The organism is Psychrobacter sp. CCUG 69069, assembly GCF_021023115.1.
Taxonomy (GTDB): Bacteria; Pseudomonadota; Gammaproteobacteria; order Pseudomonadales; family Moraxellaceae; genus Psychrobacter; species Psychrobacter namhaensis.
This window is the reverse complement of the sequence record NZ_QQAI01000009.1, coordinates 1-57671: the sequence shown is the minus strand read 5'-3', so window position 1 is coordinate 57671 and position 57671 is coordinate 1. Positions and strand designations below refer to the sequence as shown.

The 57671-nt window shown below is 44.9% G+C and carries 42 protein-coding genes and 2 pseudogenes (1 of these 44 running past the window's edge); 30 read left to right on the top strand and 14 right to left on the bottom strand.

Going from position 1 to position 57671, the window contains the following annotated elements; translation table 11 throughout:
* The 4 genes from DVY93_RS07600 to uvrA all read left to right on the top strand — a co-directional run.
* Positions 1-511, top strand: the final stretch of a protein-coding gene (locus tag DVY93_RS07600; protein ID WP_230710088.1) for a DUF1176 domain-containing protein. It extends 770 nt beyond the left edge of the window; 511 of the gene's 1281 nt are visible here — the last part of the coding sequence; the start codon falls outside the window, past its left edge; it ends in the stop codon at positions 509-511.
* A gap of 594 nt (positions 512-1105) precedes the next feature.
* On the top strand, positions 1106-2791 hold the full coding sequence (locus DVY93_RS07595) for a DEAD/DEAH box helicase (protein ID WP_230710087.1): 1686 nt from the start codon (positions 1106-1108) through the stop codon (positions 2789-2791).
* Positions 2792-3044: 253 nt separating this feature from the next.
* Positions 3045-4289 carry a DUF819 family protein gene (locus DVY93_RS07590; RefSeq protein ID WP_230710085.1) on the top strand — a complete coding sequence of 415 codons (1245 nt, stop codon included), beginning with the start codon at positions 3045-3047 and terminating at the stop codon, positions 4287-4289.
* 264 nt (positions 4290-4553) lie between these two features.
* Complete coding sequence (gene uvrA / locus DVY93_RS07585; RefSeq protein ID WP_230710083.1) at positions 4554-7127, top strand: excinuclease ABC subunit UvrA; 2574 nt, start codon at positions 4554-4556, stop codon at positions 7125-7127.
* 50 nt (positions 7128-7177) lie between these two features.
* Here the strand turns inward: uvrA and DVY93_RS07580 are convergent, their stop codons facing one another.
* From DVY93_RS07580 to DVY93_RS12520, 3 genes are all read right to left on the bottom strand, one after another.
* A complete protein-coding gene (locus tag DVY93_RS07580) occupies positions 7178-7918 on the bottom strand; it encodes a peptidase (RefSeq protein WP_198333585.1) in 741 nt (246 codons plus the stop codon).
* A gap of 36 nt (positions 7919-7954) precedes the next feature.
* Entirely contained in the window at positions 7955-8740 is a 786-nt protein-coding gene (locus tag DVY93_RS07575) for a transglutaminase family protein (RefSeq protein WP_198333584.1), read from the bottom strand.
* Between the two features lie 68 nt (positions 8741-8808).
* Positions 8809-11082 carry a circularly permuted type 2 ATP-grasp protein gene (locus DVY93_RS12520; RefSeq protein WP_230710081.1) on the bottom strand — a complete coding sequence of 758 codons (2274 nt, stop codon included), beginning with the start codon at positions 11080-11082 and terminating at the stop codon, positions 8809-8811.
* Positions 11083-11303: 221 nt separating this feature from the next.
* Between DVY93_RS12520 and rhuM the strand changes: the two genes are divergently transcribed.
* Both rhuM and DVY93_RS07560 read left to right on the top strand, forming a co-directional pair.
* Positions 11304-12296, top strand: a complete 993-nt coding sequence (gene rhuM / locus DVY93_RS07565) for a RhuM family protein (RefSeq protein ID WP_230710079.1) — start codon at positions 11304-11306, stop codon at positions 12294-12296.
* Positions 12297-12410: 114 nt separating this feature from the next.
* Positions 12411-13166: a zinc-dependent peptidase gene (locus tag DVY93_RS07560; protein WP_230710077.1), complete on the top strand. Its 756-nt coding sequence runs from the start codon at positions 12411-12413 to the stop codon at positions 13164-13166.
* Between the two features lie 122 nt (positions 13167-13288).
* On the opposite strand, the gene DVY93_RS07555 is transcribed toward DVY93_RS07560, so the two are convergent.
* Positions 13289-13954, bottom strand: coding sequence for a hypothetical protein (locus DVY93_RS07555; protein WP_230710075.1), 666 nt, complete (start codon positions 13952-13954; stop codon positions 13289-13291).
* 291 nt (positions 13955-14245) lie between these two features.
* Between DVY93_RS07555 and DVY93_RS07550 the strand changes: the two genes are divergently transcribed.
* Positions 14246-14620: a hypothetical protein gene (locus DVY93_RS07550; RefSeq protein ID WP_230710073.1), complete on the top strand. Its 375-nt coding sequence runs from the start codon at positions 14246-14248 to the stop codon at positions 14618-14620.
* 139 nt (positions 14621-14759) lie between these two features.
* Here DVY93_RS07550 and DVY93_RS07545 read toward each other — a convergent pair whose 3' ends face one another.
* The gene (locus DVY93_RS07545) at positions 14760-15680 is read right to left on the bottom strand and encodes a LysR family transcriptional regulator (RefSeq protein ID WP_230710072.1); all 921 of its coding nucleotides are present in this window, start codon (positions 15678-15680) and stop codon (positions 14760-14762) included.
* A gap of 197 nt (positions 15681-15877) precedes the next feature.
* Between DVY93_RS07545 and DVY93_RS07540 the strand changes: the two genes are divergently transcribed.
* The 4 genes from DVY93_RS07540 to DVY93_RS07525 all read left to right on the top strand — a co-directional run bounded on the left by DVY93_RS07540 (position 15878) and on the right by DVY93_RS07525 (position 21201).
* Positions 15878-16555 (top strand): glutathione S-transferase family protein, encoded by a 678-nt coding sequence (locus DVY93_RS07540; RefSeq protein ID WP_230710070.1) that lies wholly within the window; start codon positions 15878-15880, stop codon positions 16553-16555.
* Positions 16556-16600: 45 nt separating this feature from the next.
* Positions 16601-17728, top strand: a complete 1128-nt coding sequence (locus DVY93_RS07535) for a zinc-binding dehydrogenase (protein ID WP_230710068.1) — start codon at positions 16601-16603, stop codon at positions 17726-17728.
* A 358-nt stretch (positions 17729-18086) separates the two neighbouring features.
* Positions 18087-18845: a tRNA pseudouridine(65) synthase TruC gene (gene truC, locus DVY93_RS07530; protein ID WP_230710065.1), complete on the top strand. Its 759-nt coding sequence runs from the start codon at positions 18087-18089 to the stop codon at positions 18843-18845.
* Positions 18846-19926: 1081 nt separating this feature from the next.
* Positions 19927-21201 carry a tyrosine-type recombinase/integrase gene (locus DVY93_RS07525; protein ID WP_198333574.1) on the top strand — a complete coding sequence of 425 codons (1275 nt, stop codon included), beginning with the start codon at positions 19927-19929 and terminating at the stop codon, positions 21199-21201.
* A gap of 95 nt (positions 21202-21296) precedes the next feature.
* On the opposite strand, the gene DVY93_RS07520 is transcribed toward DVY93_RS07525, so the two are convergent.
* Positions 21297-22334, bottom strand: a complete 1038-nt coding sequence (locus tag DVY93_RS07520) for a hypothetical protein (protein ID WP_230710063.1) — start codon at positions 22332-22334, stop codon at positions 21297-21299.
* Positions 22335-22564: 230 nt separating this feature from the next.
* Between DVY93_RS07520 and DVY93_RS07515 the strand changes: the two genes are divergently transcribed.
* The 8 genes from DVY93_RS07515 (at position 22565) to prpF (ending at position 32698) form a co-directional block, all read left to right on the top strand.
* On the top strand, positions 22565-23587 hold the full coding sequence (locus DVY93_RS07515; RefSeq protein WP_193004972.1) for a LysR family transcriptional regulator: 1023 nt from the start codon (positions 22565-22567) through the stop codon (positions 23585-23587).
* Between the two features lie 277 nt (positions 23588-23864).
* Positions 23865-25136, top strand: coding sequence for an NRAMP family divalent metal transporter (locus DVY93_RS07510; protein ID WP_230710061.1), 1272 nt, complete (start codon positions 23865-23867; stop codon positions 25134-25136).
* A 353-nt stretch (positions 25137-25489) separates the two neighbouring features.
* Entirely contained in the window at positions 25490-26383 is an 894-nt protein-coding gene (prpB, locus tag DVY93_RS07505) for a methylisocitrate lyase (RefSeq protein WP_193004969.1), read from the top strand.
* 98 nt (positions 26384-26481) lie between these two features.
* A complete protein-coding gene (prpC, locus tag DVY93_RS07500) occupies positions 26482-27621 on the top strand; it encodes a bifunctional 2-methylcitrate synthase/citrate synthase (protein WP_230710059.1) in 1140 nt (379 codons plus the stop codon).
* Positions 27622-27920: 299 nt separating this feature from the next.
* Positions 27921-30554, top strand: coding sequence for a Fe/S-dependent 2-methylisocitrate dehydratase AcnD (acnD, locus tag DVY93_RS07495; protein ID WP_230710143.1), 2634 nt, complete (start codon positions 27921-27923; stop codon positions 30552-30554).
* A gap of 206 nt (positions 30555-30760) precedes the next feature.
* Positions 30761-31075: a type II toxin-antitoxin system Phd/YefM family antitoxin gene (locus DVY93_RS07490; protein WP_230710056.1), complete on the top strand. Its 315-nt coding sequence runs from the start codon at positions 30761-30763 to the stop codon at positions 31073-31075.
* 35 nt (positions 31076-31110) lie between these two features.
* Positions 31111-31371, top strand: coding sequence for a Txe/YoeB family addiction module toxin (locus DVY93_RS07485; RefSeq protein WP_230710054.1), 261 nt, complete (start codon positions 31111-31113; stop codon positions 31369-31371).
* A gap of 76 nt (positions 31372-31447) precedes the next feature.
* A complete protein-coding gene (prpF, locus tag DVY93_RS07480) occupies positions 31448-32698 on the top strand; it encodes a 2-methylaconitate cis-trans isomerase PrpF (RefSeq protein ID WP_330165961.1) in 1251 nt (416 codons plus the stop codon).
* A gap of 9 nt (positions 32699-32707) precedes the next feature.
* On the opposite strand, the gene DVY93_RS07475 is transcribed toward prpF, so the two are convergent.
* Positions 32708-33172: a DMT family transporter gene (locus DVY93_RS07475; RefSeq protein WP_230710139.1), complete on the bottom strand. Its 465-nt coding sequence runs from the start codon at positions 33170-33172 to the stop codon at positions 32708-32710.
* A 115-nt stretch (positions 33173-33287) separates the two neighbouring features.
* Here DVY93_RS07475 and DVY93_RS07470 point away from each other — a divergent pair, with 115 nt between their 5' ends.
* The 3 genes from DVY93_RS07470 to DVY93_RS07460 all read left to right on the top strand — a co-directional run bounded on the left by DVY93_RS07470 (position 33288) and on the right by DVY93_RS07460 (position 37477).
* Positions 33288-35141 carry an ABC transporter ATP-binding protein gene (locus DVY93_RS07470; protein WP_230710052.1) on the top strand — a complete coding sequence of 618 codons (1854 nt, stop codon included), beginning with the start codon at positions 33288-33290 and terminating at the stop codon, positions 35139-35141.
* Positions 35142-35202: 61 nt separating this feature from the next.
* Positions 35203-35829 carry a GNAT family N-acetyltransferase gene (locus DVY93_RS07465; RefSeq protein ID WP_230710050.1) on the top strand — a complete coding sequence of 209 codons (627 nt, stop codon included), beginning with the start codon at positions 35203-35205 and terminating at the stop codon, positions 35827-35829.
* Between the two features lie 130 nt (positions 35830-35959).
* On the top strand, positions 35960-37477 hold the full coding sequence (locus DVY93_RS07460; RefSeq protein ID WP_230710048.1) for a bifunctional 2-methylcitrate dehydratase/aconitate hydratase: 1518 nt from the start codon (positions 35960-35962) through the stop codon (positions 37475-37477).
* A gap of 71 nt (positions 37478-37548) precedes the next feature.
* On the opposite strand, the gene DVY93_RS07455 is transcribed toward DVY93_RS07460, so the two are convergent.
* Complete coding sequence (locus tag DVY93_RS07455; protein ID WP_193004962.1) at positions 37549-38310, bottom strand: SDR family oxidoreductase; 762 nt, start codon at positions 38308-38310, stop codon at positions 37549-37551.
* Between the two features lie 238 nt (positions 38311-38548).
* Between DVY93_RS07455 and DVY93_RS07450 the strand changes: the two genes are divergently transcribed.
* From DVY93_RS07450 to DVY93_RS07425, 6 genes and pseudogenes are all read left to right on the top strand, one after another.
* Entirely contained in the window at positions 38549-39937 is a 1389-nt protein-coding gene (locus DVY93_RS07450; protein ID WP_230710046.1) for a DUF2868 domain-containing protein, read from the top strand.
* A gap of 175 nt (positions 39938-40112) precedes the next feature.
* A complete protein-coding gene (locus tag DVY93_RS07445; protein ID WP_193004960.1) occupies positions 40113-41099 on the top strand; it encodes a sterol desaturase family protein in 987 nt (328 codons plus the stop codon).
* Between the two features lie 95 nt (positions 41100-41194).
* A pseudogene (locus DVY93_RS07440) lies at positions 41195-41362 on the top strand (IS5/IS1182 family transposase); the annotation flags it as partial.
* Positions 41363-41560: 198 nt separating this feature from the next.
* Positions 41561-42382, top strand: a complete 822-nt coding sequence (locus DVY93_RS07435) for an HAD-IIB family hydrolase (RefSeq protein WP_230710044.1) — start codon at positions 41561-41563, stop codon at positions 42380-42382.
* A 296-nt stretch (positions 42383-42678) separates the two neighbouring features.
* A complete protein-coding gene (locus tag DVY93_RS07430; RefSeq protein ID WP_230710042.1) occupies positions 42679-43890 on the top strand; it encodes a glycosyl transferase in 1212 nt (403 codons plus the stop codon).
* A 314-nt stretch (positions 43891-44204) separates the two neighbouring features.
* On the top strand, positions 44205-45869 hold the full coding sequence (locus DVY93_RS07425) for a DUF3482 domain-containing protein (RefSeq protein WP_230710040.1): 1665 nt from the start codon (positions 44205-44207) through the stop codon (positions 45867-45869).
* 10 nt (positions 45870-45879) lie between these two features.
* On the opposite strand, the gene DVY93_RS07420 is transcribed toward DVY93_RS07425, so the two are convergent.
* The 3 genes from DVY93_RS07420 to DVY93_RS07410 all read right to left on the bottom strand — a co-directional run bounded on the left by DVY93_RS07420 (position 45880) and on the right by DVY93_RS07410 (position 49041).
* A complete protein-coding gene (locus tag DVY93_RS07420; RefSeq protein ID WP_230710038.1) occupies positions 45880-46917 on the bottom strand; it encodes an ArsA family ATPase in 1038 nt (345 codons plus the stop codon).
* 35 nt (positions 46918-46952) lie between these two features.
* A complete protein-coding gene (locus DVY93_RS07415) occupies positions 46953-47246 on the bottom strand; it encodes a cory-CC-star protein (RefSeq protein ID WP_230710035.1) in 294 nt (97 codons plus the stop codon).
* A gap of 115 nt (positions 47247-47361) precedes the next feature.
* On the bottom strand, positions 47362-49041 hold the full coding sequence (locus DVY93_RS07410) for a carbon starvation CstA family protein (protein ID WP_193004955.1): 1680 nt from the start codon (positions 49039-49041) through the stop codon (positions 47362-47364).
* A 301-nt stretch (positions 49042-49342) separates the two neighbouring features.
* Between DVY93_RS07410 and DVY93_RS07405 the strand changes: the two genes are divergently transcribed.
* Both DVY93_RS07405 and DVY93_RS07400 read left to right on the top strand, forming a co-directional pair.
* A complete protein-coding gene (locus DVY93_RS07405; protein ID WP_198333561.1) occupies positions 49343-50011 on the top strand; it encodes a hypothetical protein in 669 nt (222 codons plus the stop codon).
* A 102-nt stretch (positions 50012-50113) separates the two neighbouring features.
* Positions 50114-50677, top strand: coding sequence for a hypoxanthine-guanine phosphoribosyltransferase (locus tag DVY93_RS07400; RefSeq protein ID WP_193004953.1), 564 nt, complete (start codon positions 50114-50116; stop codon positions 50675-50677).
* An 82-nt stretch (positions 50678-50759) separates the two neighbouring features.
* Here the strand turns inward: DVY93_RS07400 and recD are convergent, their stop codons facing one another.
* The 3 genes and pseudogenes from recD to DVY93_RS07385 form a co-directional block, all read right to left on the bottom strand.
* Positions 50760-52958, bottom strand: a complete 2199-nt coding sequence (gene recD, locus DVY93_RS07395; RefSeq protein WP_230710033.1) for an exodeoxyribonuclease V subunit alpha — start codon at positions 52956-52958, stop codon at positions 50760-50762.
* A gap of 75 nt (positions 52959-53033) precedes the next feature.
* Positions 53034-57527, bottom strand: a complete 4494-nt coding sequence (locus tag DVY93_RS07390; protein WP_230710032.1) for a UvrD-helicase domain-containing protein — start codon at positions 57525-57527, stop codon at positions 53034-53036.
* Between the two features lie 26 nt (positions 57528-57553).
* Positions 57554-57671, bottom strand: a pseudogene (locus DVY93_RS07385) (IS982 family transposase); the annotation flags it as partial.

Below are 57671 nucleotides of genomic sequence, written 5' to 3'. Positions count from 1 at the left end.
CGTATTGTCACCCAAGTCTGCACCAATACTGCGCTTTGTCGCGCCCAATCCAAAAGCAGTCTCTACCAACAAGAGAAAGTTTGTCATGCGCGCGTCTCAACTGGCGACCTTGATGAGAGGTACCATGAAAGAGGTGGACAGTGACTGCCCAAATCTCACAGATAAGTCGCCATGGCGTGTCAGTCGTCTAAACAGCTCACAACTACTCGCACAGCATGACTGCTGGATGGGGGCCTATAATACTGGGACAGGGGTTTGGGTTATCAATGACAGCAAACCTTATAAACCGACATTGGTAACCACCAGTGCCACGGGTTACGATAAAGGTAAAATCACCTCAGTACAAAAAGGCCGCGGTATCGGTGACTGCTTAAGCAAAACCGATTGGCTATGGACCGGTAAGGCGTTTGAAAAGAGTCATGAAAGTACCACTGGGCTATGCCGTATGGTTGAAGCAGGTGGTGCATGGCAACTGCCGACCTATGTCACTGAGGTTAAGGTGACACAATAGCTGTCATACAATAGCGGCCATACAGTCGACAACCTATCTGTTAAATGGCTCACTTAAAGCTTCATGACCAATTTCAGGGGTGTTATTTCTATAATGCTAGAAAAAATAGGTACAGATGGTTTTTATTGTGCTATACTGCGTCGCCACGTTAGCTTAGGCTTTCGTGAATTATGAGATTGATAACATCGCCTGCGATTTTGGGTCTAGGATGACCATAAGTAATTGTTGCCGATGATTTTGTGTACTTAAATAACCCTTTATAAAAATATCAGTTATTTTTGACTCATATCTTATCTACTCGACCATAAGCATGGTCTAGATTGGTTGTTATTCGCGGTTATCTGCTTTGGACAAAGCATCAATAACGCGCTTATATCAAGCAAGGATAAGACACTCGGCACTACCACCAAAATACGTCAGACAGCACGAACGCATTTATTGTAGAGGCTCTAAGCTTTATTGGCTTAGCTTCTGATTATCGACACTTTTATGTGGTCCGATAATTCTTTAATAAAGGCAGCGTGGTGAACGGTTATCAGTGGTATGCATCAAGCTTGCTGAATTTACAGCAGCTTATACTTACCAAGGATTCCTATGACTGACATCTTATCTACAATCGCCGCTGAAAACGGCATCATCGAAAGCACTAACACGCCAAACGATACCTCAAATACTGATACCAATAATCAAGCGGCGACGACTGACGCGGCTGAAGAAAACAAAATCACCTTTACTGATCTTGGCATTGCAAAGCCTATTCTTACTGCGCTTGATCGCAGTGGTTATACCAATCCAACGCCAATTCAAGAGCAAGCCATTCCTTTTGCCTTAGAAGGCCGTGACCTTTTATTGTCAGCGCAAACGGGTAGTGGTAAAACCGCAGCGTTTGTTATTCCAGTACTTGATCGCTTAAGCCGTGCAACCAGCTTTGATAAATTAACCAAAGCCCTTATCTTAACGCCAACGCGTGAACTTGCTCAGCAGGTACATGATAGCGTGCGTACTTACTCTAAAGACATGCGTGGTCTATTTTGTGTGCCATTGGTTGGCGGTGCACCATACAATGGTCAGATTACTGCCCTGAAAAAAGGCGTACAAGTCATCGTTGCCACCCCTGGTCGTCTGCTTGACCACATCAATGCGGGCCGTGTTGACTTGTCTAACCTAGAAGTATTGGTACTTGACGAAGCTGACCGTATGCTAGACATGGGTTTTGCTGATGATATCAGCGACATTCTACGCGCAGCACCAACTGATCGTCAGACGATTATGTGTTCAGCCACTTGGGATGGCCCAGTCGGTAAAATCGCTGCCAGCTTCACCAAAAATCCTGAGCGTGTATCAATCAAAGTTGAATCAGCACACATCGAAGAAAAAGTGTACTACTGCGATGATTTTGATCACAAAAACCGTTTGCTTGACAAAATCGTTTGCCAGCAAGATATGGAACAAATCATTATCTTTGCGGCGACCAAACGTAGCACTGAAAAGTTAGCGAAACAGCTACAAGAAGCTGGTCATAAAGCCAGCTTCCTACATGGTGATTTGCCACAAAGCAAGCGTAACCGTATCGTTCAAGACTTGCGTAATGGTAAATGCAAAATCCTAGTAGCCACTGACGTTGCTGCTCGTGGTCTAGACGTTCCAGCAATCTCGCACGTCATCAACTATGACTTGCCGCGTCAAACCGAAGACTACGTCCACCGTATCGGTCGTTGTGGCCGTGCTGGTCGTACTGGTGTCGCTATCAGCTTATGTAGCATGGATGATCGTCCACAGCTAAACGCCATCAATCGTTACTTAGATCGCAAAATGGAAGTCTGTGTCATCGAAGGCATGGAGCCTAAGAAAACTTATGTACCTAGCGAAAACAAAGGTAAGGGTCGTGGCCGTGGTCGCGGACGCTCAAGCGGCGGTGGTAACGGTCAAGGCCGTGGTCGTTCAAGCGGTGGCTATGCTGGTAAATCTAGTGGCGGCGGTCAAGGCCGTGGTCGCTCAAGTGACAGCGCACCGACGGGACAACGCGCCAGCAACGACAGCGGTTATCAAGGTAAGCCACGTGATTCATCTGGCAAACCAAACGAGCGTTCAGGCGGCAAGCCTTATCAAGGCAAGCGCACTGGTGGCCCAAGCCGCGGTGATAGCAATGGCGTTCCACGTGGTGAGCGCGCCGCAACCGGTCGCGGCCGTCCAAGTGGCAGCCAAGGTCGTCCGGCAGGTCGTTCTGACAGCCGTGGCCAAGGTCGCCCAAATAGCGGCAACCGTGGTAAAAACTCGTAATAGCACCATCGTGATGGTTAATAAAAGCTGTTAACCACAGTTTTTATTCTAATCGTATAACCGAGCGAAAAAAGCCAGATACTTGTTATCTGGCTTTTTTGTGTTTGCGTGTTTGATGCTAATTAAGTAAATGTGGGGTTTGCAAAAATGCTCCAAGCACACACTGGTATCGTAAATACAAGATAGTGGCTTGCACGTTTTTTTAGCCTTGTCTATACTGACAAGCTTTTATCGCCTGCTCTGGAGCCGTTTGATGCCCGCCATCTCAAGTTTCACCATTGATAGTCTGCCGTTAGCGTTTGGTATCATTATGGCCATTATTGGCTTAGTATTTTATACCCAAGGCTTGCCAAGTAAGTTCTGGCGACGATTTTATGCGGTACTACCCGGTATTGTTCTTTGCTGCTTTATACCTGCGACGCTAAACAGTTTAGGCGTTTTTGCTGATGGTGTTGGCTCACAGATTTATGGTTTTACCGCAACCTATCTGTTGCCAGCCAGTTTGCTCTTGATGACTTTGTCGATGGATGTTCCTAAGATACTTGGTTTAGGCTGGAAGGCGATTGCCATGTTTTTCGCGGCTAGTATCGCCATTATCATCAGCGGTCCCATCAGTTTAGGGGTGGCAAAATGGGTGTCACCTAGTATGTTTGTTGACGACACTTTGTGGCGTGGGTTTTCAGCCGTGGCTGGTAGCTGGATTGGCGGCGCGGCCAACCAAGCGGCAATGAAAGAGCTGTTTGGGGTCAGTGATGACCTATTTGGCATGATGATTTTGGTGGATGCCACCAATGCGTCATTATGGTTACTGGCCATCTTAGTAATGGCAAAACACAGCGCTAAAATAGACCGCTTCTTAAAAGCGGATACCAGTAGTATTGATAAAGTCATTACAGCCGTTGAAAGCTATGAGCGCGCTCATGCTCGTCCTGCGACCTTAAATGATTTGATGGTGATGTTTGGTTTATGCTTTGCCATGGTGGGGGCGGCGCACTTTATCGGTGGGCAAATTGCTGCCTTCTTTGCGCCGTATAAATGGGCGGTACAATATAGCTTTGCCAGCTCGTTTTTTTGGATGGTGGTGATTATTACCTTATTGGGTGTTGGATTCTCTTTCACCAAAGTGCGCAGGCTTGACCATGTTGGTGCCTCTAAAATTGGTACGGTGTTTATCTTTGTGTTGATCGCGGCTATCGGTATGCAGATTAATCTTGCTGGTATTGTCTCGCAGTGGCGGCTATTGCTAATCGGCTTATTATGGATGAGCATTCATGTCGTTATCATTTTTGCTGTCGCAAGAGTCATTCGTGCACCATTTTTCTTTTTGGCGGTAGGATCCAACGCCAACACTGGCGGTGCTTCCTCTGCGCCGATCGTTGCGACCGCCTTTCATCCATCGCTTGCGCCAGTCGGCGTGTTTTTAGGTATTCTTGGCTATGCAGTGGGGACGTTTGGCGGCTATATCAGCACCCAAATGATGCGGTTGGTGGTGGGATGACATTTAGGTTGACGATCCTGTACTAGCGCTAAACATAAACCCGCATTGATGCGGGTTTTTCGCTATTAGGACAAAGATAACGTAGGTTGTCGTTTTGTCTATCTGTGCTACTGATACGTAAGCCAAGACTTGGCTTTAAAGGAGTACGTGTTAACCTTCCTATACATTGGTTATTTAGATGACTATCGATTGAATTGAGGACTTGCTCTAGTATTGAACAAACATCTTTATAATTAAAAGTGATTTAAAAGGAATAATAACTTGATGGCTCATAAAAATAAAAAAACCACTGCCCATAAAATTAATAGTCACCTTAGTGACCACAGCGACAATGACGACAATGTTACTAGCAACCGTGTACAGGTAAGGGGCGCGCGTGTTCATAACCTAAAGAATGTTGATGTAGACTTACCGCGCAATGCGCTGGTAGTATTCACAGGGATATCAGGGTCAGGAAAATCGTCATTGGCATTTGGGACATTGTTTGCTGAGTCGCAACGTCGTTACTTAGACTCAGTATCGCCCTACGCCAGACGATTGATCGATCAAGTCGATGAACCAGATGTCGATGCGATAGAAGGGCTGCCACCAGCCGTTGCCCTACAGCAACAGCGGGGTACACCATCGGTCCGCTCATCCGTGGGCAGTGTTACGACCATATCCAACGGTCTACGCATGTTGTACTCACGAGCAGGTGAGTATCCAGAAGGCCAAGAAATGCTATACGCCGATGCGTTCTCACCCAATACACCAGATGGCGCTTGCCCGACTTGCTCGGGCATTGGCCGCGTGTTTGAGGTCACTGAGGCGCTACTGGTGCCAGACAATACCAAAACCATACGTGAGCGCGCGATTGCGGCATGGCCACCAGCGTGGCAAGGTCAAAACCTTAGCCGCATATTAACCACATTGGGCTACGACATTGACAAGCCTTGGCACACCCTTTCGAAAAAAACGCGAGACTGGATCTTGTTTACTGACGAGACCCCAACGGTGCCTGTCTATCCGGAATACAATATAGAACAAACACGCGCTGCAATTGAGGATGGGGAAAAGCCAAACTACATGGGGACCTTTACTAGTGCTAAGCGTTTTATTTTACATTCTTTTGCCACCACCCAAAGTTCGCGCACCAAAAAACGCGTCTCGCAGTTTATGCAGATCTCTGAGTGTCCAGAGTGTCACGGCAAAAAGCTAAAAAGAGAATCACTGTCCGTCAAATTTGCAGGACTGGATATTGGTGAGCTGTCACAGCTGACACTCACAGAACTGGCACTAAAATTAGAAAAAACAGCTTATACCAAGCTGGACAATGAGACGCCAAACCGCGAAAAAGCCATTGTTGCTCAGCGTATTGCCAGTGATATCCTCTCCCGTGTGGAGGCATTGACAAAGCTCGGCCTTGGCTATCTATCGCTTGAGCGGACGACACCGACGTTGTCGCCAGGGGAGTTGCAGCGTTTGCGGCTGGCAACGCAAATACGCTCGCAGCTTTTTGGCGTGGTTTATGTCCTTGATGAGCCATCTGCAGGCCTGCACCCTGCAGACACCCAAGCTTTGTTAGCGGCACTGGATGAGCTCATCGCGGCTGGTAACTCTGTGTTTGTGGTTGAGCATGACGTTAGCGTCATCAGGCATGCAGATTGGGTGGTCGATGTCGGGCCAAAGGCTGGCACGCATGGTGGCCAAATTGTCTATAGCGGGCCTGTCGAGGGTCTTCGTAATGTTGCTCAGTCGCATACGGGCCAGTATCTCTTTGCCGATACGGCTAACGGTCAGCCCAGATCTAATACGAGGCAGCCCGCCGCATGGCTCAAGCTTGCAAACATTGAACGCAACAATATAACAGGATTAGACGCTGAGTTTCCGCTAGGTGTTATGACGAGTGTCACGGGTGTCTCAGGCTCTGGTAAATCAAGTCTGGTTAGCCAAGCGTTAGTGGAGCTCATCAACGAGGCGTTGGGTCAAAAAATTACGGAGGATGCACCCGTAGACGAGTCGGACCTGCTTGAGCAGGAGCTTGACTCCGTAACAAGCGGCGAAATCATCGCTGGCATGGAATATGTACGCCGTCTGATCAATATCAATCAAAAAGCAATCGGACGGACACCGCGCTCCAATCTGGCAACGTATACTGGGTTATTTGATGATGTACGTAAATTGTTTGCAGCAACCAAACAAGCAAAAGCCCATGGTTTTGATGCTGGTCGCTTTTCTTTCAATACGGCAAAGGGACGTTGTCCAAATTGTGAAGGCTTGGGGTTTGTGAGTGTCGAGCTGTTATTTTTGCCAAGTGTCTACGCGCCTTGTCAGGTTTGTCACGGAAAGCGTTATGATGATGAAACATTGGCCATCACTTATCGAGACAAAAACATTGCTGAAGTATTGAACTTAACGGTGGAGGCGGCTCATGAGTTCTTTAGTGACGAAGCACCTATTTTGCGTGCGTTAGAGGCTTTGCTACAAGTTGGGCTTGGTTACTTACGTTTGGGTCAACCCGCAACCGAGCTATCAGGCGGCGAGGCGCAGCGTATCAAGCTTGCAACCGAGCTGCAACGCACACAACGCGGCGACACGCTTTATATATTAGATGAGCCCACCACAGGTCTACACCCTGCCGACGTATCTATGCTGATGGCACAGTTAAACGGTCTGGTCGATGCTGGCAACACCGTTATTATGGTTGAGCATGACATGCAAGTGGCCAGCAACAGCGATTGGGTTATGGATATGGGGCCAGGGGCAGGGGATGCGGGCGGGTCTATTGTCGCTCAAGGCACGCCAGAAGACGTCGCGCAATCAAAAACAAGCCGAACCGCGCCATTTTTATTGGTATAAAAACAGGTCTTTAGGGTGGGGTTGTAGGTTAGTTTTGTTAGCTAAAAAGATCATTCCCAATAGTCATTGGGACATTCTGGCAGCTCAATCAACGTATTGCGCAGAGCTGCTGACCAATGGCGACTGATGGTCTTAAAATACTCATCGTCTTCTTCGATACGGCGGCCTTTTGGTAGCGTGAGACTGTCGTTTTCATAAATGACAAAATCAATGGGCATACCAACGGATAAGTTGGAGTGTATGGTTGAGTCAAAGGACAACATCAAGGCTTGGGCAGCATGATTGACATTGGTGTCGTATCTGACTGAGCGATCAAGTATTGGTTTGCCGTATTTGCTTTCACCCAGCTGAAAAAATGGCGTGTCCCTTGTGGCTCTAATACAATTGCCCTCAGGGTAGATCATGTATAGCTCGGGTGGCTGTCCTTTGATTTGACCGCCCAATAAAAATGAGCTGGTAAAGGTGCCGCTATTGGTATCATTAGCGACCCTTTGCGCGTTTGCCATGACGTTACGCATGCATTCGCCCACCATTTGTGCGCCGTCAAACAATGAGGACACGGTATTTAGACTAAGCTCGGAGCGTAAGTTGATATCGCTTTGTAATTTATTAAAAACAGCTTGTGACGTGGCTAGGCTGCCAGCAGTTTGTAGCACCATAAAGCGCTCACCCTCAACGCCGTACTGGTACAGTTTTCTAAAGGTTGAGATATGGTCAACCCCTGCATTGGTACGAGTATCACTGGCAAAAACCATCCCTTCTTTGAGACGAATAGCGGCACAATAAGTCATAACAGATCCTTGATGAACCCACGCTTGAAAAGTACCTTATGATAGTCTCGAAACCAGCACTTGACTGTAAAGATTTTCGTAGCCACCGCCCATCCGCACGCCGCGTACGGGCGCTGCATCTAGATAATCTCGACCAATGGCGACATATACATGAGAGCTTGGCTGAAACAGCTGGTTTGAGATATCAAACGTGTACCAGTAGCCATCTAGCCAGGCTTCTGCCCACGCATGACTTGCCATGTGGTTTGCTGTATCGTCATATAAGTAGCCAGACACGTAGCGCGCTGGAATCTGCCGATCACGTAGGCAGCCTAAAAAGACATGGGTGTGGTCTTGGCACACGCCAGCCCCAAGCTCAAAAGCTTCGGCCGCCGTTGTGCCGACATGGGTGGTGTTTTTGACATAGGGTATTTTTGCAAGTAGCTCAGCTGCCAGCGCCTTTATACTGTCATGAGTAGGCGTTGTCAGATAAGGCTCTGCAAATGTACGCATGGCCTCTGAGCACGCAGTCAATGGGCTTTGTACGGTAAACAGCAAATAAGGGACATTGTCCATATCCTCTAGACGCTCTGTGTTTGTGTTGATTTCGACAATACCTGAAGCCTGCATTTGCAGGTTGTTATGCGCCTCATTACGACTTAGCGTGAGCCAATCGTTACCAAAGCCATCTTTTTGACTGGTGGCCACTTTGGGCAACATGACATCCCACTGATGAATGATCTGATGTGGTAGCTGCATGGGCGTCATGCGGATATATTGCACACTTCGGTGCGCCAGCTCATCGTAATAATAGTTAGTTTGGTGACTAATTTGAAGTTTCATAGCATCTTCCTATTCCTACTGTTCTGATTGTTTAGCACTCAGTGTTTTAATCCTTAAATGCTGCTGCGCTAGACCCCTTGTTGCAATATCGTGCTGCACTCTTTGCTCAATAACTGAAAATCGCTGAGTTGTTGAGATTTAATCATCTGATTGGTCAGGCGAATCAGCTCACGCCAACGCGTGTTCTCTGGCAGCTTGTTGATCCAGTGTTTAAACTCAAGACTAATGGCGACGGTGTCCTCATTTAGGAATACGGCACGCTCTAGTTGTTCAAAGTGTCGTCCCAGTTGCCAAAAGCAAGTCACGATAGGGTGCTCTTGTGCCATCGCAGCATTACAAGCATGTAGCTGCAACGTCGCGGCCCGATACGTACCCGCGCTAGACAGCCGTTTGATTAGGTTATATAACTCAGCGGTGTCTTTACCGATGACGCCCTTGGCTTCTTGTACATTGGTTTCAATGGACTGAACAATATTGGGTATTTTTTCTTGCTCCAAGTCACGTAGCATCTGAGCTTTCATGGTTTTTAGCGGCTGGTTTGGATCCACGTTAAAACCTAAATGATTAATCAGGTGATGCAACTGTGCTTTTTTGATATTGCCCTTTACCAGCTGTTTGATGATGTTGTCATAATAGTACAGTCGCTCGCTGTAGCGACCGAGCCAAACCAAATAATTGGCGGTCGATAACAGTAGGATCATGGGTGCGTTGTCAGGATTTTCATAGCCCGCTTCTAGTGGCTGCACGGGATCATGATAATGCGAGTGGTTGGCGGTGATTGCCTCTGACGATTGCTTATCAATTTGGTTGTCTTGCTTTTTGGCCACTGACGGTTTGGTTGATGCCGCCAAATCACTGTCATCGATGACCCACGTGTCTTTGATGCCGCCACCTTGTGAGGAATTGACGACCAATGAACCCTCAACCATGGCCACTCGTGTTAGACCACCGGGGACAATATCCACTGAGCCATCGCCATGACTCAATATAAATGGCCGCAAGTCGATATGGCGCGGGGCAATACCGTCACTGACTGCTGTGGGGTTGGTGGAGAGTGATATGGTAGGCTGAGCGATAAAACCTGCTGGATTGGCCAAAAGGCGTTTGCGATAGTCACTGATTTCTTGCTTAGTAGAGGTAGGTCCGATGAGCATGCCATAGCCACCAGAGCCTTGCGTTTCTTTTACGACCAATTTATCTAGGTTGTCCAGTACATATTGAAGCTCATCAGGCTTACGGCACTGATAGGTTTCGATGTTGGGCAATAGGGGTTTTTCACCCAAATAAAACTCAATCATGTCCGGCACGAAAGGATACAAGCTCTTGTCATCCGCCACCCCAGTCCCTGGCGCATTAACAATGACGACATTGCCAGCACGGTAGGCGCTCATGAGCCCTGAGACGCCCAAGATGGAATCGGAGCGAAATGCCAACGGGTCAATATAAGGGTCGTCAATACGGCGATAAATGATATCGACCTGTACTTTGCCACGGATACCTTGCATATAGACCTTGCTGTCTTCGACGATCAAGTCGTAGCCATGTACCAATGGGACATTCATCTCATGTGCCAAAAAAGCATGCTCATAGTAGGCGCTGTTAAAACGTCCTGGCGTTAAGATAGCAATCTGCGGATCATATTTGCTGGTTGAGCTGGCAAGACAGGATTTGAGGCGTTTTGGATAATCACTGACACCCAATATAGACGTATGGGAAAACTGATCAGACAAAAGAATCTCTGATATGTTTCGGCTTTCAAGCATGTAGGAGACCCCAGATGGGGTGCGTAGGTTGTCCTCTAATACACAAAACCGACCAGACTCATCTCGTATAAGATCAATACCACTGATGTGTGAGTAGATAGGCTTATCAAGCTCAATACCCATCATCCATGGCTCATAGCAGCCGCTGGCATAAACGTAGCTGGCAGGGACAATGCCTGCTTTCATAATGGCTTGGTCGTGGTAAATATCATGTAAAAAGGCATTGAGGGCCGTGATGCGCTGTCTACAACCAGCTTCTATCTGCCGCCACTCACTGGCCGCGATAATACGGGGGATAATATCAAACGGGATCATCCGCTCAATGTTCTTGGCATCGCTGTAGACCGTAAAAGTAACGCCTTTTCGATAGAATATATCAGCGGCTTGCTCATTGAGATGATTTAGTGCGTCGATACTGGTATGGTCGAGCCAGTCGCCGACAGATCTAGCAGCCGGTCGGTAACTCCCTTTACCGTTTTGTAGTTCATCAAAGCTTTGCGGTTTTTTTGGGGATGTAGTTGTTTGTTGTTGGCTCTGGCCTGTATGTTGACTCTGGCGCTGAGATGACTTTTGATTCATAAATACCTCACGTATCCTTGTTAAAGTTACACTTTATGACAAATACACTGTCTATGCTCAGCAGGCGAGCACTGGTATTACGATCAACAGGTAGTCCATGTCTTATATAAACTATACAACACAACGTATACTAAACAATATATAAGAAGCGTTAAATAATAGGTATTGAACAATTTTAGCCCAAATTCAATATAATCTGTCTATGAGTAGAGGCCACGTAAATGAAAGCTACTGAAAATAATAACCACTCAATCATTGAGATATATGAGAGCATGGATGGGAATGCGCAGGTAGATGTACGTTTTGAGCAAGAGACGGTTTGGCTGTCGCAAGCACAAATGACCGAGCTATTTGGGCGCGACCAGTCAGTGATTTCACGGCATATTGCCAATGCTATGAATGATGAAGAAGTGTCCGAAAAAAGCAATATGCAAAAAATGCATATTGCAAATTCTGATCGACCCGTGACCTTTTATGATTTAGATGTGGTCATTTCGGTGGGTTATCGCATCAAATCGCCTCAAGGTGTGCAGTTTAGACGCTGGGCAACGCAGCGCTTACGTGAATATCTGGTACAAGGATATACGCTTGACCAGCAACGCTTTGATAAGAATTCTGCTGAGTTGCAGCAGGCGTTAAATTTGATCAAAAAAACGGCGCAAAGCCCCAAGCTCAATACCGATGAAGGACGCGGGTTGATTGAGATCATCAGCCGCTATACACAGACATTTCTATGGCTACAACGCTATGATGAAGGGTTATTAGACGATCCAACAGGGCAGGATGGCGGTGTTTTACCCAGTCCGACTGAGGCGATGGCAGCGCTTAATAATTTAAAATCGCAGCTGATAGATAGGGGTGAGGCAACTGAGCTATTTGCCAAGCCTCGTGGTGATGGTTTGGACAGTGTGCTTGGTAATTTAGAGCAAACGGTGTTTGGTGAACCTGCCTATCCGACAGTTGAGAGTAAAGCGGCGCATTTATTGTATTTCATAGTAAAAAATCATCCTTTCACCGATGGCAATAAACGCAGTGGGGCTTTTTTGTTCGTAGATTTTTTACACCGTAATAAGCGACTGCTCAATGACCAAGGTGAGATGGTCATCAATAACACCGGCCTTGCAGCCTTAACGTTACTGGTCGCTGAGTCTGATCCCAACCAAAAAGAAACCTTGATTAAGTTGATTATGAATATGCTGTCATTAGAGGGCTAGTTTGCTATGCCTAGTATCGCCGGCTCCAGCTTGACGGATACAATTATGCAGCAGATCGATATGATAGATATGGTGTAATTGAGTGATAGATTAGAGGGTTATAAGGCAGGTACTATGTTTGGCATAATTAAAGAATGGCGTGAGCAGCGTATATTGGATAACAGCGAATTTACGGAGGCAGACTGGAGGCGTGCGGCTGAGCGTATTGTGATACTAGATAGGTTAAGCGAAGATGAACTAGGCCGCCTATTTGAGCTGGCGACATTATTTTTGGACGATAAATCAATAACAGGCGCGCAGGGGTTTGAGATTACCGATGCAGTCAGGCAATCTATCGCCTTGCAAGCGTGTCTGCCTATTTTGAATCTAAGCCTTGAGTGGTACGCTGGCTGGTCGTCAGTTATTATCTATCATGGCTCATACAAAAGCGATAGCACCACTGTAGACGAGTTCGGTATCGTTCATGAGGGCAGCCAACATCGTAGCGGCGAGGCATGGCAACGCGGTCCTGTGGTTCTCTCATGGAAGGATGCGAAACACTCAGGTGAGCGCGATGGTCACAATGTCGTCATTCACGAGTTTGTGCATAAACTCGATATGATGAATGGCCGCGCCAATGGCTTTCCGCCGCTGCAACCCGACATGGATCCTGAGCGCTGGACAAAAATTATGACGCGAGATTTTGAGGACTTTCAAAAACACCGCAAATCAGGACTGGATCGTTATGGTGCGACCAATCCCGCTGAGTTTTTTGCGGTCTTAAGCGAAGTATTTTTTGAGACACCGCAAAAGCTGGTAGATGCTTATCCTGATATTTATGACATCATGGTGAAGTTTTTCCGGCAGTCGCCACTTAAGCCAAAGACTTAAATATTAAAATATTTTATATATTAAATAATGAATATATTTGAATAAGTCCAACCAAAAGGGCAGTGCATCATAAACCATGCACTGGCCAATTTATGCGGTAAATCATACATTTATAGTCATCATTAGACGGTCCATTGGTCATTAATAATCGCTACCAGATAACGCTTGCCTTGATACTCATCAAACACCAAACGCAGCACGCGCCAGTCGATACCATCGTACTTCTCACTACCACTATAATAAAACTCAACAAAATCCGAATTCGGATATATCTTTCTTAAGTTATTGATGCTATTGCTGCTTTTTTGAAAATTATTGATGCTAATGGTGGCGTCATTAAACTGCTTGGCATTCACCCAAGTATCTAAATATTCGGGCAGTGGTATCACTAGTGGATTGCCTGTACCGTCACGCTCACCCCAAGTGAAGCGGATGTTGGACTGTTCTAGGTATCGTGCGTACTGCTCACGGCTAAAGACTTTGTCCGTTTTAGGACGAACATAAGCATACATTGAAAAACGAACACCACGAGTGGGATGAATATCATTTGTAATTCTAGCAAAATCCTTATTAGCGAGGGCACGCTGAATGCGTAACGCTTGTTGCCTAAGCGTTTGCTGACTCGTGTCAGAGAAAACGGGCGTTGATGAGCGGTCATTTGACTGTACAGGAATGGCTTTGCTGGTTTCAGCAGACGACTGGCAGCCAGTTGCTGTCATTAAAAACGTTAAGAGGCCAACAATCGCTAATTGAGAAGGATGGGCGTTAAAAGTAAATAGCGTGCTCATACAGTGTCCTTATCACGGTTGTTAGAGAAATAAACGAAGCTATAAACGGCCATGAGATATTTCACAAAATCATTAGATAATGGGATGTTTTTAGCTATTAAACCTGAATGATACGATAATACAGCAGAGTCATTATATGGGTATGATGTAATAGATATAACATTTACACTGTCAAAGCTCGTAGAGAACGCCATGCCAACATACAAAATACTAACGCTGCTAACCATAGGACTGATAGCGATAAAATCTTCTATAGCGCATGCAATAGAGCCATTGCAAACGAATGCTGCGATGAAAATTGCAACCGTTACTAAGATGTATGAGCAAGATATCAGCACTGAAGGGATGGATAATCCAGTAGTGTTGCAGCAATATGCCAATCAAGATCTACAGTCAGCTATGCAGCTTGAACAAGATTATTTTGATGAAAATCAATTGTCCTGCAATATTGATTACGATGTGCTGTGGGACTCTCAAGATCCTGATTATACGCAAGACAAAAAGTTTTCGATGACCAATCAAGGGCTCGTGCAAGTTAGCTTGGCGCAAGGCAGTAATATTTATTATGATTTATCATGTGATGGCGACGGTTGCCAAGTGGCTGATGTGATCTTAGATGAGAACGGCAAATCGCTGCGTCAACATTTTCTAGAAAGCTGTCGTTAGAAAATGTCAGCTGGTGCTAATGGTATAAAACATTGATAACAAGCACGGTATAAATGGTTATGCTGCAAACCCTAAAACCGTTGGTTTGTTTTCGCATAATGTATATTATGTTAAATAGACTCTATTTGGTGACTTTTCTTTACCGAGCATTCGTGACATTAGCCACTTTTATTCTTTCAACTAAAAAATCTACCGCCGCCTTTACTTTGGGTACTGAGTAGCGCTGTTTTTGATATAACAAATATATGGCCATGTCAGCGTACTGCGTGATGGCTAACTTGTGCTCAAACTTAATCTCTTGTAAGGCGCCTGATTCAAGATATTCAGCCAATGCCCACCGAGTTGACATTAAAATACCTTCACCAGCGCTCGCTTTTTTTGCCAGCCACGACCCATTATTTGATATCGCTACTGCGGGTCCTGAGACATCATGCCATTGGCCATCCATATGACATAACCAAGGCGTTGGTCCTGTCGGTGTCTTAAAATACAGCCCATTATGATCCCTTAGTTTTAGTGCGTTACTTGGCACGCCATGGGTTTTCAAGTAGCGCGGTGACGCGACAGGAATAAAACTATTGTCCATCAGCCGTATCGCAAATACTCGCTCATTTGGCGCGTAGCCACCACAAATAGCGATATCAACATCATCGCGCCCAAGTGTTGACAGCTCGTCACTTAAACTGACATCCAGCACTATTTTTGGATACAATGCGCCAAATTCGTCTAATAAAGGCAGCAGTATCTTTTCCCCAAAACCCACCATCGAGCTGATGCGTAGACGTCCCATTGGCGTTGTTTGGTAGCTACGCACCGTTTCTTTGCTTTGCTCTAGCTGATTTAATACGTGCTGCATATCGTTATAGTAAACCTGCCCTACTTCCGTCAGCTTAACGATACGAGTCGAACGCGTTAATAGTGTCGCGCCCAAGCTTTTTTCTAAGTCAGACACCCGTCTAGATAGTGAAGATGGTGGCACACCATACACCTTCGCCGCTTTGGTAAAGCTACCTGTTTCGACAACCTTACTAAAATATCGTATTGCACGCAGTTGATCCAATTCCTGTCTCCATTCAATAATATTCGATGACTAACATATCAGTATCAATCGTTAAGCATTTTGGCTTTATTATTGTCTTAAAAGCAAGAGTGATTCACAATTTGTGCTATATATAACGGTACTAAAAACAGTAATAATATAGTCAGATTTAACGTTCATCCTAAAAAAACCATCCATCAATAATAGAAAAATAATTTATGATTACTTTGCACGGTTTCCCCGCAAGCAACTACTACAATATAGTGAAACACGCTCTGTTGTACAAAGCGTTGCCATTTCAAGAAAATCTTATTTACGCTGGTAGCGATGCGCTGCTGTCCATCAACCCAGTCGGTAAAGTGCCTGCTATCACAACGGATGAAGGTATGACGCTCTCAGAGTCGAGCGTCATTTGCGACTTTATAGAAGAGACCTACCCCGCAATACCGCTATATCCTAAATCTGCTACAGAGCGTGCGATTGTGCGGCAAATCATGAAGATAGCAGAGCTGTATTTTGAATTGCCAAGCCGCCGCCTCATTCCTTATGTGTTTTCAGGCACCCACGCCCCTGACGCCGTCAAAGAAGAAGTGCGTCAAGTACTCACACGCGGTATCCCTGCTCTCAATCGCTTATGCCAGTTTTCGCTATGGATTGCCGGTAAAGAGCTCACGATGGCTGACATTTATGTACATTATGTCAACGTTGTGGTCAAAGCCTGTGCTTCAACCCAGCTTGACTGGGATATATTGGCAGAGATACCGGGTATGAAAGAATGGAATGACACCATGAGCCAATCTGACATTGCTCAAAAAATAGAAGCAGACCGCTTGGCAAATATGCCTGAATTTATGACACACGTGAAAGCCCAGATACAAGCGGCGCAGTCTAAATAAGACTATTTAAAATAAAATAAATATTAATAATGCAGGAGCAAAATTATGTTCGATAAAAATAAGCAACTGGTTTCAACCATCAGTGATGACAATAAACTGACTCTGTCTTTAAAAGATATCGAGATGCCGCAGCCTGGTGCTGACGAAGTGGTTGTGCGCATCGAAGCGGCACCATTGAACCCCTCTGACTTTGGGGTAATGTTTAGCGCTGCTGACATGTCAACTGCCGTACAATCGGGCACCGATGACAGCCCTGTCATTACCGCTGATGTACCCGCGAAATTCATGCCAGCCCTAAAAACACGGGTGAATAAAGACACGCCTGTGGGCAACGAAGGCGCAGGTACGGTTGTCGCAGCAGGTTCTTCGCCAGCAGCGCAAGCTTTGATGGGTAAAGTGGTGGCTGTGATTGGCGGCGGTACGTATCGTAAGTATCACTGTGTCCATGTCAAAAGCTGCCTAGAAATGACAGAAAGCACCACGGCTATGGAGGCGGCCTCGTCTTTTGTGAATCCCCTCACCTCACTGGCAATGGTCGAAACCATGCGCGCTGAAGGACATAAAGCCATCATTCATGCGGCAGCCGCGTCTAGCCTTGGGCAAATGCTCAATCGCATTTGTATGGCAGATGGGATTGATCTGATCAACATCGTGCGTAAAGAAGAGCAAGAAAAGCTTTTGCGTGATATGGGCGCAAAATATGTAGTCAACTCAAACAGTGATACCTTTACCAAGGTCTTAACCGCAGCGATTGTCGAGACAGGTGCTACCATCTCGTTTGATCCCGTTGGTGGCGGAAAATTAACCAGTGACATCCTAAACTGCATGGAAGCGGCCATCACCCGTGACGTGGAAGAATACAACGTTTATGGCTCAAACACATTCAAACAAGCGTATATTTATGGCGCATTAGACCGTGGCCCTATTACGATCAATCGCAACTTCGGTTTTGCTTGGGGCGTCAATGGCTTCTTATTGTTCAATGCTCTTGGCAAACTGGGTAATGAGACGGTGACGTCAATGCGTAAGCGGGTTGCAGAAGAAATCACCACCACCTTTGCAAGCAGCTATACGCATGAAGTCACGCTGGAGGAAGCGCTACAATTAGAGTCCATCAAAGCTTATGGCAAGCAAGCGACTGGTGAGAAATACTTGATCAAGCCTCAGGGCTAATAATGAGTTAAAAAGCTATATTTAAATATAAAAAGCAGACATCTAAGATGTCTGCTTTTTTATTTGCTTACTGGTAATAGAAGATAGCGTGTCATTAGTAAATTAACCTAACAAAAACGACTAACGTTATTTACCATGACATCCATTATGAACACAAGAAGCAGTCTTTGAGAATTTATTTACGATCGTCAGCCTTACTTACATATGGTTGACTCTAATCATCTTTTATTTGTGTACAGCGTCTTTTCTCTAAAAACACAGTGCAAATTTATTATGCCACGACAGGCGCAATAAAAAGAACACATATAAAAGCCAGCAAATATATAATATCCATATTTAAAGTATGGGTACTGAAAATATGGATATCGAAAGCGGCACCGCTAACCAAGTAGAAATCATCTATGAGGATGAATTTTTGGTAGCGATTAATAAAGAGGCTGGTCTCTTGGTGCATCGTAGTTGGCTGGACAAAGGCGAGACGCGCTTTGCCATGCAACTCACCCGTGATGCGGTAGGTTGCCATGTATTTCCGGTACATCGGTTAGACAAACCTACATCAGGCGTATTGTTGTTTGCTAAGAGCTCCGCTGTGGCGCGCAGCCTTACCGAGGCTTTTACTGAACACAAGGTAACCAAGCAGTATTTAGCTGTGGTGCGCGGCTTTATGCCAGAGCAAGGTACCGTTGATTATGCGTTGAGTTTTAAGCCCGATGCCATTGCTGATAAATTCGCCAATTTGGACAAACCCGCTCAAGAGGCAGTGACCCATTGGCGACGTTTGGCACAGATTGAGCTGCCATTTGCAGTGTCAAAAAAGCATGATACTACCCGCTATAGTCTAATGCGCTTAACCCCCGAGACCGGGCGCAAGCATCAGCTGCGTCGGCACATGAGACATTTATTCCATCACATCGTGGGTGATACCAGCCACGGCGATGGACGGCACAATCGATTTTTTCGTACGCAATATGACTGCGCGCGTATGCTGCTACATGCTCAGACTTTAGCGCTCAGCCATCCAGTCACTGGTGAGCCGTTGTTGCTAACAGCGGAATTAGACGATCAATGGATACGCATTATGGAAGAGTTTTCTTGGGTAGAGAGCACTAAAAAATAAGCCGTGTAAAATTTAGGGTTTATCTTAGAAACTCCCTTCAAAGGAGTTGAAGGTTTGGCGTTACAATCAGAGCTTCACGCCCCTAGGAGGACTTGAAGCTTTGATTGTAGGCTACTGGTAACAACGTTTTGACACGCTGAAATAGTCACGATGTACTTTATGGTGTACTTACCACACACATGTTTTACGCGTGAGCGGTGCGCTATATAGAAATCTAACTTTAAAATAAATACTCTAATAAAAAGGAGTTACGAAAATTACTGTTGAATATCCCAAACAGAAATACAAAGGTTGAAAATAACCACATAATTGAAAAGTAGAGTTTGTTTTGGTCTGGAGTCCAACCCCGAGAGCCAAGCCTCTCTGCCATACTAGAATTAGAGAATATAAGCCACCTAAAGAACAAGCAAAGAAGAATATAAAGCGTAATCCATATAAGCATTCTATCTACCTAGTTTTTTGTGTAAAATTTACATACAGAAGGAACTGAGCTGACAGAAGTAACCATTGCCACATTTGGCGAACACTTTTTCTTTATTTTCTAATACCTCTACTCTTACTGAGTTATTCTAGGCGGCTATATCAAAATTAGACCCTAAAGTAATGCCTTCCAAATTTGCACAGAACCCTACTATCACCCTGATTCATAAATTATATGCACGTACGCGAGCATAAATATTATAAAATATACCTTCAATCTATTGCCCTATAAAGCATGCAGACGATAAGAACCCAAATTATCTGAATATAAAAGCCGTTAAAATCCTGTTTAATCCAAGATATAGCCTATTGAACACGCAATCTACTTCCTATTCATTCATTGTGGTACAATTATCCCCAAGGTTCACTTGGGGATAATATTTCTTATAAAACCTACGATTAAAAGCTTTCAATCAAATAATCTATAATTTAGGTGTCCACCTTGGTGTCCAAAAAATTCTATGTATTTTTTAAAAGACACTTTTTAATAAGTAATAAGATCTGTGCAAAGCATCTTCTCAATTTACGCATAATTAGCAAAGAGACAATAATCTTCGCTCTCCTTATTTATCACCATTTATGATGGTTACGGGTACATATCATGGCTGTCGATACTGCATATGACATTAGTAAGCTTGAATGCCGAGATAAAGACTATTCGGTCAGTGTTTCAGGCGTGTCTGGATTAAGCATTCGTATCTCTCCAAATGGCAAAAAAGAATACTACCTACGGTATGCGCATCCGCATATTGGCGGCAAACGACCGCGAATGATGCTTGGTAAGGTGGATGACATCAGTTTGTCTGAGGTTAAGTATCAAGCAGAGACCATACTTGCTACGGTTGCTAAAGGATCTGACCCCAAAGCGATTCAGCAAAAAGAGCAAGTGAATAAATATGCGCACCTAAAAAACGCCACGTTTTCTGAAATTGCACAAGCGTGGCGGGATCATAAGACCGCAGGTCATCACAGAAAATCTAAAAAATCTGCGTTTAGTGAGTCGACCCTCAAATTTTGGGATTTGTGTCTAGGATACATGTGCCAAGAGATTGGCGACCTGAGAATGAACGATATCACCAGCGAGATGATATTAAGCGTCTGCGAGGCAATTCAAAACAATAAAAACCAAGCAGCCTTTGTTGGCGCCAGTACTCGGCTATATACCGAGAAAGTATTCTCATTTGCTGTCGCGCGAGGATTGTGTGATAGAAATGTGGCGATTGATACGCGCGGTGAGCTGGCACCTGCCAATTCCGGCAATCACTTGCCAGCCATTACCAAGCCAGATCAATTCGCGACTCTGTTAAAGGACATGTCTGACTTCAAAGGCGCAAGCAAGATGACACTAGAGGCCATGAATTTACTGCCTTATGTGTTTGTTCGTAGTATCGATTTGCGCTCGATGCGCTGGCAAGATATTGATTGGGACAGCAGCCTATGGGCGTTCTCCCCTACCAAAGGCGAAGGTCGTGATGATATGGTTTCGCACTTAGTGGTGCCTTTAGCCACGCAAGTGATTGAGCGCTTACGACACCTTCAATCCATCAGCGGTCATCAGGAATACGTCTTTGCATCGGCGCGCGCCTCAAACAATGCTTATATTAGCAAAGCGGCGCTGGTGCAGGTGTTTCATCGGCTTGGCTACAAAGATGTGCAGTGCGCGCATGGCTTTCGGGCTTCTGCCAAAACCTTATTGATGGAGCAGCCAGAGCTGCGTTATTCAGACATCGTCACCGAGCTGCAGCTGGGTCATAGAATCAAAGACACACATGGCGGCGCTTACAATAGACTCGATGAGATCGATAGTCGGGTAAAAATGATGCAAGCGTGGGCAGACTATATAGATAGTCTTCGAGGCTCTGCTAAAGAGGTCTAGTGCATTTTATGTAATGACAGCCTCAAAGTGTGACCTGCCAGCTGGCTATCGTAGGTTCTGATAAGCCATTCGACTTAGGATAATTGATTAGCGTACTAATCATTGGTTTCACGATATAACGTGGTCTGCGACTCTTCTCTAAAGTCCTCGTACGTGATGGCGGGCTGAGTCTCTGATTGATCTAAGCTATCTAAGTTATCTAGGCCATTGTCGATGGCTGCTGGTGTTGCAGCCGTACTATTATTGACCGCTCCTTGAGGGTCATCATTCGTTAAGCTGTTGTGTTGTGGCTCAACGGTTGGGAGACTATCAGGGCTGGTATCAGCAAGCAGCGGCTTATCTACCGTAGTTGGGGCAGCGGTACTAACCACGGCTACAGGATCAGTTGCTACCTCATTATTCGTACTTGTCTCAGCTGCATGGAGCGCGTCGCTCTGCGCTGAAGGTGACAGCACCCCTGTAAAAATCAGTATCGCGACGACAATACCAATCAGTAATGAACCAACTACCATACCCATAATCAGCGATTTTTTGTGACTCGCCAGCTTATCATTGTCATGTGCTGGCGCTACTTCTTTAATAGTGGGTTGTATTGGCACATCTTGAGTGTCTAAGTGAGTGTCATCATCAAGTTTATGAGCGGTTTCGTCAGTATCAGAACACATAGGCGAAGCTGGTTCTGTGGCTTGATTGGTGTGATTGAGATCATCATCAAAATTGATATTAAATAGATCGTCATCTAAATCGCTGTTGTCTAAAGAGCTGTCGGTATATTTTGTCTCTTTTTTTATTAGCGGTTCTGATTTAAACGTGTCTTGATCTGGAGACTCATCTGAAAAATCAAAGGTCACGTCTGTTGTTGTAGTGGTTGTACCTGTGGCGTCAAACTGCCCTTTTCTATCATTATCTTGATTGGCAAATGGTTCAGGATTATTTGTACTGAAAGGCGCATCGGCAAAAAAATTGTCAGTGTCGCTATTGTCTTTTTCACCGTCCTCATCACTGTGAACCCGACTGATAAAGCGTTCATAGATATTATTTTTGGTTCGATTACGATAACGCGATTTTTTACTGGCAATTTCCGCCAGTTTTTCCTCAAAATCCGTTGCAATATCTTTTTCTTTGTCGCTCATAGAAGGTTACCAAACCAGTTGATTTTGCTGGTATTAGATGACGGCTAAAATAGAGTTATTATATTTTTTGCTAAAATGTAACAATATCGATGGCAAACAATATAGTTGCTCGCCTCACTATCTTCAAGCACAATTTATTTGATCGATCTCATATCTGTAAATTATATCTAAAAACATACGATCGTTACCCTAAAAAATAGAGACAGTAGATAGCTAACAGGTTTAAGAATATGGACTTAAAACAACTTAATGCATTTATTGCCATCGCAAATTTGCGCAGTTTTAGCGCGGCAGCAGCCCAAACGGGACTGTCACAACCGAGCTTGAGTCGTTTGCTCAAACAGCTCGAGACAGATATGGGTGTGGAATTGATTGACCGTTACCACAGACCATTGCATCTGACCGAGGCTGGGGCATTCTTTTACGATAAAATCAGCGCCATCTTGACAGAGATTGACACTGTCACCAGCATGACCCAGCGGTTATCCGCACCAAGTCCTATCTTAAACATCGGCTTTGTCCCCTCTGTGCTTTATGGTTTGCTGCCTGAAGTCATTGCCATGCTAAAGCAGTCTAGCCCTGATATTGAAGTCAATCTCAAAGATATTAGCTCCTATCAGCAAATGGACGCGCTCAAATCTGGCGACATTGACATCGGTTTTGGGCGCTTCGCTCACCAAGATCCATGGATTCAGCAAATACTACTGCGCCATGAGCGTTATGTGGTGGCCCTGCCCAAAGCGCATGCGTTAGCCCACGTACGTGAACAGCGCTTGATAGACTTGGCAAATAACCGCCTGATTTTGTACCATCAAACCCACTTGCCGATATCAACCACCGTCACAAAACCGAAGTCAACCAAAGGTAATCTCTCAGCCCTCACTCCTGGTACAAAAACCAGCCGTGCCAACAACGAGCAGGCCGTGCTTAGCCAGCCGATTACCGAGCCTTTGCTGCACTTGTTTGCACAATACGGTATTTCACCCTTTATAACCACGACGGTGAGTGACTTACAAGTAGCCCTAGGCTTAGTGGCTGCGGGTGAAGGGATTACGCTTGTCCCTGCCAGCCTACAAACGGTGCGTACCGAACAAATCAGCTATCAACGTTTGGTGCATGAAAACGTTACCTCCCCTATCTATTTACATACCCTCAAAGATTTTGTTCATCCAAACATACCCGATTTGCTGACCGCGATTTATCATGTTTATGAGCAGCGCGGTATCACCTATCGACGTCAGCAGTTTACCTAATAAATAAAGAGGGTCTTGAAATACGCGGTTATTGTCCATGTACTCTTATCATAACTATAATTAGTAAAGAAAAATTAAACAATAGACGCTATATGTAACCTTTCGTTTGTCTTATTAATGAAAATAATCATTATCTCGTATCATTATAGGTGTGCTAAAGTCGCTGCTAGATGTTTCTTTTTGTTTTTTAATTCTCTCTTTCTTATTACTGTTCTAGTTGCAGGCACCCTATCACAGGACAGTGATAGGGTGTCGCTTGCTATAATTTGAGGTATTTATGACTGCACAACGAACACACAACCTTGATAGCGCTGCCAGCCAGGAAGGCTTTAGTTGGCGCATCTTTGGTCCCGGTATTTTGATGGCGACGGCAGCTATTGGTGGCTCGCATTTGATTTCATCCACACAGGCTGGTGCCATATATGGGTGGCAGTTGGCTATTATGATTGTTTTAGCCAACGTTTTTAAGTATCCATTTTTTCGATTTGCCACCGACTATGTTTACGATACAGGCGAAAGCTTAATCGCTGGTTACGCCAAACGCTCCAAGGTATATCTTTGGATATATTTTATTCTATCCATACTTTCAGCCGTGATCAGTACGGGCGCGGTATCGCTGATCGCTGCGGTGATATTGGGCTTTATGCTGCCAGCTTCCTTGGGTCTATCAACGATGGCTTTGTCTGTCATCATCGTTGCCGTGTCGTGGTTCTTTTTGATTGCTGGACATTACAAGCTGCTTGATGGCGTGACCAAATGGATTATGATTGCTCTGACGACAGCGACGGTTGCCGCCGTTATTATTGCTGCGGGCAAGCCGACGGTGATGGCTGCTGATTTTGTCGTTGTTTCACCTTGGAACCTAGCGACCTTAGGGTTTATCGTGGCTCTGATGGGCTGGATGCCAGCGCCGCTTGAATTTGCTGCGATTACGTCTATGTGGACGTCAGCCAAAGTCAAAGCCGATCACACCACGCACCGCCAAGGTTTGCTTGATTTTAATGTGGGTTACACTGTCTCAGCGATTTTGGCGTTGTTTTTCTTATCTTTAGGCGTGTTTGTCCAATATGGTTCAGGGCAAGAAATTGAGCTGGTTGGCGGCGCTTATATCAACCAGTTGATCAACATGTATACGGCGACCATCGGTGAATGGTCCAAACTGCTGGTCGCCTTCGTCGCCTTTATGTGTATGTTTGGCACCACGATCACCTGTGCTGATGGTTATGGCCGTGCCAACGCTGAGTGCTGGCGTTTGCTCAAAGGCGAGAAGGAGATAAACAAAAAACAAATTGCCTTTTGGACGACTTACGCCATCGGTGGCGGTTTGGTGATTATCACTTTCTTTACTGGCCAATTAGGCGCTATGCTCAAGTTTGCGATGATATCAGCGTTTGTTTCGGCCCCTATCTTTGGTTGGTTAAACTATTCATTGGTCACCAAACATAAAAAGCTGTCCTTTGGTATGAATGTGTTGTCGATTGCCGGTTTGATTTTCTTGGCAGGTTTTGCGCTCCTGTTTTTGGCCAATCTTGCCGGTTTATTTGGCTAAGACAAGCAATCTAGATATTCGACCTTAGACAAAAAGCCCTTTTAGCCTCGCTACAAGGGCTTTTTTTTGCCTGAAAACTTTTAACGTTCAATCAATGTGCTTTCCTATTTGTAACTAAATGTAAAAATTTGGTAGTAAAAAATTCTGACGTTTTAGTAATACGAATAGTGACTTATATGAATTACTGTATTTTGGATAATGCTATTTGATAAATAAATAGTATTATTTTAATTAAAATTACTATTAAAAAAATTTAATCAATACTAAGAAAACATCGCTTTGCTGTCATCGATAATTGGGTATAATCAAACCCAATAACGAGAATAATCACCCCTCCATGTAAGGATTAAGACATGACATTACCTTCCGCAGGCGCCCGCTTTCGCAGTGCCCTGACCCAAAAAAACGACAACAACCAACCCCTACAGATCGCTGGTGCTATTAATGCTTATACTGCGATGATGGCGACCCAAGTTGGTCATAAGGCGTTGTACCTCTCGGGTGCTGGCGTGGCAAATGCGTCATTTGGCCTGCCTGATCTTGGTATGACCAGCCTTGATAACGTCCTAGAAGATGCCCGCCGAATCACCGATGCCGTCGATACGCCCTTGTTGGTTGATATCGATACGGGTTTTGGCGGTGCGTTCAATATCGCTCAAACCATCAAAAAGATGGAAAAAGCGGGCGTGGCGGCGGTACATATCGAAGACCAAGTGGCGCAAAAGCGCTGTGGTCATCGCCCAAATAAAGAAATCGTCAGCATCTCAGAGATGGTGGATCGCCTAAAAGCCGCATTAGACGCCAAAACTGACCCTGATTTTGTGGTGATGGCACGTACTGATGCGCTGTCTGTCGAAGGGCTGGATGCGGCTGTTGAGCGTGCGGTGGCCTTTGCCGATGCCGGTGCTGATATGATCTTTGCCGAAGCCCTAACCGATATTGAGATGTATCGTAAGTTTACAGACGTACTCGATATCCCAGTACTCGCAAACATGACAGAGTTTGGTCAGACTGACCTATATACCACTGACCAGCTATACAGTGTGGGGGTCGATATGGTGTTGTACCCCCTATCAGCATTCCGTGCGATGAATAAAGCGGCTTTAAACGTTTATCAGCATCTGTTGAAGGATGGCACGCAACAACAAGTCGTCGATACCATGCAGACCCGTATGGAGCTGTATGATTTCTTAAATTACCATGAGTTTGAACAAACACTAGACAAGCTGTTTGCCGATAATAAATGATCATAAGCAGCGTTTTTTAAGTGACAATGTTAAGTGACACTGTTTTTTAATCCATTGTAATAACCCGTTAAAAAGCTACCAACAAAAGGAATGGAAACATGGCAGCACAAAACCAATCAGCAAAAGTATTGTCAGGCGCAGGTCTTCGCGGGCAAGTCGCGGGCAAGACCGCCCTATCTACCGTGGGTAAATCAGGATCTGGATTGACCTATCGTGGCTATGACGTATCAGAGCTGGCGGACAAATGTATTTTTGAGGAAGTGGCGTATTTGCTGCTTTATGGCAACTTACCCACGCAAAGTGAATTAGACGCTTATCAAGCCAAGCTAAAAAAACTGCGCGGCCTACCGCAAGCGCTAAAAGACGTGCTTGAGCGCATTCCTGCCAGCGCCCATCCAATGGATGTGCTGCGTACTGGCTGCTCAATGCTTGGCAACCTTGAGACTGAAACTGACTTTTCTCAGCAAAATGATCAAACTGACCGTATGCTGGCAGCGTTCCCATCCATCATTAACTACTGGTATCGCTTTAGTCACGACAATGTACGTATCGAGACTGACACTGATGATGACACCATTGGCGGGCACTTCTTGCATCTGCTCAAAGGTGAAAAACCCAATGCGCTCCATGAAAAAGTCATGAACGTCTCACTCATTTTGTATGCAGAGCACGAGTTTAACGCCTCGACCTTTACCGCGCGCGTGTGTGCCTCTACCCTATCTGACATCCATTCTTGCATTACCGGCGCGATTGGCTCACTACGAGGCCCGCTGCATGGCGGTGCCAATGAAGCAGCCATGGACATGATCGAAGGTTTCAGTTCACCTGATGAAGCCGAGTCAGAGATGATGGGTATGCTGGCGCGTAAAGATAAAATTATGGGCTTTGGTCATGCCATCTATAGCGAATCAGATCCGCGTAATGTGGTGATTAAAGGATGGGCTGAAAAACTGGCCGCTGACGTTGGTGACGAGGTGTTATACCCTGTATCAGTACGCTGTGAAGAAGTGATGTGGCGCGAGAAAAAACTGTTCTGTAATGCTGACTTTTTCCATGCGTCTGCTTATCACTTTATGGGTATCCCAACCAAGCTATTTACCCCAATCTTTGTCTGTTCACGCTTAACTGGCTGGGCGGCACACGTGTTTGAGCAACGTGCCAATAACCGTATCATTCGCCCAAGTGCCGAATATACTGGCGAAGAGTTGCGTCCTGTACCAGATATGAGTGCGCGTTAGATTTGTTACTATCGGCTAGCGATGGTGCTGGCTGATAGACGTATGACGACCCAGCTTTGCCGCCTGTATCAAGGTTTAGGCTGGATCGTCACACGCTCATCCTTTTTAGGTAACCCTACAACTGCGTCTTTCTAATTTCCCATGATATTTTTTAGCAAAGCCTACTAGTGTGAATGATGATATAGCGGGTTTTGCTAAAACATAACGCTTTTACGTCATTGTAATGTTTGACACTCGAGTATTAATTCAAATCAGCCAACAGCCAAAGGTGACTTATGGACAACGCCCTCGTACAACCCATGAATGACTCATTCAAAAAGCCACTTCCGGGAACGGATCTTTATTATTTTGACACACGCGCTGCTGTCGAGAGTATTGAAGCGGGCGCCTATGACAAGCTACCGTTCTGCTCAAAAGTACTGTGTGAAAACTTGGTTCGTCGTTGCCCGCCAGAAGACTTAACAGCTGCCCTAAAGCAGCATATCGACCGCAAGCAAGACCTTGATTTTCCTTGGTATCCGGCGCGCGTCGTTTGTCATGATATCTTGGGTCAGACGGCCTTTGTTGATTTGGCCGGCTTACGTGATGCCATCGCTGAGCAAGGCGGTGATCCCTCTAAAGTAAATCCAATTGTGCCGACCCAGCTGATCGTAGATCACTCATTGGCCGTTGAGCACGGCGGTTTTGAAGAGGATGCTTTTGAAAAAAACCGTGCCATCGAAGAGCGCCGTAACGATGACCGCTTTCATTTTATCAACTGGTGTCAGTATGCCTTTGATAACGTCAACGTCGTACCACCTGGTAACGGCATCATGCATCAGATCAACCTAGAGAAAATGTCACCTGTCGTACAGGTCGTACAGAACAAAGCCGGTGAAGAAGTTGCTTTTGCTGATACTTTGGTCGGTACGGACAGCCACACACCAATGGTCGATGCGTTAGGCGTTATTTCAATCGGTGTGGGCGGACTTGAGGCCGAAAGCGTGATGCTCGGCAACCCATCTTATATGCGCTTGCCAGACTACGTTGGCGTCAAATTAACGGGCAAATTGCAAAAAGGCATTACGGGCACGGATTTGGTGCTTGCCATGACCGAGTTTTTGCGCGATGCAGGCGTGGTCTCTACTTATATTGAATTCTTCGGTGAAGGCGCGCGCCAGCTGACAGTAGGCGACCGTGCCTCTATCTCTAATATGACGCCTGAATATGGCGCAACGGCGGCCATGTTTTATATCGATGAGCAAACCATCGACTATTTACGTCTGACGGGTCGTAGTGAAGATCAAATTAAATTGGTTGAGCAATATGCCAAGCAGACAGGCCTATGGGCTGATGGCATGGAAAACGCTGAGTACGCACGCGTACTTGAGTTTGACTTGTCATCGGTCGTGCGCAACATGGCAGGGCCTTCACGCCCGCATGCCCGTGTCTCTACCACAGATTTGGTTGCCAAAGGTATTGCGCATGGTGCTGATGAAAAACTGCCTGAACCAAAAGACGGGCTTATGCCAGATGGCGCGGTTATTATTGCTGCTATTACCAGCTGTACCAACACCTCAAACCCACGCAACATGGTTGCCGCAGGCCTCGTCGCCCGTAACGCCAATGCCAAAGGCTTATTGCGCAAGCCGTGGGTGAAGTCCTCGCTAGCCCCTGGCTCAAAAACCGTAAAAATGTACCTAGAAGAAGCAGGCCTGATGCCTGAGCTACAAGAAATCGGCTTTGATGTGGTCGGTTTTGCCTGTACCACGTGTAACGGCATGAGCGGTGCGCTTGATCCTGATATCGAAAAAGAAATCATCGATAACGATTTATTTACCACAGCGGTGCTGTCTGGCAACCGTAACTTCGATGGTCGTATCCATCCTTATGCCAAGCAAGCATTCTTAGCATCGCCACCATTGGTCATCGCTTATGCCATCGCGGGTAACATTCGTTTTGATATCGAAAAAGACGCGTTGGGTCAAGATCAGGACGGTAATGACGTGTATCTAAAAGACATCTGGTTCGATGATGATGAAGTGGATGCTATCGTTGCCGCCGCTGTCAAGCCTGAACAATTTAATGCCGTTTACATCCCAATGTTTGATGAAGCCAAAAAAGACACGGGTAAAGCCTTAAGTCCGCTATATGACTGGCGAGAAATGACCACATATATCCGTCGCCCACCGTATTGGGAAGGCAAAATGGCCAAGAAAAACGCCCTCACCGGTCTGCGTCCGTTAGCGGTATTAGGAGACAACATCACCACCGATCACTTGTCACCTTCTAATGCTATCTTAGGTGATTCCGCGGCTGGCGAGTATCTTGATACCATGGGCCTACCTGCTGAGGACTACAACTCTTATGCGACCCATCGCGGTGATCATTTGACCGCGCAGCGTGCTACTTTTGCCAACCCAAAACTACTCAATGAGATGGTACGCGACGATAATGGTGAGATCGTTCAAGGGTCATACGCCCGTGTTGAACCAGAGGGCCAAGTCATGCGTATGTGGGAAGCGATTGAGACCTACATGAACCGTGAGCAGCCACTGATTATCATCGCAGGTGATGGCTATGGTCAAGGGTCAAGCCGTGACTGGGCTGCCAAAGGCGTACGTTTAGCAGGCGTGGAAGTGGTTGTCGCTGAAGACTTTGAGCGTATCCATCGCCAAAACTTGGTTGGTATGGGCGCCCTACCACTACAATTTGAAAAAGGAACCACCCGCGATACTTTAAATATAGATGGCACAGAAATATTTGATGTTATTGGTGATGTATCGGCTGGCGGGCTCATGACCTTAGTCATCAACCGTGCTGACGGTAGCAAAACGGAAGCGCCTATTATCTGTCGCCTTGATACAGCAGATGAAGTCAAAATGTACAATGCGGGCGGTATGCTACAGCGCTTTGCCAAAGAGTTTATCGAAGGGACCTTAGATATTGCGTAATTTTTAGCATGACACGCAGATCAATATAAAAAGTGCCGATGTTGTATAGCGTAGTTATATGACATCGGTTTTTGTTTGCTTGCAACCTCTAAACTTAGCCTTTTTACTAATATCTAACATCTAAGTATCGAGGTCAGCTAAATATTGAGTTTGCCTCACCAATAGCGTAATATGTACAATATAATGTACAAGTTATGGAGTGTATCATGAGGGTCGTTAGTTTTTCAGAAGCCAGAAAGCACCTAAAATCGGTTCTAGACACCGTAAATGACGATGCCAATGCCACTATTGTCACTCGACGTGACGCTGATGATGCGGTTGTTATGTCGCTTGATTATTACAATAGCCTGATGGAAACCGTTTATCTGCTCAAATCTCCTGCCAATGCCGCGCACTTAGCGGAATCTATTGCGCAATATCAAGCTGGTAAAACCGGCACGCATGAGCTGATTGATATAACAGACGAAAGTAATAGCAGTAATGACAATGAGCGTGCAGATGGCGACATTAAGAACGCTTGAACGCAAAAATTTTCATATAGTCAAAGAGTTTGATAGTGAGTGAGCAATTAGCATGGACAGATGCGGCGTGGAAAGATTATCTGTATTGGCAGACACAAGACAAAAAAACACTCAAACGTATCAATAAACTTATCACCGACTGCAAACGCAGTCCGTTTGATGGCATTGGCAAGCCTGAACCCCTAAAAGAAAACCTATCAGGATTTTGGTCCAGACGTATTGATGACGCCAATCGGTTGGTATATACCGTCGATGATAACTATCTGACTCTCATCTCTTGTCGCTATCATTATTAACGGGATGTCTTAGTCGTTCGTACTTATTTATCGATGACACCTAATCATATTACAACTTAAAAAAGGATTTAACACAGTGACTCAAACCACTTCACCAACCCCCTCTTTTGCCCCGCAAATCTCCGTCCCTGCTACTTATATGCGTGGCGGCACCTCAAAAGGCACGTTCTTTAAATTATCCGACTTGCCTGAGCGTTGCCAAGTCGCTGGCGAGTCGCGCGATAACTTCCTCTTGCGCGTCATCGGTAGCCCTGACCCTTATGGCAAGCAGATCGATGGATTGGGCAATGGCAGCTCTAGCACGTCAAAGACGGTCATTTTGTCCACCTCTGAAAAATCAGATCATGACGTCAATTATCTGTTTGGACAGGTCAATATCGCAAAGCCGATGATTGACTGGGCGGGTAACTGTGGCAACTTGACCGCAGCAGTGGGTGCTTGCGCCATTAATATGGGTCTGGTCGATGCCGATAAAATTGCTAATAGCATTCATGAAAACGCTGATAGCGGTATCTGCGAAGTGCGTATTTGGCAAGAGAACATCGGCAAAACGATTATTGCTCATGTACCAGTCTATAAAGATGTAAATGATAAAGTACAGGTTCAAGAAACAGGCGACTTTGAGTTAGACGGTGTCACCTTCCCTGCCGCTGAGGTCAAGATTGAGTTTATTGATCCGGTCGACTCATCAAGTGATATGTTCCCAACAAACAACTTGGTCGATGACTTTGATGTTTCTGGCTGTGGTCTAAAAGCTGATCGTGTCAAAGCAACCTTTATCAGCGCGGGCATTCCGACTATCTTTATGCGCGCAGAGGATTTAGGCTTTACAGGCACCGAGTTGCAAAGCGATATTAATAGCAATGATGAGCTACTAACCAAGCTAGAAAAAATCCGTGCGCGTGGCGGGGTCGCTATGGGCTTATTTAAAGACGAAAGTGAGGCGCAAACTAGCCAGCATATCCCTAAAATCGCTTGGGTTGGCAAGTCGCAGAGCTACACCGCATCGAGTGGTAAACCAGTCGAAGCAAGCGAGATTGATTTGGTCGTGCGGGCAATGAGCATGGGGCAGTTACATCATGCCATGATGGGCACGGCAGCAGTTGCAATTGCCGCAGCAGCAACCACGCAAGGGACATTAGTCAACGAAGCCGCTGGTGGCGGCGAGCTTGACGAAGTGCGTTTTGGTCATCCATCGGGTACCTTGCTAGTAGGTGGCAAGACTGAACAAGTTGACGGTCGCTGGCAGGCCAAAAAAGTATCCATGAGCCGCTCTGCGCGCCGTATCATGGTAGGCGCGGTATTTGTGCCAGCGGATGCGTTTTAATCTCACTCATTAGCCTGTTGCCTTGGTCTCACCATATATCATTATCATGCCTCCGATAGTGACCAAGGCCAACCCCGTGATTTTATAGACATCTATCGTTTTTATGGCTAAGCCAAACAAGCCAGTTTGGCTTAATATTAAGGCAAAATACATTTGCCCAAGAAAGACCCAAAGCAATGTATTGCCAGCGCCTATTTTTGGGGCGGCAATGAACATAAACAAAATATAAAAGCTACCTAGAAATCCTGGTAACCACATCCACCACGTCGCATTTTGAACCATGGGTGGCTTAATTCCGCCACTCATTAGATAAGATAATAATAAAGAGGCAATTGCACCTCCCAAATACAAATAAAAAGTAGATTGTATTTGAGAGGCTTGTGTACTTTCTCGAAAAGCATTGACAATAGCCAGTTGTAGCGGAACAATAGCACCGCCTAATAGGCTAATTAAGACATAAGGAAGAATTTTCAAATAACTTTCTCCAAAAGTAAGGTAGATAAGACCTCTACATAATTCCAAACTTTATTTCAATATTTTAACATAGATATAGTTTAGTAAAGCACTAAAACCTATGAGCTAAGCGTTTATGCCAACCCCTCCCCAAGCTCGCCGTGTTCCCTTAGACAAAAAACCGCCGCTCAAAAAAACAGAACGGCGGGCTTTGCTATGGAATATTCTCAAAAAGCTGGCCATCTTTGCCGCGCCTTACAAAGGCTTAATTGTGGCAACCTTGATATTGACGGTGCTTGGCTCCTTTACCGCACAGGTGAATGCCTTTGTGCTGCGCTACGCGGTCGACACCTTGACCGAAATCGCCACCTTGTCCGAGCCTTGGGCAGCTGGCGTACGCATGTTAACGATCATCAGCGCGGTCCTCCTGACCAAAGAGATACTGTCGATATTCATCTCGTTTGGGCAGCGGTTTTTTGGTGAAAAGATTCGCATCAACCTCTCTCGAGACTTGTCACAAAAAATCATCGAGCGGATTCTTACATATCGTATGGCGTTTTATACCAGTAGCGAAAATGACAGTGGAAAACTGCAAACTCGTATCGATTATGGTGTCAGTAGCCTAACCACCCTAGTACAAAACTTCTTTATCGATATGTTACCGCTGTTTGCCAGTGCGATTGTCTCGCTCATCATTATGTTTTCGACCAACGTTTGGATAGGTTTGGTCGGCCTGATCATCATCCCGATTTACTTTTTTATCAGTCAAAAACAAGCAAAGCGCCTACAAGGATTTCGGCGACAGATGCGCGGTTACCGCGAAGCCAAGAGCGGTTTGGTGATCTCGCTCATTAACTCTATCAGCGTGGTGAAATCCTTTGTCCGTGAGTCGATTGAGGCTGAGAAACATTTAGCCATTCAAAAAGAGATGACCGACAATCAGCTGCGTATTCGCAGTATTGGTTTTATTTATGATGCCATAAAAACCTTTATCGAACAGATTGGTGTGGTGGTCATTATTCTGCTTACCGCTTATTTTGTGCTGCAAGGTGAAATGACCATCGGCATGATTTTATTTCACGTCATGCTGTTTCAGAACGTCGCCGCGCCGATTCGTCAGCTGCATCGCATCTATGATCAGATCAATAATGCCCTCACTTATGCCGAAGGATTTTTTGATATTTTAGAAGATGAAAGCCAAGTCGAAAATGTTGATGGTATAAAAAACCAAGATTTAAAAGGTCACATTGAGCTGAAAAACGTTGATTTTACTTATCCCAATGGCACGCAAGCGCTAAAAGACGTCAGCTTTACCATTAAACCCAATCGCATTACCGCTTTGGTCGGATTAAGCGGCGCTGGCAAGAGTACGATTATTAGCCTGCTTGTGAAGTTCTATGAGCCAGACGCTGGCAAGATCTTGCTAGATGGGCACGATTTAGCGGATTGTGACACCCATGAATTACGCCAGCACATCGGTTTGGTGCTACAAAGCAATCATATTTTTTCAGGGACCATCAGTGAAAATATCCGCTATGGCAATATGAATGCCAGCATCGAGGATATCATTGTGGCTGCCAAAAAAGCCTCCATTCATGAGCAAATTACCAAGCTGGCGGATGGATATGACAGTACGGCAAAATCTTTGTCGGGTGGTCAACAGCAGCGTATCGCACTGGCAAGAATGTTCTTAAAAGACCCGCCCATTGTGTTTTTGGATGAGCCGACTGCCAGTCTGGATGCCATCGCCAGTCAACAAGTCAAAAAAAGCTTGGATTTAATCAAAAAAGACCGTACGGTCATTATGGTCTCGCACAATATCGCGCAGATCATCGACGCTGACGATCTTGTCGTGATAGAAAACGGCCAAGTGGTAGAGACAGGTACTCACGAGGCGCTATATCAAAAAGGCGGCAAGTACTTTGAGATATTTAGTGCCATGTCTGACAGCCTAAACTTGGACAAGATCAGTCAAACCTTGCATGGTTAATGCGTGTCTAAATCGTTATAATGCGACTCTTTTAAAGCCTATTGTTAGAAGCCAATCAATTATGACTTGTGAATTTTCTATAAAAACCTTTGATGAGTTGACCTCAGTTGATCTGTACCACATTCTAAAGGCGCGCTCCCAAGTGTTTGTGGTCGAGCAAAATTGCGCCTACCAAGACATGGATGAGGTGGATTTTGATTGTTTGCATCTGATTGCCCATCAAAATGAAGCGCTGGTGGGTTATTGCCGCATCATACCGCCTGAATTTAACCAGCTGAAGTCCAATCTGGCCGTCACCGATTCGGCTGTTAAATCCAACCACACATCCATGTCTGCCATTGGTAGAGTGCTCGTACTCTCAGCGCACCGAGGTGAGGGTCTGGCAAGGCAAATAATGACCCATGCTATTGCCCACTGCCGCAAAAAATACGGTAAAAAGAGACCCATTATTATCTCTGCCCAAAGCTATCTGCTCCGCTTTTATGAGTCTTTAGGCTTTGTGCCTGAAGGTGACTATTATCTCGAAGACAACATTGAACATGTGAAGATGGTGTTGTACGTTGCCAAAAAAACCAAAGTGAGAAAAGAGCGTACTGATACTGCCACAACTACGACCAAAATTTTAAGCGCTCTGTTGTTTATCATGGCAGCTTTATTTATTTTAGGCTTACTGTATCTGATGATTTAAACGGCTGCTAAGGTCGTAATTCTTAACATAATTCAATTTGGTTGTTCCATATTGAGTGTGCTACTTTTAAATGATGACTAAAACCCCAGTTGGTCAATAAAATAGCCCACTTAAGGAAGAGGAGACAGCCATGTCACAGACACAAAATGCGACCGTCGAGAGCAATGTTCGTCCAGAGTATGACGCTGAGATTCAAAAAATTGCCGACTATGTTCTTAATTACTCTATAGATGAAGAGTCACCAAACAGTACCGAGGCGTGGCGCACCGCTCGTTACTGTTTGATGGATACGCTTGGCTGCGGGCTACTGGCGTTACGCTTTCCTGAGTGCACCAAACATCTAGGTCCAGATTGCGCCGATCAATTGACTCCCAATGGCGCGCGCGTCCCTGGGACCTCTCATAAGCTCGACCCCATCAAAGCCGCCTTTGATATTGGCTGTATCGTGCGCTGGCTTGATTACAACGACACGTGGCTTGCGGCTGAATGGGGACACCCTTCAGACAACTTGGGCGGTATTTTGGCAGTGGCGGACTATATCAGTCAGAAAAACGTCAGCCAAGGTCGTGCGCCCCTCACCATGCGTGAGGTGCTCGAAGCCATGATTATGGCGCATGAGATTCAAGGGGTACTGGCGTTAGACAATTCCTTTAACCGCGTTGGGCTCGACCATGTGTTTTTGGTCAAGTTAGCCTCAACAGCCGTGGTCGCTAAACTCTACCAGCTACCCCGTGAGCGCATCATGGCAGCGATTTCTCAAGCGCTGGTCGATGGTCAAGCATTGCGTACTTATCGTCATGCGCCCAATGCGGGTAGCCGTAAGTCTTGGGCGGCCGGTGATGCGACCAGCCGCGCTGTGCGTTTGGTTGATATTACTCGACGCGGTGAAATGGGCATTCCAGGCGCACTCACCGCCCCGCAATGGGGGTTTTATGATGTGTTGTTTAGCCACACCAGTAAAGACTTAGCCACCAAACCTGACCATGAGAGAAAATTTACTTTTCAGCGAGAGTTTGGCAGTTATGTCATGGAAAATATCTTATTTAAACTAAGTTTTCCTGCCGAATTTCATGCGCAAACGGCTTGCGAGGCCGCTGTTATTTTGCATCCACGCATTGATGGCAGAATTGATGAGATTGAAAAAATTGTCCTGACCACGCATGAATCCGCGATTAGAATTATCTCTAAAGAAGGAACGCTGGCCAATCCTGCCGATCGCGATCACTGCCTCCAATACATGGTCGCCGTGCCTTTATTGACAGGTGATTTGATGGCGGAGAACTATGAAGATGACTATCATGAGCAGCATCAGATTTTGATTGATGGGTTACGCCAAAAGATGGTGGTGGAAGAAGATCTGCGTTATTCAAAAGACTACCATGACCCAAGCAAACGCTCGATTGCCAATGCGATTCAAATATTTTTTAAAGACGGCACCAGTACCGATAAGGTTGCGGTGGAATATCCTATCGGTCATAAACGCCGCCGCAAAGAAGGCTTGCCTGTGTTAGAAGCCAAGTTTCGTGCCAGTCTGGCGACGCGATTTATCGACAGTCGTTGCGCGTCTATCTTTGCATTGTGCAGTGATCAAGAGCGTTTGGAGCACACACCTGTAAACGAGTTTATGGACTTGTTTGTCGCGAACTAACGTGTGAGCCCCAGCGCATTAACCACCTGTTTATAAACAGGCTCAAACCTACCTTCTTAATGCTGCTGTCATTACCAAGGTATGGGTTCCCCTGCCCAATCAACAAAGCTTCCTGATTGCGCCGCCGTCATGTGGCTTAGCACCTCTAATAGGCACTCTGCACTATAAGCGGGCGAGAATAACTGTCCGTCAGCCACGTTACCTTGGAATGGGGCTGACAGTTGGGTGTTCACCGTGCCTGGTTGCATGACAACGACACACACGTCTTTGAGCGACCGGCCCCACTCGATACTCAGATTTTTCATCCCCATATTAAGCGCCGCTTTACTCATACGATAGCTATACCAACCGCCCAACTGGTTGTCACTGATACTGCCGACACGTGCCGATACCGTCGCAAAAACCGCTGGTTTATCATGACTACGTTCAGCATTCGCCAATAGGGGTTTGATATGTTTGGCAATGAGCAAGCTTGCCCAGGCATTCACTTGCATGTTCTGTATAAAAAAATCAGTCTCAATCTGCCGGAGTGCTTTTTCTGGCTGCTGCGCGGCCGTGTGTAGTAAACCTGCACAATTTATCACCCAATCAATGTGCGCGGTTTGCTGCTTGATGACGTCAGCCGCTTGTTGGATACTTTGCTCGTCACAGATATCCATAGGTATCCAATGCAGATTGTCTGCGGCAAAATCAGGAACACTGCTATGGTAAGTTGCAAAAACATGAGGGATGACTTTTTCACTATGGCTGGCAGTGTTATCTATTAATTGCTCAACCATGGCTCTGCCGATGCCGCCTGTACCGCCGATAATGAGATAAGTTTTATTATTCATGACGATTCCTTTTTTTTGGGTCTTTTGACAGTTTTTTGAGTAACTAGGATCTGTTCTACCCTTCATTTTGGCGGATTTTTGTTACGTTTACCATGATAAACATGCGTCAGACGTTAACCTGTATTGATGATCGGCCGCGCTCACAACAAAATAATAGCGGTCAACGTCATATTATTTACGCTACAATCATCAAGTACTGTCTGCTAAATGAACGCTTTTATACGGATATGACCGACTTATGCTATCACCCCAAGATCAATTGACTGAGCTGGTACGTACGCTTGAAACTCAGCAACACGTCTTTACCACGGATCCGCTGCTTATCACTGAAAAATTACAAAGTGAAGACGGCAAACCCCTGCAAAAATTGCATCGCCGTGCTTCACGTATCGATAGTAACGGTGCACTGGCGCAAGTGTTGGGTAAGATTGATGGTCGCATCAAGGGTATCATGGTTGTCATGAGCATCGTGTGGTGTGTCTCAGGATTTTTAGGACTGTTTACCTTACTACAGAGCAACGTAGTGAATTTCTTTTATGTGTTGGTCTGTCTGCTGGGGTTTCATACCATTATGCTGGTCGGCTGGCTTGTGATGACCCTGATGAATCAAGGCAAACAGTCTACCAATTGGTTTGCCAGTTTTGTCAGCCCCAGTTATCTCATACGCGGCAAAGATGATGTCACCAAAGCTGCCGTTGATTTGTACGAACGTCAATTGCAACACAGTGGTATGCGTTGGTATTTAGGCAAGTTTAGTCATCAATTATGGCTGGCCACCTTAACCGGTATGCTGTTTGCGATTGTATTTTTATTGGTCGTACGTCAGTACAGTTTTAGCTGGGAGTCAACCCTACTCTCCGATCAGGCACTCATAGCGTTGACTCAAATACTCGGCTGGTTGCCAAGCATGGTGGGATTTGATGTGCCAGACAATGCGGCGGTCACTCAAAGCCGATTGGTGACAGACGCGATGCCCCTATCCGTTGCACGGCAATGGGCAAGCTTATTGGTAGGAAGTTTGCTGATGTATGGCATGGTGCCGCGAGCGATAGCATGGACGTTTTGTGCGCTTATGTTTCGCCGTAAAAAAATGCGTTTGGATATCAAACTGCCTTATTACCAAAAAATCTTGAATTTTTGGCAGCGTCATGTGGTAGATGCCGATGATTATCAGGAAGCGCCAGCCCCTATCGCCCCAAAAGCGACGGTTAGCGCTGGCAAGAAAGTGGTGGCTTTACTCGAATACCCATCAGAGCAGGATAACTGGTGGCAAGCGGGTTTGAATGCGACTCTTAAGGCCAGTAGTGAGATCGAGAATTTCGGGATTATTGATGATCGTGATGATATGGCACGATTAAAGGCTTACTTAGACCACCATCCTGTACAGGTCCTACTAGGCATTCATGAAAACGCACTGCCCGACCGTGGCACACTGCGTAAGCTTGACCAAATCGCCAGTCACGCAAAAGAGGGGCTTATCGTGCAATTGCTTGGTGATACTACCCTAACCGATAAAAAAGAAGATCAAACGTCTGAGCAGCTCTTAGAACATAAAAATATTCGTTATCAACAGTGGCAAACCGCGCTCTCGGCTCGAAAAATCGGTCTTGTTCATAGTGGCGCTTAATTTATAGTGATACTTAGCATAATGTGGTGATGCTGCCAGCCCTTTCTTTTTTGAACAGGATTCATTAGTCAGGACAAGAAAACTGATACGACACCATTTTTTGTACAGTGTTGTTTGCTAAGTTTAGTATCATACCAAAATGACAAGGATGGTTTATAGTGGCTAGGAGGCCAGTATGGCAGCAGATAATACCCTTATGACACTGGGTCAGTATGGTCAGCTATTAGATGGTTACAAGGAAGCATTGAACCAAAGTATATTGGCCATATCCCCTGAATCTTGGCAGTCAACGCTGGCCAGTATTTTACCCACGCACTGGCAAGAGTGGCTGATACCGCTGGCTGGTGGCCCATTTTTCTTACTGTTTTTAGCAGAATGGTTCTATCAATCCAAACGTGGCAAGAGTGACAGCTTTAGCTGGCGTCGTACCATGACCAACTTTAGTTTGGGTGGTTCTTATTTAGGGTTTGAGCTGGTTGTCCACGCCCTTATCGTGCTGCCCATTTGCTTGTGGCTGTATCAATATCGCTTATTTACCATTGAGGTGACATGGCTGACCGCCATTCCTATTTTTGTTGCTGTTGAGTTTAGCTACTATTGGTTCCATCGTGCCTCGCACCGCGTAAACTGGTTTTGGTCAGCGCACGTCGTGCATCATTCCGATGACTATATGAACCTCTCTACCGCCATGCGCCAAAGCTTGCTGTACTCAGTGACAGGCTGGTGGATATTTTTTGTCCCACTGATGATGCTGGGTGTTCATCCAGTATGGGTATTCTTCTTTTATGCGTTAGATTTGATTTATCAGTTCTTTATCCATACCGAAACCGTCGAAAAATTCCCCAAATGGGTGGAGTACATTTTTGACACACCCTCCAACCACCGTGCGCACCATGGGACCAATGACGCATATATTGACCAAAATTACGGCGGTGTTCTCATTATTTTTGATCGTTGGTTTGGCACTTACGTCGAAGAAGATACTATCCATAACCCCGTGAAGTATGGTGCTGTTGGTGAAGACAGTCATGATAATGTCATCAACTTAATATTTGGCGTTTTCTATCGTATGTGGCAACGATTTTTTCGTGCCAAAGGGGTTAAGAAAAAGCTCAAAGTGTTGTTTCACGCGCCTAGCGCTGCATCACCTAAGAGCAACTAGCGATTAAAAATAATTTTGTATGAGTATAAGATGCTCAACCAGATTTATTGACCATAAACGGCTACTCTATTTTTTGGGTATTAGGGACGGTATAGAATTCACTAAGCAATAACGATACCTTGGATTGGTATTTATATCGCTGCCGCCATTTGGTAGAAAATGCTTTTGCTAGGTTGAAGCATTTTATAGGCATCGTCACTCGTTATGATAAGCTTAAAGACAGTTACAGAGCTGCGATCATACTAGCTTGTGTTTTTATTTGATTGCCTTTGATTTGAATTCTATACCGCCCCTAATCTAAGTTGTAATAACCCCAAGTTATTAATCCATAAACTAATTGCTCAAAGGGTTGTTCTAAAATGCTGGATGTCATGAGAGATCCCATGGCATTTTTGACTGCGTTTATGTCAATAAAAACCGCTAAGAAGTGATCTGAAATAGGTCGACCATGACAAATAATTGTGTTGTATCATACTGCTATGAAGAAGAGATATCTTGTATTTACCGATTTAGATGGAACATTACTCAATCACCAGGATTATAGTTTCGCTCCTGCAAAAGAGGCCTTAGCACTTTTAAAATATCGCTCAATTCCTCTCATTATCGCTACGAGCAAAACCTTTAGTGAAGTAGTAGTGCTTCAAAAAGAGTTAGGCATGCGGCAGCCTTTTATCGTTGAGAATGGTGCTGGGATATTTGTGCCCTCAGAGTGTGTACTTGCAAAAGAGGTGGCGTTTAAAGAGGAGTGGATAAAATTCTCTAAGGCGCACTCCTACATAGAACTGAGACTTTTTTTCACACAAATGAAACGGAGCTACTCTATAAAAGGTTTTGGAGATATGAGTGTTGATGAAGTAATACAGCATACAGGTCTGCCAAGAGAAGAGAGCCTAAATGCCATGAAACGCGACTTTAGTGAGCCTTTTTTGATGCAAGACGAAAGAGAGCTTGAGGCTCTTAAAAAAGAGGCAAATGAAGAGGGCTTTGATATAGTAAAAGGGGGAAGATTTTTGCACCTTGTCTCACTCCTACAAGACAAAGCAAATGCCATGCTTACACTTGCTCACATGTATGAAGAGTATTACAACCAAAAGTGCACCAAGATAGCCCTTGGTGATAGTGCAAATGACTTTACTATGATAAAAAAAGCAGATATTGGTGTTTTAGTTCCTCTCTATGATGGCTCTTTTAGTGCCATAGGAAACGCAGATATAAAAAGAGCAGACTACCCAGGACCAAAAGGTTGGAATAGCTCTATACTGGAGATATTTGATGGACTCTAAAGCGCTTGCAAGAGAGATATTTGCCGATGCACTTGAGGCGTCTTTGCTAAAAAATTCATCTCAAAATACTGCTAGCTTAAAGTAAACATTTTAAATGTAGGTAGCAAGAAATATGGTAACCCCCTAAACATAAGACTGTAGGGGCACAAATAGGATAGATGTAACGATAATAATAAAAGGTAACCGTGAAGGTTAGAGTGCCGCGCTTCGCTTGCAATGACACTTGCTGTCACTGCGAGGTTTTGAAAAATCATGGCAGTCTAGTCATATGAGATAACATCTAAAGGGAGAATAAGATGTCAGATTTTTTTCAAAACGGTGTTATAACAACACTACAAAATGTGGGAAATCGCTCCTTAGAAAGTATAGAAGAAGAATTATTGCAGTTTTCAAAACGCAGAAATATGGTGCTTTTGCTTCCCGCTCTCTACTCAGAGTTTGAAACGCCAGCGATGCAGACTATTATTGATGAGCTTAAAAACGTGAAGTATCTCTATAAAATTATACTTGGACTCGACGGTGCAACTGAGGAGCAGTTTTTAGAAGTAAAGAAGCGTATGAGCGTTTTGGAATGTAGTGTTGAGGTACTTTGGAACGATGGTCCAAACGTAAAAAAGATATATAAAGAGCTTACAGATGAGGGTTTTCCTGGTTTAGACACGCCAGGAAAAGGTCGTAATGTCTGGACGATGATAGGTTATGGTCTCACAAATCAAGATAACTATGCTTTTGCCCTGCATGATTGTGACATAGTAAACTACTCACGAGCGCTTGTTGCACGGCTTTTTTACCCCATAGTACACCCAGGACTCGATTTTGAGTTTAACAAAGGCTATTACTCTCGCGTTACAAACAAGCTCCACGGTCGTGTGACCCGTCTTTTTTATACACCGCTCATAAAAGCACTCAAGATTACTTTTGGCTCAAACCACTACTTGGAGTATATGCAGAGTTTTCGTTATGCCCTCTCTGGAGAGTTCGCATTTATCCGCTCTCTTGGCCGTGGTATTGCGATTTCTCCTACTTGGGGGCTTGAGGTTTCAACACTCTCAGAAGTTTATAACAACACCTCAAGCCGTCGTATCTGTCAAACAGAAATCATGGAGAGTTATGAGCATAAACATCAAGACTTAGGCTCAAAAAGTGAAGGTGGTGGCATTTACAAGATGGCAAACGATATAGCTAAAACTCTTTTTAGAATTTTAGCTCAAGAGGGAGTGGTTTTTTCAGAAGCCTCTTTTAAAACACTCCTTGCTTCATACTACCAGCAGTCGCGTATTGAGATTTCAAAGTACAATGCACTCAGTAAGATAAATGCCCTTGCGTACAACCGCCAAAATGAGATAAGGGCAGTCGAAGCTTTTGAAGAGGCTATCAAAGAAGCTGCAGCTGAGTTTTGTGAAGATCCAATGGGTGTGGCCTCCCTCTCTCCGTGGATTACAGTGCGTTCCGTTTTACCTGACTTTTCCGATAGATTTAGAGCGATGGTAAAGGAGGAGACAAAATGACAGTTATAACCCCAGTTCGGGATAAGTGATTCATTAAGCTGCTGATAGTATTGATATACTCTATTACTCTTGAAGACCAGCTAAGTCTTTGAAAGCAGACTTCTCTATAAACTACTGTCAAAAGCATGACTTTATAAGATCAGATAACAATTATGCAAATAGTATCGACAACTTAAGCACTGGCTTATCCCGAATTCAGGTTATGATAAGCTTAAAGACAGTTACGGGCTGCGATCATACTAGCTTGTTTTTTTATTTGGTTGCCGCTGATTTGAATTCTATACAGCCCCTAATTAGTGACATAAGATTCTATTATGAATAATGATAAAAAAGACAACCACGCGAGCAATAAGTCAGTCGGGCTCTTTGCGGATAAGGCTTATAAGAGAACATCTGATGCAAAAAATCAGACAGCCCCTCAATCGAATCAAGCGATTACTACGGATGAATCCGTATCATTAAACAAACCAGCCGAGCCTCGGCATACCGTATCTAAAAAAACCATTGCCAGTGGCGAGGCACTTAAACTGGCCGTCGTTGGTCATACCAATACCGGTAAAACCTCCCTACTTCGTACCTTATTACGCGATGTGTATTTTGGTGAAGTAAAAAACGAAGCAGCAACCACGCGCCATGTGGAGCAAGCAAAACTGACAGACAGTCAAACGGGCGAAGTGCTGGTGGCATTATACGATACGCCTGGTTTAGAGGATGCCTCTGGACTCATGGATTGGCTTGAAGACAATACCGCTAGTCGCCGTGATGGTATTGAACGCTTGCAGCAGTTTTTGGCAGCAGATATCGCGCAAAGTGCAGACAATAGTGATACCTCTGTAGGTGAGGACTTACAAGATTATGATTATAGCCAAGAAGCCAAAGTGATTCGCCAATTACTAGCCAGTGACATGGCCATCTATGTCGTCGATGCGCGTGAACCTGTACTCGGTAAATATAAAGATGAGTTGGCGATTTTGTCTTGGGCCGCCATACCTGTTATGCCCGTGTTTAATTTTACGGACAGTCAGGATGCCAATATTGAAGACTGGCAGACAATGCTGGCAAGACGTAATTTACACATCTCCACGCGTTTTGATTCCGTGGCTTTTGAGTTTTCAGATGAAATGCGATTGTGGCAAAACCTTGCCACTATGCTCACTCACTCGGAGATGCTTGAGCAGCTGATGGCGCGCCGTACTGAAAATTGGGCGCAGTTGTATGATGAGGCTAGTATTATCATTGCGGATTTTTTATTAAATGTCGCGGCGTATGTGCGGGAAATCAATCAAGATGACGACCCGATGCCAGTACTACAGCAAATGCAAGAAGCGGTCCGGCAAAGCGAGCGCACGATGCAGCATAGCTTGCTCAATTTATATAAGTTTTATGATAATGCAGTCGCAGCAACCCCGCTTGAACTACAAGCATATCAGCAAGACCCATTTGATCCTGAACTTCTTAAGAGCTATGGCATTCGTACCACGTCTGGCGCGGCAGCTGGTGCATTATTAGGATTGGGTATTGATGCTGCCGCACTAGGTACGACATTAGGTCTGGGCGCTGCAATAGGCGGTATAGCAGGCGGCTTGTTGTCTAATACCGGTAGTATCGCGGATAGAGTGGCCGGGGTAAAGCGTTTATACATTGACCCTGCGACCTTGACTTTATTAGCCACTCGGGCGTTAGACTTGCTCACTGCCCTACGCCATCGCGGTCATGCGGCCACCGATGCCACACAGCTACTGTATAACAGCGAGAACAATCACCTTGAAACATTGCCCACAGATGACCGTGCGGAGGCAGCAGCCAATCCAATGACTGTGTGGCCCACGCATAAACTACCAAATGAGCTAAAAAAAGCACGGGGAAAACCGCAATGGTCATCACTCAGTGGCGGTAAGTCAGAACAAGCACAGTTGCTACGAGCAGACATGGCGTGGTCACTTGCCGGTAAGTTGCAATCGCACAAGCTTCACGAGTAGTCGTGAACGGTCATGACGCTGGGCTTAATAAGGCACTTAAGGCGTCAATGCCGCGCACGTCTGTTTGCTGCAAATAAATTGGATACAGCGGATAATTGGTAAAATTCCGCTCGATATCCTGCATGAGTTGCTGCTGGCGCTCAGCACGCCGCCGCCAAAACGCATCAGACTGCGTCGGTGCTATCAACTGATTGATGACGATCGCGGCAGGTGTGAGCTTACTGTCTTCTAACTGCTTGATAGCCCGCTTGGTCTCAGCCAGTGGTAATACATCGGCGGTCATCACCAATACAATTGCGGTTTGTGCGCGGTCATGAAGTAGCAATCCTGCCTGACGAAACAACTGTTTGCGTTTTTCTAGCACAGATACCGCCTGCTCCCAACGATCAGATTTTTTTGCGGCAAACGGATTTGGCACATTGTCTGTTTGCGGGTTATTTTTTTGGTGGATCTGTTTGTGATTATGAGTGTCCAAATGGGTCGCCACCGAGCGCAGTTTGGCCTGTCGCCGCTGCTGTGCAAGCAGTCCATCTGTCCATGCGCCCATCATTTCAGGTAGGACGAGTAGTCTTAAAGTGTGTCCTGTTGGTGCAGTATCAAAAATAATATGCTCATAATTGGCATCAGCTGCCGCAACTAAATGCTGACACATAGATTCGAGCATCGCCGCTTCTTGGGCACCAGGGGCTGACTTTGATAACTGCATATGCTCACGAATTTTGGGCATCATATCTGGATTGGCATAAGATTTAATGGTGCGTTCCACTTGCGCAAAATGCTCATCGACGATGATGTCAGGGTTTAGCTCAATGGCATCGAGATAAGGAGAGATTGTCGTTTTTTCATTACTTAAACGTGCGTTTAGTACATCGCCCAAACTGTGTGCTGGATCGGTAGAAACAATCAAGGTCTTTTGATGCTGACTGGCATAATAGCTGGCAAGCGCAGCGGCCGTCGTGGTTTTGCCCACACCTCCCTTACCGCCGATGAATATAATTGGTTGCGTTGCCAGTTGCTCTACGAATGCTTGCAATGGGTGTAATGCCATACTCGGATCTCATTTTTTAATCAAACTATAGATTACTAGCAGCAACCAACGTGGTCAAAAGGACATCTGTCCATACCCATTCGTGTATGCCATTCATGGAAGTTTTCTAAAAATAACGGCTGCAATTCTAAGGTATAAAAACTGGCGGGATTATCAATCCCCAAACTCTCAGCAAACATGAGGAGCATAAAAAAATCTTCTTCATCACGTGCAGCGCGTGCCATCGTTTGGCGATAAGGTGCATGATAAAACTCATTTAGCCCAGCCACAAACCTTTGCCACCAAGATGGGCCGTTTTTTACATCGTTTGGCATGTTGGTATTTTCCATAAACTTGCTCGTGTTTTCCTTATTACTTGTGGTCTATCATGCCTATGTGACACAAAAAACGCCAGCGGTTGCTGACGTTTTTGATAGATGCTTATTTGCTAGCACTCAACAGGTTTTACGTGTTGGTTTTTCCTTTGTGCCGCGACCACTCTTTGCGTAGTACGGATAAACTCTCAAACGTCACTAAAATGGTGGCGATTAGAATAATAATATCCATAATAATCAGCAACCAATTGCCATCAGTGTAAAAGGTTTTGAGCTGAATCAATAGCGCAAAGACTGTCATGACTAACAAGAATGACAACGGTGCTAAAGTGTACCAAACAGGTTTGCCTTTACGTAGTAAGATGACGGTGACGATCATCAAGGTTAAGGCAGCCATCAGCTGATTGGTTGTACCAAACAGTGGCCAAATAATCATGCCACCTGCACCGTCAATACCACCTGCACCAAACGCCAATAATAGGCAGCTACCGACTGCAAGCAAAGTTGCTACGACGCCCTTACTCAATACTGGCAGGTTATAGAACTCTCCAAACTCTTGGAATATATAACGTTGTAGACGCACACCAGTATCCATCGTGGTACCCGCGAACAATGCCGCCATCACAGTGAGCATAGTTTGTGACAGCACTAGGTCGATACCAACACCCGCATTTAATATGGTAGCGCCCCCATCAATAAAGGCACCGATAGAACCGTCGCCGAATTTTTGATAAACCGCCTGCCAATCGCCAAGGGTGGCAAAACCTGCGGTGGCTGCTAGAATCGCGCCGAGAGCCAGCATACCTTCACCCAACGCCCCAAAGTAACCCACGAAACGGGCATCTTCTTCTTTATCAATCTGTTTGGACGTCGTTCCTGTCGCCACCAAGCCATGAAATCCTGAAATTGCGCCACAAGCAATGGTGACAAACAATAACGGCATAAGTGATGGTGTACCAACCGGCAGTGCCGTGTTGATGGCTGGCGCGACAATGTTGGGTGTTGCGATAAAAATAGCAGCATATAATAAAATCAAACCGACAAATAACTGTAAACCGTTAATATAGTCGCGTGGCTGTAGCAGCATCCATACAGGTAATAAAGACGCGATCGCTGCATAGGCAAATAAAACCAGAATCCATACTGCATTATCAGGTAACCCCAAAACTGTCTCAGGTAAGACAATAGGGAACATGGGACCCAAGTAGATAAGTCCATATAAAGCACTTACGCCGATAATTGAGACCCAAACCAAACTCATCTTATAGCGATAGATACATTGCCCAATGATAAAGGCCACCACCAATGCGCCCCAAACTGGTAATACAGCCGATGGCGTTTTAATCATCATGTTAGCAATAGCAACGCCAAATACCGCATTCACCATTAGCAATAGCAAAAAGATAACAATCATCATCAAGCTACGTACGCGTGTACCCATGACCGTACCGGCAATAGAGCCAATCGACTGACCTTTATTGCGCATACTTGCCCAAATGGCCGACATGTCATGTACGCCCGCCATAAAAATAGTGCCTAATACCACCCAAATGATGGCAGGCACCCAGCCCCAAATCACAGCAATCGCAGGACCAATAATGGGTGCAGCACCTGCCACCGACGTAAAATGATGCCCCCATAATACATACTTATTGGTAGGGACATAATCTACCCCATCTTTCATGGTATGCGCTGGCGTGGGACGACTGTTATCCAACGCCAAAATTTTGGTGGCGATAAATTTTGAATAAAACACGTAGCCGCAGAGCATAGCGGCAACGCCGAATAATAATACAATAGCACTATTCATCTTATCTCTCCCTAGACAAGTAGTAGGTAGCCTTATAAGTTCAAGCTTTTTAAATCAAAAAGTGAAAAATATGCTAAATTAGTGTGCAACGAGTGACTCAACTCATCGATCATCAGACAAATCGTAAAATTTTGCAGGACCATCACCAAATAATAAATTCTTGTATTTTACAATTAGGGCGCATCGCTAATCAGCATCTAGTGTGGTGAGTCGTTGAATGGTATTCTGCTGAAATAGTAACCGATTTAACGGTGGATGTAACGTTGGTAAGACATAAAAAACAACAAATAAAGGCAGCATAATGGCACATTATTTTGGATTCGTACCTTCAGATAAATTAAAAACATTGATCAGTGAGGCCGAACAAGTCGTTGCTTCAAATGAGCAGGTAGACTACTACCCTTATCGTGATGCTCTGACGCATCAGACGGCTCGTGACCTTACCGATAATTTATTGGTTGGTTTGGTAGACATTATCCCAAATCCTGAGCGACAAGCGTCCATGCGTAAAATCGTTGGGACGATTGAACGCGCGACCGATACCCTACTCAACATCTTGCTTGGTAAAGAGAATAATGAAGAGGTACTTCCGAGTTTTCATTTTCTAAGAGATCGGGCGACTTTTATTGATAATGACGGCGTGAAACGTGTGGGCTTTAAGCTGTCTGCCGCAGACGCAAAAACGATTGACGAAGGGTTTGCTGCTATCACACCTGAGCACGTAAACCGAGACAAGTTTAAAAAAGCGCTTGAAACCGTAAATGAAGAGACACTCACTCATTTTATCAGTCGCTATGCTGATACACTCAAGCTAGGTATGATCAAGCGTAAGTCTGTTCCAGTCGCCAAATCTGCGATTGATAAAGGCATGAATATGGCACTGAACAAGCTGTTGCCTGACTTACCGGATAGTTCGCTGAACCGTTTAGCAGATTACTACCGCCCATTTATTGTAGAAAAATCAGAATAACCCTTAAAATTGGATTAATTTTATCCCAAACATCACATGAGGTTGGGCAAATTCACTAAAATTTGCTAAAATAAGCGGCACTTTTTATCGAAGGCGCACCCGATGACCCAAATCAGTAACCAAGAAATTGAAAAAACATTACGCAACTCAGAGTGCCTTATCAGCAGTATTGAAGTTGCTGCCGCTTATGAGCGCCTTGCCGCTCAACTCAACCTCCATTATGCTGGTCTAAATCCGATCGTTATGGTCGTCATGAATGGCGGGCTTATCCCAGCTGGCCAGTTGTTAACGCATTTGACGTTCTACCATCGTATGCACTATATTCATGCTTCTCGCTATCGTGATAATGAAGGCACCAATGAGCTTGATTGGAAATTTAAGCCTGATGTTAGCATTGAAGGTGAGCATGTTTTATTGATAGATGATATTTTTGACGAAGGCATCACGCTAAAAGCAGTCGTCGAAGAGCTGAGTAAAGAAAAACCATTGTCTATGGAATGTTGTGTGTTACTTAACAAAGAACATGATCGCAAAGTTGCTGACTTTGATGTGGATTTTGTAGGAATTAATGTCGCGGATCGTTATGTCTATGGCTGTGGTATGGATTTCCACGGTTACTTACGTCACCTGCCGGGTATCTACGCAATTAAAGAAGATAAAATCTAACTCCATCGAGTTATGTTTAAAAAAGCATCCAAATCGGATGCTTTTTTATTGCGTGAAGAACAAATATAACTAAAGATAATAACTAAAACTGTTGTGCTAAGCCTGTATGGCGCTCAGTTGGCGTCTGAACCGCCTTTTCAAAAGCAGTTTTTGTGCTGTAGATGGTCACTTGTTTTTTAGCACGTGTCACCGCCGTATAAATAAGCTCTTTGCTTAGCAATCTTGCATGACTATTATCGAAAGTAATGGCCACATGGTCAAATTCAGACCCTTGTGATTTATGAATCGTCATCGCATAGGCGGTGGCAACGATCTCTTCATTGAGTAAATTCACAGCAATACCTTGGGTTTTGCTCTCAAAGAACACTTCTAATCGATTCCTTTCGTCACCTGTTTGCAAACAAAAGCCAATGTCACCATTGAACAATCCTAACTCGTAGTTATTTTGTAGAATCATAATGGGACGGCCATGGAACCATGTGTTTTGACCGAGCGGTAGTTTTAGCTCAGCAAGGTGCCATTGTGTCAGATAGTTATTGATATAGTGATCACCCCACTCCCCATTGTGGCCAGCACTTAGGACTCTAAACTGGTTAAAGGTTACCATTAATGAGTTTATAGTACTTTTTACTAATTCTGGCACAGATTTTTCTATTTTATTTTTTAGAAGATTTTTAATTTTATTTATGTATGGCTTGTATTTTTGGGTTATTTTTTGGATAGTTTTTTTGTTACTTAGGCTATTTATAATTTTATTATCTATAAGTGTCTCTTCTTGTTGCGTATTTACATATTGAAATCTCAATGCGTCATCTCGTTTTAGTAACTGCCAAATTTTTTGAATGTCTACCTCTACCTCATGAATTTGATGGGCAAGCTGACCAATGCCTGAATCTGAGCTAAACCGACGGCTCTCGATTAGCTCTGCATGAACAGCCTGTAATGTCGGAATACGGCATAGATCGGCCAGCACCGCTCCTGCATCCACGGCTGCTAACTGATTGGCATCTCCCAACAAGATAAGCCTTGCTCCTGGTTTCACTGCACTTACAAGATAATTAGCCAACTCAACTCCAAGCATCGATGCTTCATCAACGATGATAATATCTTCCCCTAGTGGGTTATTGGCATCGTAACGCGGTCTACCCGTTCGACCGATTCCTAGCAAACGATGGATAGTCTTGGCTTCTTGCAATTGCATCGCCACATTTGCTGTGTCTAAAGCGGCTTGCAAAGACTCTTGCATTCGCTGGGCCGCTTTACCAGTTGGTGCGGCTAACGCTAGGCTCGCACTATCTGTACTGAATCGAATGTTTTCCTGTTGGTCGTCCCTACTCTCTGCAGCTTCTTGTAGTGCGATAACCAACTGAGCGACCGTATAAGTTTTACCCGTGCCTGGACCGCCAGTGATGATACTAAATGCATTGTTATTGGCCACGTTGATGGCTTTTACTTGTTGCTCGTTTAAATTGTTAGGTATTGATAACGCTAGAGGGGTTACTTCTTGTGCTAGAGTCCTATTGATATGCTTTGCTAAGTTAAACTCTGCTTGCCAAGAGCGATGTAGCCAAAAAATTATTGATATGGTTTTTGCTGCTTTTATATTTTGATTATTAGTTAGTTTATAAATGATGGGTTGGTTTATTTTGCTTAGGCTATTTTCTTCAATAACACCAGCATCAACATTTGCAAATAAAGCGTGTTGTTCCACTAAATCTATCAAAAAATTTAAGTCAGTATTTTTCAGTAGTTGATATAAGCTGACAATCGTATTAAAACGCTTGCTTAGCCTCTCTTTTTCATGATTGCTAAGCGCCAGCTGCGTCCAAAGCTGATTGCCCTTGCCAAATAAAGTGTCTAGCAAAGCAAATAATGCTATATCAACTGTTGCGTTATCTTCTGTTTGCAAGTGTATTTGAGCGTCTATCAACGCAAATATTGGCATTGCCAATGTTTCTAATAATTGCCGCTGCCACGCATACAATGTAACGACTTCATTGTTGATTTGACCTTGTAGTGGTACTTCGTGCTCAGCTTCCTCAACGGTTAATACCGTGTGCCCTTCTTCTAAATGCGTCGCTAACATAACAAAAAAAGCCGTGAATAAATTGCTGTCTTCTACTTTATCGACTTGATCGCTATTAGTATTGATTGGTGCCTCTGTCGCATTATATGCTGAATGCGTTTGCTGACGACGCAATAGGATATAGTCACTAAGGTTACTGGCCCAAGTTTCTTGTAAACCAATTGCTGCTTTGCTTTTGTTGTTATTATTACTCATCTTATGCTTGTCTCTATATTGATCTGATTAATCGAGATGATATTTTTTGGATAGTGAACCGTTATTTAACCCTTACTAGTCAGGCATGCCAAATAGCGTGTCTAACCCTTTAATAAAATCAATTGGGATGTCCCAAGTCACCAGTCCATAGCGTTCATTATGTGATGCCCTACCATTAGGCTCACTCGTATCAGGTAGCACGTTATCAACTGCTTGGGGATATGGATAATATACGCCACGTAAAAATACGTACTCTACAGGGCCTAGATATTTATCTTCATTGCCGGCGTAGTCACTGATTCTCATAGAGAGCAATCGATGCAAAGCCACCTGATAAATTGCTGCTTGTAACCAATATCCTGCTTTGGACATGGCTTGCTTAAGGGTGTTTTCATCATAACTGCTTAGGCTATTTCCTAAAAAGTTACTTTTGTAATCAACGACATAATACTTGCCAGCGTGCTCATATACCAAGTCAATTTCGCCGCGTAAATAACGATACAAGTGCGTTTTATTTTGTGGCACCAGATTGACGTGCTTGTCTGTGTCGTCAGGTAAGTATTGTTGAAACAGCTGATTGATATCCTGAGCTTTAAACCGTTCTGACAACCCCATGTTAAACTCTAATTCAGCAAATCGCTGACTTGCGTTAAGAGAGCTTAAGGGTTGATTGGAGGCCAATAGCGGCGCATGTATCACCTCATCAATCCAGTTGAGTAACGCGTCATGCTTTGTCGTATCTATCGAATCAGGCTCAATGAGGGCACCTGCTCCGCCCTCGTATCCTTGTAATCTACGGCTTTGCAGCTCAGCACTGCTATAGACCAGCGGCAGCTGATAGCTACTAACGGCTCTATCGACAACCCCAGACCACTGCGACTTGTTGGTGAAATCAATTTTTTCAAATATCTCGTGTAAAAATGTACCGGCATTGGCTCCTTTAACAAAAGTAAAGCGGATATCCTCCTCAGACTTGAGACTTAACCCTTCCACTTTTTCAGGGTGCTCACTACTATGAGATAATGGCTCAACCGAGGCGAACGTATCTCTCGTAACGATCTCTATCGCATCATCAATACGCTCATCCACTATGACCATCGCTTGTGTGGATTCGTCCAACTGACGGGCGAGCGCGGTAAAACTGGTCTTCGCCCAACCATAAAAGTAGTTTGTCTTCATAACCTCTGAAAAAGCATCGTACTCAATAACTTCTGTCATGGGTTTGATCGTAGTAAGCTGAGTCGCATCGTTTAAGCCTGCTGGGTTGGCATGGTTCGCATGGTGGTCATTATGGAACTCATTGACTTTGTGACCTCTGATCATGCCTATCGTGCCTTTGAGCCTATTAGGCAATTCAAAATTTGCTTCTGAGGACTCAAACCAATAAAACACGGGCTTTAACTCAGAATCCACATTTCTTTTCGGGTCTTGCAGTACCACATAAAGCTGTTCACTGGCGCGTGTAAATGCCACATAACCAAGACGGCGCAACTCCTCAAAACCCTCTTGCGTCTCGATAGCAGTATAGTAATCGTCGGTGGTGGCAGATCCTTGTAGTGGCGAGAAGCGGCGCTGATTGCCAGTTAGTTGATGTTGTAGGGATTGCTGCACTAGGGCGGAAGGGGCTTGCTGGGCGTTATACAGATACAACCCATAGTTTTCTTTATTCCCAGATTTTCGGCTGGCACTGCCCATACCCAAGACGTAGACAATGGGAAACTCGAGTCCTTTTGACTTATGAATAGTCATAAGCTGCACGCCAGACTCTGTCGGTAGCGGATACTGCTTGGCCCAATCACTATTGGGTGCAGCATCTATGTGCTGTCTAAACCAAGCCAATAGTTCATGCTCACCCATGCCTGTACCATACTGCGCCAATACATCCATCAGATGACGCAGATCCATGATGTGTCGATCTCCTTCTGGATGAGACGCTAAAGATTGCCAGACCCCTTGTGGCTGTACGGGACTTTTATCCAACAGGTAATGTAGCGCCGACAATATGCCAAAATGTTGCCAACGCTGCGCCCCTTCTTTTAGATAGGTAATAAAGTCTTGATAGCTTCTTTTATTATCAATCGTTGACGCGTTTTTTGAATGAGCGCGTGTTGTATTATCGGCCACAACAATACCTGACTTATGGTCGGTCATCATCGCTTTAACATCTTTAATGCTTAGATCATACAGATGACTGGTCAACACCCGATTAATCATGTCATGACGGTATGGATACAGCATGGCGCTAAGCAACGCTGCCACATCTTCTGCCATGACCGTTTCAAAGATACTGACATCGCTGGTGGTCAAGGTTGGTACGCCCAGTTTCACCAACTCGTCTTCAACCCGCTTTAAGTTTTTTTTGGCACGAGCCAGCACGCCTATATCACTAGGCTGGATGGCTTTGCCTTTTAGTGTCTGACCACTACTGAGCAAAGTGGCAATATGACGCGCGGTGATTTCATGCTCATCGTACTCAAGTTCTATATCCTTGCCACTAGGCAAGTGCAATACGCTTACTGGCTGAGCCGAGAGCACCTCAGTCACCAAGCGACTTCCTTGTATGTCTAAACACCTAAACCAAGACAACTGATTTTTAGGTCGCGCTGCTTTAATATGCTGGTAATAGATACCGCTACCTAACTGTGCCAGCTTATTGTTACCAGTCGTTGCTGTAGGGACGCCAAACCAGCAGTTTAGTGCATGAATCACACCTGCATTTGAGCGACGGTTGGTATCGAGCGTCCAACGGCTGCTGGTGTCAAACTGGGCTTTCATATAGTTATAGTTGGCCACATCGCCACCACGAAACCCGTAAATGGCCTGCTTTGGGTCACCAACCAATAGCAAAAACTCACGATTGGTTTTATTGGACGTTGACGGCTTATCTTTTTTCTCTTGTGTTTGTTTGTTTTTTGGCAAATAAATGCTTTCAATCATAATGGCTTGTTCACCATTGATATCTTGCGACTCATCGATCAGTGCCACTGGATAATGATGACGAATATAACGCGCCAGCTTATCTCCTTGTCGGCCCGTTAAGGCTTGGTTTAAACGCACCATCTGCAAACTAAAGGTCGTCTCACCACGTTCTTCTAAAATCACTGGCAGCCTATCACGTACGGCAAGCACAATCTGACGGTTAAGATTGGCTAATAGCAGTACAATGTGCTGATTTAATCTCTCAACCATGTCTAGAAGCGCCATTAACTTGCTAATGGTCTCTAATTCAAAAAGCGTCTGATGCTCTTTTTCTTTATTTTTATTGAAGTTCTTAATTTTGCCATCTTCATCTGGATATCTGGCATCCTGCAATGAGGTCAAAATCTTATGCTCGCGCTCATTTAAATAGCTGTTAAATGCAAGTTTATATTCTGCTATCTTTTGATGTACCTCAATGAGGGCGTCAAACTGTTTGGTTAAATTAGAACCGCCACGAAATCCTTGCGACTTTCTGTAATCAGGATTTAAATATGGCTGAATATCAGTTAAGTCTAATTGTGCAAACTCAGCAATAAGCTGCTCATACGCATTAAAGTCAAAGCTTTGCTCTAGTCTTACCTCATCAATCGGTGCGGAAATAAAATTGAGCGAACGAGAAACAAATTTTTTATGGTCGCTCACTGCTGTCAGCTTACCTTGCTGATCCATCAGCGCATACAGTTTGGGCTGCTCGTAATGTAAGCGGCTTTGAAACTGGCGCAGCTCATCGTGAATAATACTGTCAGTCACCTGCTCAATACTGCTGTCTTCGATAATAGCCATGCCTTGCTGGTGACCCGTCTCGCTACTATATTCGGTCAACCATTTTTGCGCCAAGCTATCCAGTGTGCCCACAAACAGTTTATCCAATGTCGTTAATACCAGCGCGGTGCGTCGTAGCGCCTCCGCCATCGGATAGCTATACACATGATCCAGTAAATAATTCACTAAATGTAGGTTAATAGGATCTTGCATGATGTTATCTAAGCGCACATATTTAGCTTGCTTTATCAACCAAATTTCACGCGCTTTTTTTGCTTGGGCACGCTTTTCAATCGCCACTTGCTTGTCGTGGGCAAAATCTTGATTAAGATCCTCAGCGTTTGCCTCACTATTTAAATCCGTGCTTGCTGGTTTGTCATGGTTACTGTTGTCGTTGTCATTAACACCATCACCATCAGGCGTTACCTGCAAAATTTTGGGATACAAGATATCTTTATTATTGGTATCAGCACTCAGATTATTGACCCACTGCAATAGTTGATAAAAATCCACCAAACGATCATGAATACGCTGACGCATCTCCGCTGCAGCGGCGCGCGTAAAGGTCGTAGCAATGATTTGTTCTGGCGCACGCCGCGCTTCAATCAGTAGGCGCAGCACAATACCAGTTAGCGTCCAAGTCTTACCAGTCCCTGCTGAGGCTTCGATAAGGTGCTTACCCGTTAGTTCAACGTCCACCGCTGGTATCACATCTGCCTTAGACTCAGCCATCGCAGCCGAGTCATCAAATTCACTTGAATCCTCATCAAATAAATCCGATTGTGTAGAGATATCAATGGTATTGGTTGTGTCAGTAAAGTCTGTCATATAGGCGTATACTTTTAACCCCACTCTCAACTTGAAATAAGCAATTCAAACTGAAGAGGCGGGTTACCAAGTTTTTTGTTGAGTACAAAGCACAGATTGTGTGAAAGAATCTTACGAATCAATCGATGAGACAAATGCCATAAA

Bases quoted from the DNA above. Each gene is read 5' to 3' on its own strand.
- DVY93_RS07595 (WP_230710087.1), top strand. From the start codon at position 1,106: ATGACTGACATCTTATCTACAATCGCCGCTGAAAACGGCATCATCGAA.
- DVY93_RS07590 (WP_230710085.1), top strand. From the start codon at position 3,045: ATGCCCGCCATCTCAAGTTTCACCATTGATAGTCTGCCGTTAGCGTTT.
- uvrA (WP_230710083.1), top strand. From the start codon at position 4,554: ATGGCTCATAAAAATAAAAAAACCACTGCCCATAAAATTAATAGTCAC.
- DVY93_RS07580 (WP_198333585.1), bottom strand. From the start codon at position 7,918: ATGACTTATTGTGCCGCTATTCGTCTCAAAGAAGGGATGGTTTTTGCC.
- DVY93_RS07575 (WP_198333584.1), bottom strand. From the start codon at position 8,740: ATGAAACTTCAAATTAGTCACCAAACTAACTATTATTACGATGAGCTG.
- DVY93_RS12520 (WP_230710081.1), bottom strand. From the start codon at position 11,082: ATGAATCAAAAGTCATCTCAGCGCCAGAGTCAACATACAGGCCAGAGC.
- rhuM (WP_230710079.1), top strand. From the start codon at position 11,304: ATGAAAGCTACTGAAAATAATAACCACTCAATCATTGAGATATATGAG.
- DVY93_RS07560 (WP_230710077.1), top strand. From the start codon at position 12,411: ATGTTTGGCATAATTAAAGAATGGCGTGAGCAGCGTATATTGGATAAC.
- DVY93_RS07555 (WP_230710075.1), bottom strand. From the start codon at position 13,954: ATGAGCACGCTATTTACTTTTAACGCCCATCCTTCTCAATTAGCGATT.
- DVY93_RS07550 (WP_230710073.1), top strand. From the start codon at position 14,246: ATGAAAATTGCAACCGTTACTAAGATGTATGAGCAAGATATCAGCACT.
- DVY93_RS07540 (WP_230710070.1), top strand. From the start codon at position 15,878: ATGATTACTTTGCACGGTTTCCCCGCAAGCAACTACTACAATATAGTG.
- DVY93_RS07535 (WP_230710068.1), top strand. From the start codon at position 16,601: ATGTTCGATAAAAATAAGCAACTGGTTTCAACCATCAGTGATGACAAT.
- truC (WP_230710065.1), top strand. From the start codon at position 18,087: ATGGATATCGAAAGCGGCACCGCTAACCAAGTAGAAATCATCTATGAG.
- DVY93_RS07525 (WP_198333574.1), top strand. From the start codon at position 19,927: ATGGCTGTCGATACTGCATATGACATTAGTAAGCTTGAATGCCGAGAT.
- DVY93_RS07520 (WP_230710063.1), bottom strand. From the start codon at position 22,334: ATGAGCGACAAAGAAAAAGATATTGCAACGGATTTTGAGGAAAAACTG.
- DVY93_RS07515 (WP_193004972.1), top strand. From the start codon at position 22,565: ATGGACTTAAAACAACTTAATGCATTTATTGCCATCGCAAATTTGCGC.
- DVY93_RS07510 (WP_230710061.1), top strand. From the start codon at position 23,865: ATGACTGCACAACGAACACACAACCTTGATAGCGCTGCCAGCCAGGAA.
- prpB (WP_193004969.1), top strand. From the start codon at position 25,490: ATGACATTACCTTCCGCAGGCGCCCGCTTTCGCAGTGCCCTGACCCAA.
- prpC (WP_230710059.1), top strand. From the start codon at position 26,482: ATGGCAGCACAAAACCAATCAGCAAAAGTATTGTCAGGCGCAGGTCTT.
- acnD (WP_230710143.1), top strand. From the start codon at position 27,921: ATGAATGACTCATTCAAAAAGCCACTTCCGGGAACGGATCTTTATTAT.
- DVY93_RS07490 (WP_230710056.1), top strand. From the start codon at position 30,761: ATGAGGGTCGTTAGTTTTTCAGAAGCCAGAAAGCACCTAAAATCGGTT.
- DVY93_RS07470 (WP_230710052.1), top strand. From the start codon at position 33,288: ATGCCAACCCCTCCCCAAGCTCGCCGTGTTCCCTTAGACAAAAAACCG.
- DVY93_RS07465 (WP_230710050.1), top strand. From the start codon at position 35,203: ATGACTTGTGAATTTTCTATAAAAACCTTTGATGAGTTGACCTCAGTT.
- DVY93_RS07460 (WP_230710048.1), top strand. From the start codon at position 35,960: ATGTCACAGACACAAAATGCGACCGTCGAGAGCAATGTTCGTCCAGAG.
- DVY93_RS07455 (WP_193004962.1), bottom strand. From the start codon at position 38,310: ATGAATAATAAAACTTATCTCATTATCGGCGGTACAGGCGGCATCGGC.
- DVY93_RS07450 (WP_230710046.1), top strand. From the start codon at position 38,549: ATGCTATCACCCCAAGATCAATTGACTGAGCTGGTACGTACGCTTGAA.
- DVY93_RS07445 (WP_193004960.1), top strand. From the start codon at position 40,113: ATGGCAGCAGATAATACCCTTATGACACTGGGTCAGTATGGTCAGCTA.
- DVY93_RS07430 (WP_230710042.1), top strand. From the start codon at position 42,679: ATGTCAGATTTTTTTCAAAACGGTGTTATAACAACACTACAAAATGTG.
- DVY93_RS07425 (WP_230710040.1), top strand. From the start codon at position 44,205: ATGAATAATGATAAAAAAGACAACCACGCGAGCAATAAGTCAGTCGGG.
- DVY93_RS07420 (WP_230710038.1), bottom strand. From the start codon at position 46,917: ATGGCATTACACCCATTGCAAGCATTCGTAGAGCAACTGGCAACGCAA.
- DVY93_RS07415 (WP_230710035.1), bottom strand. From the start codon at position 47,246: ATGGAAAATACCAACATGCCAAACGATGTAAAAAACGGCCCATCTTGG.
- DVY93_RS07410 (WP_193004955.1), bottom strand. From the start codon at position 49,041: ATGAATAGTGCTATTGTATTATTATTCGGCGTTGCCGCTATGCTCTGC.
- DVY93_RS07405 (WP_198333561.1), top strand. From the start codon at position 49,343: ATGGCACATTATTTTGGATTCGTACCTTCAGATAAATTAAAAACATTG.
- DVY93_RS07400 (WP_193004953.1), top strand. From the start codon at position 50,114: ATGACCCAAATCAGTAACCAAGAAATTGAAAAAACATTACGCAACTCA.
- recD (WP_230710033.1), bottom strand. From the start codon at position 52,958: ATGAGTAATAATAACAACAAAAGCAAAGCAGCAATTGGTTTACAAGAA.
- DVY93_RS07390 (WP_230710032.1), bottom strand. From the start codon at position 57,527: ATGACAGACTTTACTGACACAACCAATACCATTGATATCTCTACACAA.